30 protein-coding genes and 1 pseudogene (1 of these 31 only partly in view) are annotated in these 57,671 nt (G+C 45.3%); 14 read left to right on the top strand and 17 right to left on the bottom strand.

From position 1 onward, the window contains the following. On the top strand, positions 1 to 175 hold the 3' end of the coding sequence (locus tag BT105_RS11680) for an adenylosuccinate synthetase (RefSeq protein ID WP_072300905.1). The gene continues 1,028 nt to the left of window position 1, outside the view; the window shows 175 of its 1,203 coding nt (coding positions 1,029-1,203); its start codon lies off the left edge, out of view; its stop codon occupies positions 173 to 175. A 398-nt stretch (positions 176 to 573) separates the two neighbouring features. On the opposite strand, the gene BT105_RS11675 is transcribed toward BT105_RS11680, so the two are convergent. Continuing rightward, positions 574 to 3,438 (bottom strand): carbohydrate-binding domain-containing protein, encoded by a 2,865-nt coding sequence (locus BT105_RS11675; RefSeq protein ID WP_072300904.1) that lies wholly within the window; start codon positions 3,436 to 3,438, stop codon positions 574 to 576. A gap of 369 nt (positions 3,439 to 3,807) precedes the next feature. Here BT105_RS11675 and BT105_RS11670 point away from each other — a divergent pair, with 369 nt between their 5' ends. The 3 genes from BT105_RS11670 to BT105_RS11660 all read left to right on the top strand — a co-directional run bounded on the left by BT105_RS11670 (position 3,808) and on the right by BT105_RS11660 (position 8,970). Next, positions 3,808 to 7,065, top strand: coding sequence for a carbohydrate-binding domain-containing protein (locus BT105_RS11670; protein WP_072300903.1), 3,258 nt, complete (start codon positions 3,808 to 3,810; stop codon positions 7,063 to 7,065). Between the two features lie 172 nt (positions 7,066 to 7,237). Next, complete coding sequence (locus BT105_RS11665) at positions 7,238 to 8,032, top strand: hypothetical protein (protein WP_072300902.1); 795 nt, start codon at positions 7,238 to 7,240, stop codon at positions 8,030 to 8,032. A gap of 125 nt (positions 8,033 to 8,157) precedes the next feature. Next, the gene (locus tag BT105_RS11660) at positions 8,158 to 8,970 is read left to right on the top strand and encodes a DUF169 domain-containing protein (protein ID WP_072300901.1); all 813 of its coding nucleotides are present in this window, start codon (positions 8,158 to 8,160) and stop codon (positions 8,968 to 8,970) included. A 40-nt stretch (positions 8,971 to 9,010) separates the two neighbouring features. Here BT105_RS11660 and BT105_RS11655 read toward each other — a convergent pair whose 3' ends face one another. Then, positions 9,011 to 9,391 (bottom strand): membrane lipoprotein lipid attachment site-containing protein, encoded by a 381-nt coding sequence (locus BT105_RS11655; protein ID WP_072300900.1) that lies wholly within the window; start codon positions 9,389 to 9,391, stop codon positions 9,011 to 9,013. A 67-nt stretch (positions 9,392 to 9,458) separates the two neighbouring features. Continuing rightward, positions 9,459 to 10,784, bottom strand: coding sequence for a hypothetical protein (locus tag BT105_RS11650; RefSeq protein ID WP_072300899.1), 1,326 nt, complete (start codon positions 10,782 to 10,784; stop codon positions 9,459 to 9,461). 559 nt (positions 10,785 to 11,343) lie between these two features. On the opposite strand from BT105_RS11650, the gene BT105_RS11645 reads away from it, so the two are divergent. From BT105_RS11645 to BT105_RS11635, 3 genes are all read left to right on the top strand, one after another. Continuing rightward, positions 11,344 to 12,993 (top strand): type 2 periplasmic-binding domain-containing protein, encoded by a 1,650-nt coding sequence (locus BT105_RS11645; RefSeq protein WP_072300898.1) that lies wholly within the window; start codon positions 11,344 to 11,346, stop codon positions 12,991 to 12,993. A 195-nt stretch (positions 12,994 to 13,188) separates the two neighbouring features. Then, entirely contained in the window at positions 13,189 to 14,436 is a 1,248-nt protein-coding gene (locus tag BT105_RS11640) for a hypothetical protein (RefSeq protein WP_072300897.1), read from the top strand. A gap of 202 nt (positions 14,437 to 14,638) precedes the next feature. After that, positions 14,639 to 15,883 carry a hypothetical protein gene (locus tag BT105_RS11635; RefSeq protein WP_072300896.1) on the top strand — a complete coding sequence of 415 codons (1,245 nt, stop codon included), beginning with the start codon at positions 14,639 to 14,641 and terminating at the stop codon, positions 15,881 to 15,883. Between the two features lie 68 nt (positions 15,884 to 15,951). Here BT105_RS11635 and BT105_RS11630 read toward each other — a convergent pair whose 3' ends face one another. Both BT105_RS11630 and BT105_RS11625 read right to left on the bottom strand, forming a co-directional pair. Then, complete coding sequence (locus BT105_RS11630) at positions 15,952 to 17,622, bottom strand: carbohydrate binding domain-containing protein (RefSeq protein ID WP_072300895.1); 1,671 nt, start codon at positions 17,620 to 17,622, stop codon at positions 15,952 to 15,954. A gap of 291 nt (positions 17,623 to 17,913) precedes the next feature. Further along, a complete protein-coding gene (locus BT105_RS11625; protein WP_072300894.1) occupies positions 17,914 to 20,616 on the bottom strand; it encodes a calcium-binding protein in 2,703 nt (900 codons plus the stop codon). Between the two features lie 280 nt (positions 20,617 to 20,896). Here BT105_RS11625 and BT105_RS11620 point away from each other — a divergent pair, with 280 nt between their 5' ends. The 5 genes from BT105_RS11620 (at position 20,897) to BT105_RS11600 (ending at position 24,935) form a co-directional block, all read left to right on the top strand. Beyond that, positions 20,897 to 21,586 (top strand): response regulator transcription factor, encoded by a 690-nt coding sequence (locus BT105_RS11620; RefSeq protein WP_072300893.1) that lies wholly within the window; start codon positions 20,897 to 20,899, stop codon positions 21,584 to 21,586. Between the two features lie 83 nt (positions 21,587 to 21,669). Continuing rightward, complete coding sequence (locus BT105_RS11615) at positions 21,670 to 22,581, top strand: ABC transporter ATP-binding protein (protein ID WP_072300892.1); 912 nt, start codon at positions 21,670 to 21,672, stop codon at positions 22,579 to 22,581. Then, positions 22,574 to 23,314, top strand: coding sequence for a hypothetical protein (locus tag BT105_RS11610; RefSeq protein WP_072300891.1), 741 nt, complete (start codon positions 22,574 to 22,576; stop codon positions 23,312 to 23,314). The genes BT105_RS11615 and BT105_RS11610 overlap by 8 nt, the downstream gene beginning before the upstream one ends. 29 nt (positions 23,315 to 23,343) lie before the next feature. Further along, on the top strand, positions 23,344 to 24,240 hold the full coding sequence (locus BT105_RS11605; protein ID WP_072300890.1) for a sensor histidine kinase: 897 nt from the start codon (positions 23,344 to 23,346) through the stop codon (positions 24,238 to 24,240). Between the two features lie 230 nt (positions 24,241 to 24,470). Then, positions 24,471 to 24,935: a hypothetical protein gene (locus tag BT105_RS11600; protein WP_072300889.1), complete on the top strand. Its 465-nt coding sequence runs from the start codon at positions 24,471 to 24,473 to the stop codon at positions 24,933 to 24,935. A 151-nt stretch (positions 24,936 to 25,086) separates the two neighbouring features. Here BT105_RS11600 and BT105_RS11595 read toward each other — a convergent pair whose 3' ends face one another. The 7 genes from BT105_RS11595 to BT105_RS11565 all read right to left on the bottom strand — a co-directional run bounded on the left by BT105_RS11595 (position 25,087) and on the right by BT105_RS11565 (position 39,523). After that, complete coding sequence (locus BT105_RS11595; RefSeq protein ID WP_072300888.1) at positions 25,087 to 28,236, bottom strand: carbohydrate binding domain-containing protein; 3,150 nt, start codon at positions 28,234 to 28,236, stop codon at positions 25,087 to 25,089. 497 nt (positions 28,237 to 28,733) lie between these two features. Further along, positions 28,734 to 30,131 (bottom strand): sensor domain-containing diguanylate cyclase, encoded by a 1,398-nt coding sequence (locus BT105_RS11590; RefSeq protein WP_072300887.1) that lies wholly within the window; start codon positions 30,129 to 30,131, stop codon positions 28,734 to 28,736. 303 nt (positions 30,132 to 30,434) lie between these two features. Further along, positions 30,435 to 32,999, bottom strand: coding sequence for a hypothetical protein (locus BT105_RS11585; RefSeq protein WP_072300886.1), 2,565 nt, complete (start codon positions 32,997 to 32,999; stop codon positions 30,435 to 30,437). Continuing rightward, on the bottom strand, positions 32,989 to 33,543 hold the full coding sequence (locus BT105_RS11580; RefSeq protein ID WP_072300885.1) for an RNA polymerase sigma factor: 555 nt from the start codon (positions 33,541 to 33,543) through the stop codon (positions 32,989 to 32,991). The genes BT105_RS11585 and BT105_RS11580 overlap by 11 nt, the downstream gene beginning before the upstream one ends. A 229-nt stretch (positions 33,544 to 33,772) precedes the next feature. Then, complete coding sequence (locus BT105_RS11575; RefSeq protein ID WP_072300884.1) at positions 33,773 to 36,097, bottom strand: dockerin type I domain-containing protein; 2,325 nt, start codon at positions 36,095 to 36,097, stop codon at positions 33,773 to 33,775. Then, positions 36,084 to 36,638, bottom strand: coding sequence for an RNA polymerase sigma factor (locus BT105_RS11570; protein WP_072300883.1), 555 nt, complete (start codon positions 36,636 to 36,638; stop codon positions 36,084 to 36,086). Before BT105_RS11570 ends, BT105_RS11575 begins: the two co-directional genes overlap by 14 nt. 272 nt (positions 36,639 to 36,910) lie before the next feature. Continuing rightward, the gene (locus BT105_RS11565) at positions 36,911 to 39,523 is read right to left on the bottom strand and encodes a CotH kinase family protein (RefSeq protein WP_072300882.1); all 2,613 of its coding nucleotides are present in this window, start codon (positions 39,521 to 39,523) and stop codon (positions 36,911 to 36,913) included. A 187-nt stretch (positions 39,524 to 39,710) separates the two neighbouring features. Here BT105_RS11565 and BT105_RS11560 point away from each other — a divergent pair, with 187 nt between their 5' ends. Further along, complete coding sequence (locus tag BT105_RS11560; RefSeq protein WP_072300881.1) at positions 39,711 to 40,937, top strand: dockerin type I domain-containing protein; 1,227 nt, start codon at positions 39,711 to 39,713, stop codon at positions 40,935 to 40,937. A 52-nt stretch (positions 40,938 to 40,989) separates the two neighbouring features. Here BT105_RS11560 and BT105_RS11555 read toward each other — a convergent pair whose 3' ends face one another. Together BT105_RS11555 and BT105_RS11550 are read right to left on the bottom strand one after the other, a co-directional pair. After that, on the bottom strand, positions 40,990 to 43,299 hold the full coding sequence (locus tag BT105_RS11555) for a hypothetical protein (protein WP_072300880.1): 2,310 nt from the start codon (positions 43,297 to 43,299) through the stop codon (positions 40,990 to 40,992). Further along, positions 43,283 to 43,840: an RNA polymerase sigma factor gene (locus BT105_RS11550; protein ID WP_072300879.1), complete on the bottom strand. Its 558-nt coding sequence runs from the start codon at positions 43,838 to 43,840 to the stop codon at positions 43,283 to 43,285. Before BT105_RS11550 ends, BT105_RS11555 begins: the two co-directional genes overlap by 17 nt. Positions 43,841 to 44,274: 434 nt before the next feature. Here BT105_RS11550 and BT105_RS11545 point away from each other — a divergent pair, with 434 nt between their 5' ends. Beyond that, positions 44,275 to 47,724 carry a leucine-rich repeat protein gene (locus tag BT105_RS11545; protein WP_072300878.1) on the top strand — a complete coding sequence of 1,150 codons (3,450 nt, stop codon included), beginning with the start codon at positions 44,275 to 44,277 and terminating at the stop codon, positions 47,722 to 47,724. Between the two features lie 154 nt (positions 47,725 to 47,878). On the opposite strand, the gene BT105_RS11540 is transcribed toward BT105_RS11545, so the two are convergent. The 3 genes and pseudogenes from BT105_RS11540 to bglS all read right to left on the bottom strand — a co-directional run. Further along, positions 47,879 to 52,777, bottom strand: a complete 4,899-nt coding sequence (locus BT105_RS11540) for a glycoside hydrolase family 11 protein (RefSeq protein WP_143186588.1) — start codon at positions 52,775 to 52,777, stop codon at positions 47,879 to 47,881. A gap of 736 nt (positions 52,778 to 53,513) precedes the next feature. Next, positions 53,514 to 56,690 (bottom strand): carbohydrate-binding protein, encoded by a 3,177-nt coding sequence (locus tag BT105_RS11535; protein ID WP_072300876.1) that lies wholly within the window; start codon positions 56,688 to 56,690, stop codon positions 53,514 to 53,516. Between the two features lie 309 nt (positions 56,691 to 56,999). Next, positions 57,000 to 57,671 (bottom strand): annotated as a pseudogene (gene bglS / locus BT105_RS11530) (beta-glucanase); the annotation flags it as partial.

The following is a 57,671-nucleotide window of genomic DNA, read 5'->3' as shown; positions in this document are numbered from 1 at the left end:
AGCCGTAACTCATCTGGATATGACAGACGGCATGGTAGTATGCCCAACGGGAAAGCTTATGCCCGAGGATATCGCATATATGGCAATGGCAGATATGCTGTATAAGGTCAGCGGCGAAACAGCAGAGGACGTCGCAGTTCAGCCAGTTACCGCAAAAGCACTGTCGAGAAGATAACTGATTCCGTTGCTTGCAGATATACACAAAAAGCTCCGACCATGTCCACGATACTTATATAGAATATTATAGTTATTTATGGGGGAAACCTTTCTGAGGAAAGGTTCCTCTGACGGAGGCGCGCCCCTCTGTCACTGCGTGACATCTCCCCGCACTGCGGGGAGTCACCCCCATACCCCTTTCCAAAGACTTTTATCTGGTTTTTTCGCAGATAGGGCGCTTCATAAATAAAAAAACCTGCAAAATGCAGGAGCGCCCTATCTGTGAAAAAACAAAACGAAAGTTTTAGGGAGAGAGTTTGAAAGAAGCCCCTTTTTCAAAAGGGGTTCTCTCAATAATAAACATAAAATTTCTATATAGATATCACGGTTATGGTCGGAGCTTTTTGGTGAATGACATTATTTTTTGAGAGCCTCACGGATTATCTCGAATCTCTTGATGAGGAAGTCAACGACTGAGGTCTGTCCGCCGCCGAACATTCCGTTGCCCCAGTCCATATTACCGAAGTCCATATCACCGAAGCCCATTTCGCCCCAGTCCATGTTCTCCCAGTCTACGTTAGCCCAGTCGACACTTGCGTCACCGCCAAATCCAGGCCAGCCGCCGTTTCCGTCGCCAAAGCCCTGCCATGCACCGTTGGCGTCACCGTTTCCATCGCCGAATGCAGGGAAATTACCGTCTCCTGCGCCCTGCCAGTTGCCCCAGCTCATGCCTGTATCCTCTTCGCTGTACTGGAGTCCCTCTGCGCTCTTGGAGGTATTCAAATCAAATTCCTCAACTGTGAACGCAGCACGCGGGTCAGCTGCAACGTGTGAGCGTATCTTCTTGGCATAATCGGCAACATATGCTTCGGGATCGCTGTAATAATCCATAATATCGTTTACGATATCAACATACATATCGTAGTACTCAGGCACCTGTAAAAGCTTTGCAAGAGGACGGTCCTCTATTGTGGACTGATAAAGGCTTGTAGTGATATCAGATGTAACAGAGTTTGCGCCGCCTGTGAAGTTTCCGAGACAGAGATTGTAGTCCCAGCCTACGAAATGAGCCTTGCCGCCCGAGAACATAAGGTAATAGTTATGTGCAAGGGAGCCGTTGTAGCTGTCATAGTTGCAGAAAATGGAGTTGACTGCAAAACCCTTGAGGAAGCTTGGTACGTCGATAACGTCCTCGATAAACTTGTAATCAGTAGGAGTAAGCTTGTTTATAGCTGTCTTTACGTCCTGAATATGCTTGAATTCGTCGTCCTTGCCGAATTTGACGTCGAATCGGTCAAGGGGCATATTCTCGGTGAACGAGCAGTAGCTGTCGCCGCCGAAGCCGCCCCAGCCTCCGCCGTTGCCGTTGCTTTCGGTAGCCTTGTAGAGTACTGAATCATCATCTACTGCATAGCGCTCAGCTACGGTAGTACCAGGCTGCTCAGCAAGGAGATAGAAGCTGTAGAGCTCGCCGTTGAGGTACATATCCGTATGTGCGGCATGAGGTGCAACGCCGTCGACTTCATACATAGCGTTGTAGCAGAGGATATCTCTGAGGCATGAAGCGTCCATGAGCATATTGTTCATGCAAAGCTCTGTAAGTCCGTGGTAGTTTACTTCCTTGTCGAACTTGTCTGTCTTGATACGGAAGCTGTACTTGCCGTTCTGAGCCATCATAAGGGAGCTGTTGCCCTTGGTGCGGATACCTACGTTTTTGAGTTCCTCGCCGTCAATAACAACGTCACATGGAGTCCATTCCTCTTTGTTTGCGTTCTTGAGGATATTATCCCACTGGGCTTCGTCAATTTTGACGTCTATCTTATGTATCATGTCCTGACTGAAAAGCCCGCTGTAGAGCTGCTCCTCGTTCTCCATGTCATTGTTGACTTCCTTGTATGAAGCAGGCTTTCCTGCCTTGAAGGTACTTCCTGTACTGTGCTTCATCTTGATACCGCCGACAAAGAGCTTATACTCAGCACCCTCTATCTTGGAAGAGGAAACTATTGCATATCTGAACTTCTTGGAGGTGTTCTTGTCAAAGAGCTCCTTGTTTGAAGAATCTGTAATCGCAACAGGATTGTTCTTGCCCCACTCCTTGACAAAATCTAACATAAGAGTATTCTGCTCTGTGGAGGTGAGATTCTCGCACTGGCAGTCGGTAGCTGTTGCGATAAGCTCGCCGCCTGTGATACTGATAGTGCCTGCGCTTGTAAGTCCCTTATCGCCGAATGCGGAGATATCGCCGCCGCTGATGTTGATAGCAGTTTCAGCCTGTACAGCGTCGTTTCCGCACTTGATGACTACCTCGCCGCCTGAGAGTTCAACATTTCCCTTTGTGGACTTGATACCGTCGCCCTCGGACTTGATAACGAGCCTGCCGCCCTTGACTGTGACTGAGGACTTGCCCTTTACAGCGTCATTTGGCTCTGTCTCGTTGAGAGTTTCAATATTGGTGATACCGCCTGTGAACTTTATATCGTTGTTGCAGACGATAGCAGGCTGTGTATTGGCGGTAATGGTCAGTGTACCCGTGCCCTTGTCGCCGCCCTTGACAGTGAGGTCGTCCTTGGCTTCGATAACGGCGCTTTTCTCATTGTCGCCTGTATATGCGGCAGTACCGTCGGATATTACGTTTTCGGTACCGTCTGCGATAATTATAGAGGTCTTGTCTGCATTCTTGACAAGTATAGCAGGAGCGCTCTTGCCTGTGATATTGACGCCGCTGAAAATGAGCTTTACTGTACCGTTATCAGCCTTGACATCGGGGATCTCCACATATATCTGACCGTCTGAGAGAGTACCATCAATAGTGAAGCTTCCCGAGTGAGAAATAGTCACCTTTGAGCCGTCAGCAGAAGCATACTGACCTTCAACAGTGATCGCATTATCACCGAGGTGTATCTTTGTATTCACCTCGTCCTTTGAAGAGGTGTCACTGCCTTTTCCGTCAGCAAAGCTCTCGGGCAGACTTTTTATAGTGCCGAGAAGATAGCGCTGTATGGAGAGGGCGTCATTAGCGGTGATACCGTTGCCGCGGTCGGAAACATCGGCAAGGTCCGCACCGTCAGCAGTGAGGTGCTTTTCGTTAGTGCCTGTCGTGCCGAACTTTGAGGGATTAGCCAGCGACTGCATTACAAGAACGCAGTCAGACATATCCACCGAACCGTCGAGGTTTGCGTCACCGTACACTTTGTCGGCTGCGGAGCCTGTGAGAGACAGGACTGATGCCGAGCCAACGACGCAGGCTGAGAGTATGCCTGCAAGTATTGTTTTTTTCTTCATTTTTATCATCCTCCTAAAATTATAAAGAAACAATATAAATATATGTGCATAAATCATAACTAATCATTCTTAAAATATTCTTAAAACTTGATGAAAATGTTTAATTCAAATAAAAAAACTTCATTTTTATCAGAAAGAGCAGCATATTTTCCACCTGTGCCCGTATTTTTTGACCTTGGCACAGTAAAAGCCCCACTATACCAGCAATACCACAGGTTCATCATCACCGACAGCCGTCATCATAAACAAAAAAATTGATTTTTCCACTTTGATTTAAGATTCTTTTAAGGCACATCGTTTATAATAAAAACAGTCAAAGATTAGTTTGACATGAATGGGCGATATTATAATTAAAGGAGAATGATATTTATGAGAAACAATGGTTTAAAAAAACTATTGGCTGGTCTTTCAGCAGCCTGTATAGCTGCGGCTGCAATGCCTGTTATTAGCTTTGCGGCAGAGACAGAAGTTCCAACTGTTGTAGGCGACTCAAACTGTGACGGCAGCGTTGATATGTCCGACGTTGTTCTTATCATGCAGGCAATGGCAAATCCAAACAAGTTTGGTCTGGGCGGAACCGACGAGCACGCTATCACCGAACAGGGCTGGAAAAATGCGGACTGCAACGGCAAGGCAGACGGTGTTTCCACCGACGACGCACTTGCTATACAGCTTTATCTCCTCGGCAAGGGAGAGCTCAGCAGCGGCAAGACCGACGAGCAGCCTCCCGTCGTGGAAGCAACAAAGATACACCTCAAAAATACTACTATCACTGTTGAGGGCGAGAATGCCACAGTTGAGGGAACTACCGTTACTATAACACATTCAGGTGAGTTCTACATCGACGGTACTCTTGACGACGGTCAGATAAACGTCAATATTGCTGACGAGACTGCTGACGCAGAGACCGTAAAGATATTCCTTAACGGCGTAAATATCACAGGCAAGAGTGCTCCTGCAATCCTCGTGACAAACGCTGAAAATACTTCTATCAATATTGTAGACGGTACTGAGAATACTATCACCGACGGCGAGACTGCTTATGCAGGCGACTTAGCAAAGGCAGCGGTTATCGAGGCTAAGGACGATATCACCATAAAGGGCGGCGAAAAGGGCGACGGAGTCCTCAATATCACCGCTAATGTTCAGGACGCAATTTCCTGCAACAACGATATCAAGGTAAACGGCGGTACTATCAACATCACAACAAACAACTCCGAGACCAAGACCGACGGTATCAAGGCTAAAAAGTCTGTTACCATAAAGGACGGTACTCTCGATATAGACGCTACAGGCGACGGCATAAAGTCCACAAAGGACGCTGTTGCATTTACCGGCGGCATTACAAGAATAAAGTCAGGCAACGACGCTGTACAGGCTGAAACAGCTATCGACATCAGCGACGGAAAGCTCGTTGCAGGCGGCGACCGCGGACTTACCGCAGTTACAGGCATAAACATCACAGGCGGTACAGTAATCGCTACAGCTACCGATAATCAGGTCGATGAGAAGCTTATGTCGGGTACTACCCAGACAACAGCTCTTCTCAACTGCATTGCCGATCCAACAAATGAAAAGGACGGCACATGGAAGAAAGACAACTCCATAGTTACAGGCAGTCTCGATGTGAAGTATACCAAGAAGTTCAAGTATGTACTTATCAGCGACAAGTCCATAAACGGAGCTAAATCCTGCGGCTTCAAGAACCTTTCAACAGGTGCGGCAGTAACACATACAGACGGCAAGCAGACACAGTTCCAGCTCAGTCTTGTAACTGTATTCAATAATGTTGATCCTTCGGGCGCAGGCAGCGGAACGATCGTTGAGCCAGATCCGACTACCGACGGACTTACTATAACCCTTTCAGACTCAGGCATGACTACAAATGCTTCCTCAGAAGCCAAAATCGAAAACAACGTATGCACTATTACTAAGCCCGGTGTATTCACTGTAACAGGCGAAATGACAGGCGGACAGATAGTTGTTGACGTTGACAAGACTAAATATCCTGAGGGCGTTGTAGAGCTTGACCTCAGCGGCATGAGCCTTACAAACACCAAGGATTCGCCTATATATGTAGCCTCTATCGCAGACGAAGTTGTCATCGTCGCTAAGAACGGCACAGAAAATACTATTTCAGACGGAACAGAATACACCAACGCAGACAACGATACGGGAGCTATCTACTCCAAGGACGATATCAAGTTCAAGGGCAAGGGCAAGCTCACTGTAAACGGCAATGCTGCTGACGCTATCGTCGGCAAGGACGATATCAAGATATACAACGGCACACTGGTGGTTAATGCTGCTGACGACGGAATCCGCGGCAAGGACAGCGTTACCATTGGAAATACATCATCTTACGGCACAGAGGTCGATTACTCAGCACTCTCTGTAACCGTAAAGACCAAGGCAGGCGACGGTATCAAGGCAACATCTACAGATGTTTCTTCAACTGCAAAGCAGCTTGGAATCGTTACTGTCAACGGCGGTACTGTAAATATTGACTCTTACGCAGACGGCATCTCTGCTGAGCAGTTCTTCGTTATGAACGGCGGTGACCTGACTGTAAAAACCTATGAGGGCAGCTCCTACACAGGCAGCGGCACAAACACAGGCGGTCAGCAGGGCGGCTTCGGCGGCAGACCGGGCGGCGGAGGCGGCTTCGGCATGGACGGCAATGCCAACAAGACCGATATCTCCGCAAAGGGCATAAAGGCTGTAGGTCTCTATGACGAGGCAGGTACTACATGGCAGAGCGCAGGCGATATAGCTATCAACGGCGGTAAGATAACCATTGATTCCTCTGACGACTGCATACACTGCGGCGGCGATATGACTCTCACAGGCGGCGAGCTGAAGCTTGCTTCTGCTGATGACGGTGCTCATTCAGACCATACTCTCACAATCGGCACAAAGGACAGCGGAAAGTATGACGACATCGTTATATACGTTGAGAAGTGCTACGAAGGTATCGAAGCTCAGAAAATCTACCAGAACAGCGGTTCTGTCATCGTGAACTCAACTGACGACGGCTTCAATGCAGCAGGCGGCAGCGACGGTTCAGGCATGGGCAATCCGGGTATGCCTTGGGGACAGGGCGGCGGCGGCTTCGGAGGAGGCGGCTTCGGCGGCAGCTCAGGAGACTACCTCATGCAGTTCAACGGCGGCTTTGCTATAGTAAACGCAACAAACGGCGACCACGACGGCTATGATTCCAACGGCAATATCGAGATAAACGGCGGATATATCGTATCAAACGGCAACGAGCCATTTGACTGCGGAGACCGCGGCAGCTCTATCATCGTAAACGGCGGAACATGGGTATCAAACTGTCCAAGCGGCGGCATGAGCATGGGCGGCAGCGAGATGACAGCTTCTGTAACAGCTTCTTCCAATGTCAGCGCCAATACAAGGCTCTCACTTGTGGGCAAGGACGGCAAGGTCATAGTTTCATTCATAGTTGACAAGGCTGTAAGCCAGCTCAAGGCAGGCGGCACAAATACCTCGGGAGCTTCATTCTATACAGGCGGAACTCTCAGCGGTTCTGCATACTTCCAGCAGCTCGACCAGACTCAGCTCGCTGCATACGGCGGCACATTAACAGGCGGCACAGCAGTTAAGTAATATCGATATTAAAAGCCACAGCTAAGCTGTGGCTTTTTTATATCAGGCTTCTGCTAAAAATATTTTTTTCGGCGGCAATGTAACACTAATCATTTTTGCTCCGATTATTGTTTATGAAAGCCGATTTGATACGACATCAGTATTATCAAGACAATAAAAAGGAGTTATTATTATGAAAAAGAAAGCTATTATCATTACATTTGCAGCTGCGCTCTGCGCACTTACATCCTGCGGCAAGAACGTCGTTTCAATGCCTGAAATGGCAGCTTCACCTGCTGACAACACAAGCACTACTGCCATTTCCGCAGAAGCTGTCACTGCTCCCAAAACAGAAAGCAGTCCTGTCACTACTGCTGCTTTGCCCGAGGACACAACAGCGGCAACTGTCTCAGAAACAATAACCGAAGTCATAGAAGCAGAAGTCAATGAAACAGGATATAAAAATGCCACTGAGTACAATGGTTTCAGAAGCAGTACAGTAAACGGCAATGTTTACTCCTCAGAGTATGCAGGGATAAAGATAACGCTCCCGAAAGAAGCTAATTTCCTTGACGTTGACAATCTTCATACCCATTATATAATGCCAACAAGATTTATGAGCGAAGATGAAAAGAGCTTCTACATGACAGGCGAATTAGACGCTTCTGTCTGCTATGGCGACGCTGTAAACAGAGTAGACGTATGGTTCTACAACACAAAGCAGAGATATCCTGACAATCCCGATATGTCCGCCGAGGAATTCTTAAAGGCTGATGAAATGGATTTCAGTCCCGAAGTCGATGTAACCGATATAGTAGGTCCGGAAAGTGTAAGCATATGCGGAAAGGACTACGCAAAAGTGAGCTATAACGCTTTTTCACAGACTCACATCACATATGCAAGAAGGATAAACGATGATTACATCATAGAAATAAGAACATCAGGTTTTACCGCTGAGGATTTTGAAAGCTGTATCGAAGCGTTCTGATGAAATAAAAACGCAGAATGTCAATAAACGACTGATATCCGCTAAAAAAAGAGCAATAAAATTATAGCTGCTGTTCCCATAATGCTATATAATAATAAAAACAATAAATTCAGAGGTGACACACTATGGAACAAAACAATCATATCTCACAAGCACTCAAAAATACTATCGGACAAAGATATGACGCAATGGCACTGAAAATGATAAGCGACGAATCGCAGCTTCCGCAGAACGCTGTTTTTCCCCTTCGCGATCTTGGACAGCATCTGGCACTGTGTCAGGCATTCGCCCTTTCAAGGCGCGAGGGCAGAACAGTTTATATGCAGAAGCAGGATCACTGGTGCTGGGCTCCGCTGATAGGCTACGGCATGGTAAAGCTGGAAAAAGAGACTCCTGCATTCAATGAGCTTCTGCCCGTTATCGGCATAAACGATCCAGACGCAGCGGCTGCATTTATCGAAAATATGCCGCATCTTCCGTCGGATACATACAAGGGGATACTTACAGCTCCGCTGGGCAGCGCAGAATTCGAGCCCGACGCTATCGTGATAAACTGCCGCAATGCCGAGCTCCGCACTATCCTTATGGGAATAAAAACTCAGACAGGAACGACTATGAAAACCGAATTTGACGCTATAGACTCCTGTGTGTGGGGCATTATCCCCTCCCTTACAAAGAATGAATACCGCGTTTCATTCCCCGATCCTGGCGATTTCACAAACGCAAACACAAGCGAGAACGACGTTATCCTGTCCGTGCCGAGAGCTAAATTCGATGAATTTGAAAAAGGTCTTGAAATGCTGCAAAGAATGGGTATGAAGCACTCTTTCTTCCATATGAATATGGAATTCGACTTCCCGCGCCCCGTGTTTTACAATAATATGTTCAGAGCATGGGGACTGGATGAGGGGAAAAGCTATGCGATACCCAATATGTAATACTAAAAAAACCGCCCAATGGGCGGTTTTAATATTTCCCTTAGTCAACAGGGATTATCGGAAGATCTATTGAGCCGTCAGGATTAGCCTTTACGGTGTCGTTTTCAGATGTTGTGCTTTCTTCGGCAGGCTCAGCGTTTTCTGTATTATCAGTCAATGTGGTATCTCCTTTTGCTGCCTGTGTTGTCTCTGTATCGGCTTTCTCAGGCTGACTTTCCTCACTTTTGCCTGCCGCTTCTATTTCAGAAGCGGTATTTTCTGTTTTTTCAGTGTTATTTGCTGTTGTCACAGTTTCTGTTGCCGCAGCCGTTGTCACTGCCGAAACAGAGGTCATTTCGTTCCTGCCTGTATCGCCGTTTCCTCCGTTGCAGCCTGTCAGAAGCAGTGAAGCAGCAAGAAAAATAAATATCGTTTTTTTCATAGCTCTCCTTTAATTGCAACAGGCAGTCACATAAACGTGCTGCCTGTTTGTGTTGTCAGTATATTCTTTATTCAGCGTAATCTGTCGCTGCGATAAAATACTCGTAAAGAGCATTAGCCATTGCGACGTCCTTTTTAGCAGCGTCTTTCTTGCTCAGAACACGGTAAGACCATGCCATAGGCGAGAATAAGTAATCAGTACCCTGATAATTTACATTGAATGTAGTGCCGAGCTGTGTAGGTGTGATGCCCGGAACTTCAAAACAGACCTTTCCGTTTGCGCCTTTAAATGCATAGGTTTCAGCAAATGGTGAGATCACAAGCTTATTGTTCTCATCAAATGTCCACATATCATATGCAGCAACATCGTGGCCTGACTCCTCATACTTAGCTGTATACAGACGAACAGCCAGCTTTGAGTTAAGGACAAGTGACATTAAAGCTTCGCTTGAATCGAACATAGGCTGATACTTATTGAAGGAATACTCGCCGAAAACGGTCTTTGCTTCGAGGATATCCTTTGAGTGATCCTTTACCTCAGGCAGAGTTCCGTTGCTGAAATATGCCTCTGATACCTTGCCGTACTGTCTTGTAGCCTTTACAAGGGCGGCAAGCTTTGTATTTTCCGAAGTACCAACAGCGTCAAGATAATCATTTACTGAAAAAGCAAGAGTATCAACAGCTTTTTTGCCCTCGCCGTAATAAAGCTCGGCAGTTATCTTGCTGTTCATCTTGTTTGCGGCAACATTAGCTGTCACGCAGTAAACTTCCTTGCCGTTTATTGTTTTGAGCTCAAGACTATGGAGAGTATTGCCTGCCTCATCGCAGTCGCCCGATAATTTCACCTTAAAGCTGTCAGCGTTCTCTTCATTAACTTCGCCGACTATGAAATTCATGCCGATACCGTCATTAAGAGTGATGTTTTTGCCGCTGAACTTCGGAACAGAGAGTCCGATAACAAATGGCTCGCTTTCTGTGCCCTTACCGCCTGTTATATAGAAGCCCTCGGGAGTAACAGTCTTATCCTTGCGTGTTATATAAAAACCGTTATGCACTTCTGTAAACATGGTGTCGCCTGTTTTCCATATATACTGATTATCGGCGTCGGAGCTTTCAAATGCGGTTATTGTAACATCGCTGCTCACCTTTGCCGACGGATAGCCCGAATTAGGATCATCATCGACAACAAACCATGTATCGCCTGTTACAGCGATAGTATCACCTGCTCTGTAGAATGTGCCTACTGCGGGCGCCTTTTTTTCTGCTGCCGCATTGGCAGTGATACCGCTGTTTACGCTGAAGAAGCATCCTGCATTAACAGGCACAGCGCCTGCCATAAGAGCCATTGACATTAAAAATGCTGTTGTTTTCTTAAAACCAAGGTGTTTTTTCATTATTACGTCCTCCTTATTTTTCATAAATGGCATATTGAGCAAAGCCTTATCGACCACTGATAAACGCAACAAAACATAAATAGTACAAATATTGCGGAAGTTTTTTCACCGTAGCTGCATCAAATAAAAAAACAAGAAGGAATTACAGGCTTGAGTTATATTGCGTTCTTTACAGAAGTTTTCAGGCTTTTCAAAAATAAATATACATTTTGTCGATTCCAAGCACTTATATACTTAAAGTCATTCAGTATTATATCACAGCAATTGCAGATTGTCAATCCAATAATTGCCATATTTTGATTTTTTCCGTCATTAAACTATAAACAGCAAGACGCCGCAGTCCTTTTGGCAGGGAATAATTATCTGTCATTCTGAAAATATACGCAAAAGCTCAGCCGCCTCCTCTGTGTACAAATGTTGCAAAAGTGTTAATTTTGTATCAACTTTTATTGTCGCAAATTGACGAGGAGGGCAATAATATGATATAATATATGTATAGTATATGTTTAGTTTTTTAGCATACTATCCTTACAAAAAGCTATCGAAAGGAGGCGGTATCATGACAAAAATCCAAGCACTCTCAGCATTGCTCGCAGGTACGGTTTTATTCTCTTCCACAGGCTGTTCCCTTGGAAAAAACAAGGAAAAAAAGCATGAGATACAGAAATTCACAGGACTCTACTGTGCGCGTAACGACACAACTCTTGACGAAGATAATGAGATCAGAAATATCATAGCCGAAAAAACAGGCTATATCCTCTATGAAGAATGGATGAAGGATCAGGCAGACGTCGACAAGATATTCAGCGACATGATGATATCAAGAAAATATCCCGATTTCATGTCACCTGACGGTCCGAACTGTCAGCGCCTTATCAAGGAAGGAGCCTTTATCCCCCTTGATAATTACTGGGACAAGTATCCCAATCTGAAATCATTGTATTCAGACGCTGAATGGGAGACGCTTCGTGCCGAGGACGGTCATATCTACTATATACCGCTGTTTTCCGCAGTCAACAAGCAGGTCACGGGCAACGTCCACGACGGTGAAGCCTTCTGGATACAGGTCAGGGTGCTTGAATGGGCGAATTACCCGCAGCTGAAAACCCTTGACGACTATTTCGACCTTATCGAAGCTTATATTGCCGCCAATCCTGTTGACGAAAACGGCGAGCCATATATAGGCTATGAGATACAGGCGACAGAAGTCCGTATGTTTGCTCTGGACAATCCGCCTATGTTCCTTGACGGTCATCCCAACGACGGCTGCTGCTTCGTTGATCCCGATACTCTCGAAGCAAAGGACTACAACCTGCTCCCTACAGCAAAAAAGTGGTTCAGCAAGCTCAACGAGGAATACCATAAGGGCATAATTGACCATGACTGCTTCTTTATGGAGACCGCTGATTATTACGACAAGCTTGCAACAGGAAGAGTTCTGGGAATGGTAGACCAGCACTGGAATTTCGGAAGCACAGAGCGTAAGCTCCCTGCCGAATGTACATATATCCCCTTCGGGCTTACTATCGACGGTACTCTCACAGAGCACTATCGTGACAACCCTGCTTTCAACGCTTCAACGGGAGTTGGCGTAAGCATAAGCTGCTCAAATCCCGACGGCGCAGTCGAATTCATGAGCAAACTTATCGAACCCGAGATACTGAACCTCCGTTACTGGGGCATTGAGGGAACAGACTATTTCGTCAATAAGGACGGCTATTTTGACCAGACTGAGGAGCAGTACAAGAACTGGAACGACACAGCCTATTCGCTGAAGCACAAATGTGAATACAGTTATATGCCACATTTCGGCGGTATGGCTCCTGACGGCAAGAACGCCTATGCTCCTGGCAATCAGCCAAATATCTTCCATGACCACCTTGCTCCTGCTATACAGACGTGCTTTGACGCCTACGGCAAGCAGACATACAGCGATTTCCTTAATACTCCGTCGGAAAACCCTCCATGGTATCCTATGTGGTCCTTTGAGAGCTCGGCAACAAAGGAGACTGAGTACGGCAAGGTATCAAGTATGCTAAGCGACCTGAAGCATAAGTATATGCCTCTTATGGTCATGAGCGATGACTTCGAAAAAACATGGGAGGAATACAAAACCGCATATAACAAGGCAGAGCCGCAGATATACTTTGACGCCCTTACCGACGAGGTCCACAGAAGATGCGGTATAGCCACAAGCATGAATAATTGATTATAAGCAAAATGCTTCCCTTTTCGGGAAGCATTTTTATGTCATGTAAAGCCCGTGCAGATACTGTCTTAATAAAAAAATGCAGAGAGTGTAACACTTGGAGCATTCTGTTCGATTAGTATTTATGAAAGCCGATATATCACGAAGATAAACTCAAAGGCTTTCCGCTGATTTTTTTGAAAGAAGGTATTTAACATGAATGAAAGAAAGCTAAACGAAACCAATGACAACAATAACGAATACACTGTGAAAGTGGAGGGAGTCGAGCCCTACCGCCGTCCTATATGGCAAAGATTCTTCAGCAGTGCCGCTGCCGTTGCTGTTATGGCAGGAGGTGTAGTCGCAGCTGCCTATATGCTGCCTAAGATGAGCAGTTCAAATCATTTAGCCGCACAGGCTGAGGAACAGACCGAAGCAGAAGCTGTTACAGAAGCAGCCACAGAGACAGCTGCCGAAACAGCAGATACCGCTGTATCAGCCCCATTATCCAACGAGGAGATGAAAAAGCTCTTTGAGGATAACGTGAACGTATACTTTGAAGCAGCCGCTTTAAGCTCGGATACCAACACAGATTACAGCGCAGAGCCGATACAGTTCTGGCGCTACTGGGGTGAATACGATGAGAGCCTCGGTGATGACTTCGGTATGAGACGAGAGGGCGATTCCCTTTATTACCTTGCCACATATTACAAGGTAAAAGAACCTCGCTCCAATGATATCAACGAGCTGAAAGACTACTACAGTCAGTACATATATGAGCCCGAGCGCGAGTTCGGCTTAGGCTTTGACGTCAGCGACTGCGCTGTAGACTCTGTCATTCATCAGCCTACCCGTTATCTGGACATAATCGGATACAACGGCGGTATCTACTCAACACAGCACATCGTTACAGCTATGCCTGTCAATGAAGCCGACAGAGGTGAGATAATCTGCGACAAGGCTCTCTATGCTACAGACGATTCCTTTACATGGGAAAGAATATACAAGGTTTACAACGCCGATATAGGCGGTCAGACCGTACCCGTCAAGGCTGAGTCCATACAGCTTGATTTTGAGAAGCTCAGCGACGGAAGCTGGAAGGTCACAAACGGTGAGGTCGCAGGTGATGAATACAACAGCTCTCTTGATTATTACGCACTCGATACTGTATTCTCAAACGCAGGCGGAGCGTATATCTCGTCAAATATGGGTATAGACTTTGATAAAGCCAGCAATGCCGCTTCTGATTATATCACGGACGTTATCCACAGAGAACGCGCATTTTATACGCTCTGGGAGCGCACAGACAAGCTGCCCGAGAATTATGAGCATATCACCGATGATTACGTAAAGGACAACAACTGGCTGAAATTCACCTACCGTGAAGCCTTCACCCACGACGGTCCTGACGTTGACATCTTCACCGACAGCAACGGAACTATTTTCGCTGTTGCAGAGAGATAAACCGTTGACTGCGATGTAAAAGGGAACTTTCTGCAAATAACAGTGCTGATATATAAGTTTTCGCCATAGTATTTCTGATTTACGGTCAGAAGTGCTATGGCGTTTTTCTATTAACAACCATGCAGAAAAATGATATTATATTAGCAATATAAATTGGGGTATATCAGGTCAATCAACAATTTAATGATAGGGAGATATTTATATGGGGTACAATTTTTTTAATATCAAAGAAGTTTCAGGTGTTTTTGAACGCAAATTAAATGATTTCAGAGCATCACTCGGAGCGGCTGTATGCCAAGGAAAAAGCATACCATTTGCAGATAATGATATTACATATATACTCAAGCTCCAGCATGACAGGCTTTCCAAAAAAGGACTGGAAATATCCTATGACATCTATTCAAGAGACGATAATAAGAACAAATTCATCGCAGGAAGCAGCTGGAAAGACGCTCACTATGAAAGCACCGTCTGCTTTAATCAAAGCGGAATAAAACGTAAAGTTAAGCAAAACGGCAGGATAAAGTATAAAGATGACCGCAAGAGCGTTTTATACGAAACAATAACAGATGTAGTCAACGGTATCCACCCTGATAACGATACGTATTGCTGTCCGAACTGCGGTGCTGTATCCACTGTTGCAGGTCTTCAAAACGGCTGTTCCTACTGTGGAACAAGGTTTCAGATGGACGACCTTTTCCCAAAGGTCACGTCCTATTATTTTATAGATACTTTCGGAATGACAAAAAAGGAATTCTTATCGGGATACCTCACTTCTTTTATCATCATGCTTATCGCCGTGTATATCCTTGGCATTATATTCAGCAAGGGAGCGGGCTATTATATAGGATTTACCATATTAAGTATTTTTTTAGCCTATTTTCTGTATGCTTATTTTCTGTTTATGAAAATGATAGTAAGAGTTATCTCTTCTGCGGGGAAAATGGGGACTGCGGGTTCACGAAGAAAATTTGAAACAAGAATGAAAAAAATCAGTCCTGAGTTTTCTTATGAGTATTTTACGAGCAAGACTTTGTCACTTATAAAAACAGCTGTATTTTCCGAGAACGAGAATGAGCTTTTGTTTTATAAAGGTGGAAAACTTGAGCCTAAGATGAAGGATATCATAGATATGAATTATGGCGGTGCGTTAGGCTGTAAAAGTATCCATGAAGAGGGCAGTTTCGTAACGGTTGAGACAAAAGCATATTTTGATGTGCTTTATGCGAGTAACGACAAAGTATTTTTCAAAAAACAGGTTTTTAGTGCAACATTAAAACGCTGCACTGATATCCCTGTGGATTTCAACTTTTCCATGACAAAAATCGCGTGCCCGTCTTGTGGTGCAAGTTTTGACGCAACGAAAAATAAAACCTGCCCGTACTGCGGAAACAAATATGAGATAACCACAGATGACTGGGCTTTAGTTGAGCTGAAATATAATTGAATATCCAAATAAAAAATACAATGCCCCGAAGCGCTTCATTAACGCTTCGGGGCAGATTTTTGCATTTATCATGCCTTGAATATGAATCTTATGAAGTTATACATAAGCGGAATTACAGTATTGCTGTCGTGACCGCCGCCCGGTACCGAGATATAGATATTCTCTGTGCCGTGCTGTGTGAACAGGTCGCTGTACTGCTTCGGGAAGTCGTTTACCATAGTGTCGTTGGTTCCGCCTGCTATCATCAGAATATACGGTGAATACGGCGGATCAATGCGCATATCGTCCTTGCTCATAACACCCGGGTGCGTCATGAACTGGTCTCTTGTCGGGAAGATACCCGGGGCAGGAGCTCCGCCGCCGATGTAACCCACCTTGTCGCAGCACTTCATGCCGATGTAGAGTGATTCTCTGCCGCCCATTGAGAAGCCTGCCACTGCGGTATTCTCGCGTCCTGTCTTTACAGGGTAGTGGGATTCGATATAAGGCATAAGGCTGTCGGGCATATCCTCTACGAAATTATCGTATCCCGGAACGTCTGCCTGACCATTGCCTGTCTGCTTCTCGTGGTTCGGGTCTGTATACTGGTTTGTGAATACGATTATCATAGGCTCTGCTTCGCCGCTCTTGATGAGGTTGGTAGCTATCTCACGAACGCCCATACCGTTCATCATTGAGGACTCGTCGCCGCCGTAGCCATGATTTACATAGAATACAGGGTACTTTTTACTGCTGTCATATCCTGGCGGGAGCCAAACGTTTGCGCCCTTATTGCGGTTCGCCTTCTTTGAGAAGTATGTGATATGCTCTATCTTGCCCTCTGCATTTTTCAGCACATTCTGCGGAACATTTACTGTTATCTTGTCACGTATGCTTGCCATGTAAGCGCTTGGATCGGCATTGCTCGTGGTAGTCGTGGTCACAGGCGGAGCTGTTGTAGTTGTTGTCGTTACTATCGGCTCAGGGAACTCTCTCACCTTTCCGAGAATGAACTTTGACAGCATAACTATATCGTTTACAGCAAATTCGCCGTCGCAGTCAATGTCTGCCACCGTCATAACTGTATCTGTGGCTGACCCCGACGTATAGCTGACCAGAGACTTTCTTGCAAGGACAAGGTCGAATATATCAACTCTCTCGTCGCCGTTAAAGTCGCCCTGTATCACATTAACTGACTGAGGAGCGTCAGGCTGTGTTCCTGCCTTTGCAATGATGACTTCGTCAATGGAGAAGCTCGCTGTGCCGTCCTCGGTCTCAACATAAAGGATATATCCCGAGCCCTCGGGAAGCTGATAATCAGTATTTGAAAGCACTGTATAATCACCCGATGACTGACCGTTTGCTATATGTCCGTAGGCTGTTTTCCCCGAAGCGTCTGTGTACTGGAGAGACAGCATCATATTGCCTGAGCCTGAAACAGCCGCACTGAAGCTGAATGTCTCCCCTGCCTTGAAGGTCTGTGAGTCAAGGGCTTTCTGAGCGCCGTGCCATGCACTGCCTCTGTCAGAAACTGTAAGAGCCTTGCTGCCTGCATAGGCTGTGCCGCCGACAGAAACAGAAGCGCTTCCTCTTCCTCCCCAGTCGTCCGTGCCGTTTTCAAATGTATCGTGGCAGTAATATCCGTTTGCGTCAAGCTCCTGTGCGTTAGTAACGGCAGGCATTGCCGAAACTGCAGAAAACATCATAGCTCCCGACAGTATCCCTGCAAGCACAGACTTGACCGTTCTGAGTTTTCTCATAGTCAGTTCCTCCTTTAATGTCATGATTTAGCCTATGTATAGTAAAAAAGTAACACACTTTTATCATACAACATATGCACAAAATGTTAAACCCATTTTATAAAGCTTAGGTGGATAAAAATCAGATTTTTTCACATATACGCAAAAGCTCCGACAATAACTGAAATACATATTAGACGCTTATAGTTATTTGTGGGTAAAACCTTTCTGAAGAAAGGTTTTACCCGATAAATAAACATAAAACTTCTATATAAGCATTGCAATTAAAGTCGGAGCTATACTGCTGTCTGCTCAGGCAAGGTCTGAAGCAGGCTTTACAGCGCTCTTGAATTCATCGAAAGTCAGCTTGCTGCCGTCTGCAAATTCCACGTCGTTTATACCGATGACCTGTACATAGCTGTCAAGGCCTCCGATATAGAAACGGGTATATTTCTGACCATCGTAAACAGATGATTCGGTATAGATGTCATCTATAGATATACCATTGCCAAACTGTAAGGTGTTATATCCGTTGCCCCATAAAGTGCTGTCATTAATAGTGTCACAACCATCGCCTAAATTATAAATATAGCGGTCATCACCCTGTCTGCCTTTGATATAGTCATTTCCCCTGCCACAGAACACGGTATCATTATCGCCTGTATCATTTATAGTATCGTCGCCGTCAGTACCGCGAATATACTTGACAAAGTTATCCTGCAAATACTGCTGATCCCAGACCGTACCATCATCAAAGTAAATCGCCTTCATAGGCAGATTATAGTCAAAGAATCCCATAACATTACCTGATATGGAAACAGATTCGCCTGTTTTGTTAATGTGGAGAATATAGGTATAATTATCAACTGAACGCTCGATAGTTACTTCATCAGGATTGATGCCCTCGCCCAGTAAAAGTATATTATTGCCGCCTTGATTTCCAAGGTCAATGAGGTCATTTCCGTCGCCGAGATCGTAAAAGAATATGTCGTCGCCGTTTCCGCCTCGCATGATGTCGTCACCTTCGCCGCCCCAGATCATGTCATTTCCCTTTGCGCCTGTGAGCACGTCGTTGCCTCCAAAACCGAAAAGAATAGAATCAGGAACGTAATCCTTGCGGAATTCTGCGTCAGTGTCTATTACAGCTGTAAGAACATCATCGCCATTTGAACCATAGTGGTAGCGTGTGCGCTCAAGGAGATCAAGACGATCCCATGTAGTTCCGTCAGCAAAGTGTATCTCCTCGATCGGGAATACAGGTGAAATGCCTGAATACATATTTCCGGGGATTGTAATAGTATCTCCTGTTCTCATGATATGGAGATTGTACTCGTAATAGTTATCTGAGAAAGACACCTGTACCTGTTCGGGAAGGATACCCTCTCCGAGCCAGAGAACGTCCTTTCCGCTTGAAGGGTAAGTGAATCTTCCTGTTGTGTCGTCGATATAGTCGTTACCGTCGCCCAGCTCGTAGTAAATGATATCGCTGCCGCCGCCGCTCTTGATAACGTCGTCGCCCTTGCCGCCCCATATGAAGTCGTCGCCGTCACTGAGTATTATAGTATCATTGCCGTCCATTCCATAAGCGTAATTATTGCCTGAATCAGGAGAGAGTATACCGAAGCAGCTATCTGCAAGTGTGATAGTATCGTCACCGTCACCGCCGAACAGATAATCGTCGCTCTTGTTACCGTAAATGCTATCATTTCCGCCCATGCCCCAGATATAGTTTGTCTCGGGATAGCCCTCGATAGTATCATCTTCCTCTGTGCCTACAACCGAGTTTGTTATATAGCAGACATCATCATAGGTCATAACAGAGCCGTCCTTGAATCGGATATTCTCGATACGCTTTGCAGGATCAGAGAAATACTTGCTGCAAATGATATAGACCTCATTCTCAATATCGTTGATGAACAGATCCTTGCCTATGCGCAGGAATTCCAGAGAACCCTTATCAGTGTCATAATCAAGGAACAGTGTATCGTTGCCTGTTTCGCCATTTCCTTTTTCATTGATTATTGCGTATATAGGCTCATCAGTATCGATAATATGGTAAGTGTCATCGCCTGAAGTCAGGTCATAGAAAAGGTGCGGAAGCGAATCCAGCCATGCCTTCAATTCTTCAATTGAAGGATTTGAGGATAAAGGAAGCACCTCCTGAGGTCCTTTTTCAGGATCATATGGTATCATTACCTCCTCAGGCTCAACATTCCATAGTCCCATTTCTGTCATTTCATGGACTATATAATCAATTTCACGGTTTCGCTCGTTCTGTACCAAAATCACGTTTTTCAGCGGACCTGTAAGTGTTGTAAACTCCAGCTTATCAATATCCCAGTCGACCTTATAAGGTTCTGTGTAATAAAGCTCAAGCTGGAACTGAGCACTTTCGTCTACTGCACCGCCCTGGAAAGGTACTCCCGATACAACAATAATAGCTCCGTCTATGTAATACAATGCGAAATTTCCACTGCTGACCATTTCTTCAAATCTGTCGGGAGGCATTACATCACGGACTGCCTTGACGACATCAGGAGAAATAAAGCTGCCGTCCATACGTGTTACTTCAAGACCTCTGTAGTCATCATATGGTGAGGTAGTAGTTGTTGTAACTGTTGTGACCTGCGATGCCTGAGTTGTAGTTACAGCAGGCTCAGCTTCTGTACCGTTATTCTTTGCTGCTTCAGCTGCCTCTTCCTCTTTTTCCTTTCTGGACATTTCAGCCCAGCACTCAAGGAAGTATTCCTTCAGAGACTGATTTGCGTCAAGTTCCTTGAGGTAGCGCTCATTGAAATCAGCAATGTAGGCGTTCCAGCGCTCGATAGTTTCTTCCTGTGAAAAGGCCTTGACTTCCTTACGGTGTTCAAGCTCGCGCTCGAAGACTGCAATTCCGTCAGCAACGCGTTCTTCGGTTGTTGGAGCAGTATCAGTCGTATCATCGGCAAATGCTGTGAGTGCTGTTGATGAAGCGATAAGACTCATGGCTGCAACGAGTGAAATTAGTTTCTTCATGGTTTTCATTCCTTTCTGCTGTTTTGTACAGCGATAGTTAGTGTTGCGTTTACTGTGCGTATAGATTAATGCGATTTCTCCAATTTACAATAATATTAGCATATATTCAAACATTTGTCAATAGCAATAATAATTTTTAAACTTTTATAAACGTTTTGTAACCTTTTCCGAGTACTTATTTAAACAAATTCCTTCTGCTCCAATAAGTTATATGATTGACCTTTACTGTGACCTATGCTATAATAGTAAATAACAATGATTTTTTCGAGAGGGGTACGCCATGAAAAAGATACTTACAGCTGAGGACGACAAAGAGATAAACCGCCTTATCTGCGAATATCTCTCCTCACAGGGCTATGAAATGCTGTCGGCGCTGAACGGTCTCGACGCAGTGCGGATAGTCCGCGAAAATACAGACCTTTCCCTGCTGATACTTGACCTTATGCTCCCCTTTCAGAGCGGAGACATGGTATTGCAGAAGATACGTGAGTTCTCAGACATACCTGTTATCGTGGTATCAGCAAAAAGCGAGACGAGCTCCAAAATAGACCTGATACGCATGGGAGCAGATGATTATATCACAAAGCCCTTTGACCTTGACGAGCTCCTTGTCCGCGTCGAAGCGGTACTTCGCCGTTATAACAGGAACTCCGATAAGCAGTCCGTATCCAGAATACTCACATTCAAGAACCTGACCATAGACGTGACAGCAGGCACAGCAGAGGTCTGCGGAAAGACTCTCAGCCTTACAAGCAAGGAGTTCGCAATACTTGAGCTCATGCTCGGCAATCCCACAAAGCTCTGGTCTAAAGCCAACATCTTTCAGAGCGTATGGGGCGAGGACTACCTCAGCGACGACAATACCGTAAAGGTCCACATGAGCAATATCCGCTCAAAGCTGAAAAGTCTGGACAGCGGCAGCGAATACATTGAGACTGTGTGGGGAATGGGCTATCGGCTGATAAATTAACACTTTCTTTACCACTTGCTTAACCTTTTCTTAACCTTCGCCTGTTAGAATAAGCTCAAAGAAAAACGAAAGGGGGCGGCGCTATGGCAGATAGCGTTATCACCATGAACAATATCACCAAACGCTTCAAAAAGGCGGAGGTGGTGAAAAATTTCAGCCTTGATGTCAGAAAAGGCAGTATCACAGGTCTTATCGGTCCTAACGGTGCAGGCAAGACCACTATCATGAAGATACTGGCAGGACTTATATTCCAGACATCAGGAGAGCTTCAATTCTACGGCAGCAATGACCTTGACTCACACCGCAAACGTATGAGCTTTATGATAGAAGCTCCTATTGTCAACTACAATATGACCGCATACGAGAACCTCAGTTATATCCGCTATATCAGGGGATATCCCGACGAGAAGCGGATAAATGAGCTTCTTGACATAGTGGGGCTGGGCAATACAGGCAAAAAGAAAGCCATGAAGTTCTCGCTCGGTATGCGCCAGAGACTGGGCATTGCAATGGCTCTGCTGACGAAGCCCGAGGTCCTTGTACTGGATGAACCCGTAAATGGTCTTGATCCCGAGGGCATAGTTGACGTAAGACATCTGCTGCAAAAGCTTGCAGAGGAGCAGGGCGTGACCATACTCATATCAAGTCATCTTCTATCCGAGCTTTCCGAGCTTTGCACGGATTTCTCAATTATAAACAAGGGAGAGCTTATAGAGAACCTCAGCCTTGAGGAGCTTCAGGACAAGTGCAAAAGCCACATATCCGTCAGAACAAACAATATCGAAAAGACTGCGGCTATACTTGAAGAAAAGCTCTCCATAGGCAATTACAAGGTAATGCACAGCGGCGAGATCGAGATATACGAACAGCTTGACGCTGTGGAGCGTATCTCCAAGACCATAACCGATAACGGCTGCGTTATCACAAAGCTGTGCGAATCGGGAAGAAGTCTTGAGGACTATTATCTTGAAAAGGTAGGTGGCAGGCATGAGTAATTACATAAAAGCGGAGCTTTACCGCATAACAAGAGGACGAAGCATCTTAGGCAATATCATTATCTGCCTTGGCGCATTGGTGCTGGCGGCAGCCACATTCATGCAGGATCTTTTCCACCCTAACTATCTGACAGTTGCTTCAACCTTCCCAATGATGGCTGCCATAATCTCTATTGCAGCAGGCGCAGCGATAGGCAAGCACTACGCAGACCGAACAGCTCAGTATGAGATAATGGACGGCGCAAATTCTCACAAGCTCATATGGTACAGGCTTATCGTGTATATATCCCTGCTTACTGTGGCTTACTTTATCCCTGTATGTGCGGTAATGCTGATATATGAGCCAACTGAAAAAACTCTTGCAGCTATAGGGCTGTTTTACATAGTATTCCTGCGAATGCTGTTCTCTGTCATTGGTATCACAATGACTATCAAAACTCCCGCGGGAGCAATGGTCCCATATGCCCGTATGATGATCGAAAACATATTTGCTGTTCTGGGACTGGCGACCAATGAAGACAAAGTCTTCGACATGACAGGCGGTATCATCTCGGTATTCAAATGGTTCCCGTCAACGGAATGCACCCTTGTGGCAAACGGTATGCTCGACAGCGACCTGATAATAAAGGCTCTCATCGGCTTTGTCATCGAAGCGGCGCTGATGTACTGGCTCGCCTATACATCATATAAGAAAAAGTGGTACGTAAGGACTACCATCGGCAGTCACGTATAATAATATGAACTAAAAAGGAGGTACACGCTATGAAAATTCTGCTCGGAACAATCTGCGTGTGCCTTCTTGTCATTTTGTGTGTCCTGTTATGGAAATATATCTCGCTGAAACGCAATATCCGCCGTTTTTCACGGGGACTTGAAAAGCTCAAAGATGATGATTACAGGCAGCCTGTGAAGGTAACGAATTTTGACAAAGATTTAGTCGAACTTGCAGTTAAGGTCAACGAGCATACCGACATACAGCGCAGTCTTGCCAATGAGTACGAGCAGAAAAAGAAGCAGCTCGGCACGGTCATCTCGGGTATCTCCCACGACTTCCGCACGCCGCTGACGGCTTCGCTTGGATACTTGCAAATGATAGAAAAGAGCGGCGAGCTGTCGGAGAAAAATGCGGAATACCTTACTGTTGCCATGCAGAAAAACAAGTACCTTAAAGAGCTCTCAGACGAGTTCTTCGAGGTCACCAAGACCGAAAACGGCAATGAGGAGCTCCGTATCGAGGAGGTCAATCTCAGCAATATCCTGACGGAATCGGTGCTTGAACAGCACGGCTGGATATCCGAGAGGAATATTGCCGCGGAATTTGATATTGCCGACGGTATCATCGTGCGCTCGGATATGCACTGCCTGATGAGAATACTCAGCAATCTCATGTCAAATGCCGAGAAATACACCTCGGACAGCTTCAGCGTTTACCTTGACCGCGATGATAAACAGGTCACATTCCGCGTCTGCAACACCCTCGCGGACAGCTCAAATGTAGATGTAAGCAGAGTTTTCGAGCCATTCTACCGCATGGACGCAAGGACGTCAGGCGGCTCGGGACTTGGGCTCTACGTTGTTAAGCTCCTCTGCGACAGACTTGGCTGGACAGTCACCGCACAGCTCAGCGACAACATATTTTCCGTCGAGATAATACTGTAACATATGATTCAGAGCCGCCTGCAGGGCGGCTTTTTTGCCTGTATTCCCTGATTTGAAAAAATTCCAAATTTTTTTGAACCGATGTAACACCTGTTATTTTTCCTCCGATTGTTCTTTATGAAAGGTCGACCAACAGAACACAGTCCCCTGCGGACTTAACTATCAAAAACAAAACTGCACACACGGAGTTCGTGCAGCAGTATCACATTTATATATCGGAGGAAATCATTATGAAAAATTTTGTATCTGTTATTGCTGCACTCAGCCTTATGCTCTCAGCAGCTCCCGCAATCACATCTTATGCAGCAGAAGCTGCAACAACTCCTGTAGCAGCCGAAGTTTCAGCTGAAACCACAGATATCGAGCATATTGCAGGCGAATGGAAATACCAGAACTCGGATACCAACTTACCCGTTAATATCACACCGACAGACTACGGCACAGTCGTTATAAACAAGGACGGCACTTATACTTTTACCGACCTCAGTGGCAAGACCTCATCGGGAACAGTTCAGTTCAGCATTGAGACTATCGGCGGCAAGCCATTTCAGTGCATAAGCTTATATGAAGGCGAAGAGCGCAGATTCGGCGGCTACTATCTTACCGCACAGGGCAAGGCTAATGCCGATGTAAACGGCGGCGGACTCACAGTCGGCGACGCACAGGCTATCCAGAAGGCGCTCCTCAACAAGTAAGCCGCTTCACTATTTATATACGCAAACTACGTTCCGAACTTCCCCATTCGGAACTGAGTTTAAAATCCCCGAAGCTTTCTCTCCTTCGGGGATTATGTTTTTATACGTAAAAAAGGCTCCAACATAAAGTTGAAGCCTTTTAGTATCAGTTCTACTTGATAAGACCTATGCCCCAGATCGTGAAGCTGCCGCTTCCGCTGATAGAAACGTCAAGGTCGCCTGTTGTAGCCTGATAGTAGCCAAGCTCTGCGTCAGGACCGCCCCATGTGTACTGCTTATTGCCGTTTACCTTTGTGGTCTTGCCGTTTACAGTTACATTGATGCTGCCCATGCCTGAGCTGTTAGCCTTGAATACGATGATGAGTCCCTTGCCCTGTGTCTTGAAGGTCATAGGACTGCCTCCGTTGAGTGTGTATGAGTAGTTGAGGCCAGGGTTATTGTTATAACCGCCGCCTGACTTCCATGAGCCTGCATTGAAGCCTGTCAGGTTCTTAGGATCAACGTTCACGCAGTTTGCATACTCTGCGCCGTATACGTACTTAGTAGGCTGAGTATAGCCTGCGGACTGGTTCTCGCTCTTTAATGCCTGACGAACATAGTAAGCCATACAGTCAGCTACAAGCTGTCCGCCCTTCTGGTGTGGGTGATACTCGTCTGTGTAGTAGTCGCCGGGCTGGAGGAATTTGCTGTTGAACGCCTTTGTAAGTGCGTCGTCCATGCTGATTACAGGGATATCGAAGTTCTTACCGATAGGATACATCTGTGACTGGCTGGAGAAGCCGCCCTTTGCACGGGTAATGATGATACCTACAGCTGGTTCGTTAGGCATATCAAGGAACTTCTTGATACAGCTCTCGAAGCACTTCTTGTACATGATATCCTCATGGTCATTAACTGAGAATTCGAGGAAGATGATGTCAGGCTTCTGCTCGACTATCTGCTTCTCGCTGCGGACAAGTCCTACAACGGAAGATGTTCCCGAAAGACCTGCATTTATCTCCTTGAAGCTGCCCTTAGCAAATGTTGTCCTGAGGTAGTTGGAGAATGGTGTTGTGTAGTTCTTGCCCTCGGTAATAGAACCGCCGAGGTAAGCAACTGTCAGAGGTGAACCGCTCTCAGCAGCAGTAAGCTTCTGAGTAAGTCTGTATGTGTTGCCCATGTGCTTTATCGAGCTCTTGTAGAAGTCGATATACTGAGCCGAAGCTGTCTCCTTGTAGTTATCCCACTTAGTAGTGTCTACTGTAGGTGTAGGAGGAACAACTATCTCAGGCACCTTGCCTGTGCCGCCTGTTGTAACTGCTGACTTTGTGCCCTCAGCTGCAACAAGTACATCGTCAATATAAATATCCATAGTATCTCCCGAAGACTCAACAGTCTCAACATAGAGCACCATATCTCCTGCATTGTCAGGGATAGTGAATGATGTGTTCTCTATCTTTGTCCAGACGCCGCTCTCGCAGGTAGCCTTTGCGATAGATGTGTAAACAGCGCTTCCGCCGCCGTTGCCGCCCTGCTGGAGAGAAATCTGTATCTCAGCTGAGCTGCCTGACATCTGGAGAGCTGCAAGACTTACGCTGTATGTCTGACCCGGCTGGAAATCTGAACCGAGGTTTATAGCAGCACCGTTCCACTCAGCGCTTCTGTCTGTGATGAACATAGACTTTCCTGATGAACCGTAATATGCTGCGTCTGTAGCTGTAACAGAAGCTGCGCCTCTGCCTGTCCAGTCGCCTAAGCCTGAATCAAAGTTGTCATTCAGAGCGCCGCCTGCTACAGGAGCTGCAGTAGTAGTTGTTGTCACTTCAGCAGTTGTTGTTACTGTTGTAGTAACAGGTGCTGTAGTCACATTTGGCGAATAGCTCTCAGGGAGCTTTGTTATCAGACCTAAAAGGTACTTCTGGATAGAAAGTGCGTCGTTTGAAGTAATACCGCCGCCTGCCTCATAAGCGTCTGCGTTGTAGATACCCGGCTCTGAAAGCTTATACTTATTAGGGTTAGCAAGAGACTGCATGATAAGAACTACATCGCCCATATCAACTGTGCCGTCGTTGTTTGCGTCGCCCCACTTAGTTACCTTTGTGGAGATATCGCCGCCAAAGCCGCCGCCCTGTGAGTTCTGCTCATTCTGCATTGTAGTTGTAGTAACTACGGGTTCTGCTGTGGTAGTTGTTGTTACTTTAGTAGTTGTAGTCGTTACAGCAGTTGTAGTAGTTGTTGTAACAGGCTCGCTTGCTGAAGCCTTGAAAGCATATCTCATGAATGTATAGAGATGAGGCTTTACAGAATTTGCGTCATGTCCGCCGCCGGGGATAGACTGGTAAACGTGATTAACGCCGTTTCTTGTGAGAATGTCGCTGTACTGCTTAGGGAATGTACCAACAACGCTGTCGTTGGTTCCGCCTGTTATCATGAATACAGCAGGCTCGGGACCTACATCTCTGAACTTCATCTCACTCTCCTGCATACAGCCCGGGTGAGTCATGAACGAGTCCTTACCTGGGGTAATACCCGGTGCAGGGCAGGCGCCGCCTACATAGCCGAATACGTCGGGGCGCATAAGTCCGCAGTAGATAGCCTCACGGCCGCCCATTGAGAAGCCTGTGATAGCTGTATATTCTCTGCCTTCCTTAACGGAATAATTCTCCTTGATGAAAGGAAGAAGGCTGTCTGTAACGTCATAGAGGAAGTTGTCGTACTCTGCGCAGGTCTGCTGGTTGATACCGCTTGGGCTGTTCATAGTCTTGCTTGTGAACATATTCGGAGTTACAACGATGAACTCCTCAGCCTGACCGCTTGACATAAGACCTGTCATGAGCTCCTGAACGCCCATGCCGCTTACCATGTCGTTCTCGCTTCCCATGATTCCGTGGAGAACGAACATTACAGGGTACTTCTTGCTTGAATTATAGTTCGGAGGGAGAATAACGTTGCACTTTTTCTGCTTGCCTGTAAATTTGCAGTTATAGGTCTTGTTCTCCACCTTGCACTGGCTTGTCTTTTCAGCGCCATTCGGTACCCTTGTAGGCATATCGCCCTTGATCTGAGAGTTGAGACCTGACTGAGCGTTTCCGCCGCTGCCTGCGTCTGAGCCTATGTTGGTGTTGCCGTTGGTCTCGAAGCCGCCCGCAAAGCCGCTCCAGTCCTGTCCGCCGCCGTTATTTCCCCAGCCGCCCCATGTCATGCCGCCGTTATCGCCGCCGAAATTGAAACCGCCCGCATTAGCTGAGAGGGGGACGGACGCTGCGATCATCACTGCGGATACGGTTCCGCTGATGATCTTCTTCATTTTTGAAAGTTTCACTTCAATCACTCCTTTTATTATTGTAGTCCTGAATAACGTTCCGTAAAATAAACAGGACAATTTTTCTGGTTTAATGCAGAAACAGCCGTATAAGAGAGGGTACAGCTGACCTCTGAATGTCCCAGCCAGAAGAAACATTGTGATAAATAATCCACCCAAAACTGTTATTATGCCTAATGTATGGCATAATTGTCTAATATCTTTAAAGTAAATATACAATATTAAGAGGCAAAAGTAAATAAGCTATTAACAACACCGCAATTTTTGGGGTTTAGTCCGCAATAATTGGTCAGGAGTTTTGTAATATAATGATATTTTAACGACAATTTTAACATTATTTTTACCTCAACAAACTATTTCCGCAATATTTCGTTCACACAGTTCATCAAATACTGTAAGGAACATCTTTTGGTGATATTGTCCATGTCCATTGTTAATATCAAAACAGCTCCCGAAAAATGCTTTCGGGAGCTGTTTTCCTTGTAAAGTTTAAATGATCATCTGTATTTCAGTTCGGGGTGCTTCTCATAGTACTCGTTTTTGTTTATGTACATATTTTCATCTGCAATGCGCATTGCTGTGCGAATGTCTTCGCCGTTCTGCACGATACAATAGCCAGCCGCGAAATTAACATCGGCATCGATAGCGGATTTCTCGTAAAGCTGAGCCAATCTTTCTTTGAGAGCATTCTCGTCCATGCCCTTAGCGATAAGCATGAATTCATCGCCGCCTGCACGGTAAATATCACAGTCATAGAAAACGCTGTTCAGTATCGCAGAGGCTGTACGGAGAAGTCCGTCTCCTGCACCGTGTCCCTTTTCGTCATTTACGCGCTTCAGACCGTTAAGGTCGAAAAAGCCCACCGCATATGGCTCTGAAAGCTTGTTTTTTCCATTTACGATATCTTCTACGGCATTATTCATGGCATTTCGGTTCTTGCAGGCAGTAAGGATATCGATAGAGCCGAGGTATTCAAGCTGCTTCATAAGCTTGTAGTTTGCAATTTCCGAAGCAATAAAGTATGTGGTCAGTTCAAGAGTCTCCTTTATTCTGACAGTATCCTCTGTATTGAAGTTCAGAGCCCACAGATAGCCGACAGTCTCATCGTTATGCTTGAGCGGAAAAAGAATGACGCTTTTCACATTAAACTCAACCAGCATTGAATGCCATTCAGGATTTACTGATTGCAGCCATTTCATATCATTTTCATCTTTTACGATAAGGCATGAGCTGCCTCCTATGGCTGAATCAAATGTGTCGGCAATATCCAGAAAAGTCGTATCATTACAGATATCTGCATGATGTATAGAGTTTTCGGGAGACATTGCCTTACAGAAAGATGCATATCGCTTTCCGTTAAAATCAGAAACAAGTATACCGCAGATATCTGCTCCGCACATTTCACGCATATCTTCTATGAGCTCATCAAATATCTGCTGAATGTTTTCTTTATTTGCGTTTCCCAGCTTGATACTTACTTCAAGAGCCTTTGTAGCAGTATCCGCAGCAAGGCTTGCCTGCTGCTCTGAGTCTGCATAGGGCGAGATATCGCAGGAATAAAGGCAGTATCCAACGTTTTCCCTGTCAGATTCAACAGGCAGAAGGAACATATTTACCCACAAGCCCATATGCTCAACATGAACGTATGTGTGCAGCGGCTTTCCAAGGCAGGCACAGCGATACATAAAGTCCTCAAAATTCTTATCCTGCGGCAGGCAGTAATAATACGGTGAATCAGGAACAAAGGGGTGATGAAATATCATGTCGGCATCATCACGCAGAAGCTTATTTGCAGCAACGACACGTATATTGCCGTAGGTGCCGTCCTCATACTGCTCAACAGAAATAATGCACGTTCTGCTCTTATGACCTTCTACTAACTGTTCATAATCCATGATAAATGCCCTCTTTCTTATTATTATGAATATATTTTTGCGAAGACAGATTTCAATAGTTCTGATTATAATGTTGGTAAAGGAGCTGCTTCGCCTAACTTCCACAAATAATTTTATCACTTTTGCGAATAAACATCAATAAAATATATTTAAAGTTCACAAATACTTATAAAAAACTGGCACTTCTTACAAATTGCAGCAGTTCATTTTAGGCATTAATACAATGGTATTTCATAATGTCGGAAATACGCAAAAAGCCCCGAGGCAGCGCCTCGGGGCTCGGTTATGTCATATCAAACCTGCTTATTCCAATGTCTTTTTATTTCCGAGAAGATACTGCTGTATGCACAGGGCGTCGTTAACAGTCATACCCTCAGTTGACTTGTCAACATCGGCGTTTATCCTGCCCTGCTCGGTGATGTGGTATTCCGATGTACCACATACCTCGTACTTGTCAGGATTTGCAAGAGCCTGCATAATAATTACTGCGTCGGAAAGGTCAAGGTCTGTATCGCAGTTAGCGTCGCCGATCTTTGGAGCAGACTTTCTCGGCATTGCTGTAGTTGTAGTTTCAGCTGTCTGCTCAGCGAGCTGTGTATTTGTGTACTGACCGCGGTTGTTCCATGCCATAGTTTCAAGGTCACTTTCCGCTATGCCGCAGGTCCTTGAAACGTAATCCAGCAGGATAGCTGTATCCATTGCATCGCCGCTGACTCCGCTGCCATCAAGGTCGAAGTTCTTGATATAATTGTCCATTATCTTTTCCGGAACTGTATTGACATTCTCGGAGGTATGAGTCTGTGAGTAAAGCGTATTCTCTGCGCAGATATAATCGTGCTCGTCAACAACGCCGTTCATGTCGACATCAGGCGGCGGCATGATACCTGCTTCAACATTCACGTAGTAGTTATCAAATATATACTGTCTTGTTTTCTGTGAAGCATAGGTAAATGCATATACGTAATTCTCGCAGAGACTGAACAGGTCGTCGGGATCGGTCAGCTGATATCTTGTGCCGTCAAGGCAGTTCGTTCCATCCCACGGATAATTGGAGACTTCTCCGTTTATCCATGCATCTCTGAATTCCTCATATTCTTTTTCCTTCTTAGTCTTTATGCCAAGCTTTTCACAGATATATATCTGTGCGATACTGCAATCGGCAGCGTCGCCGCTTATGCCGTTTTCGTTGAGGTCAAATCTGCTGAGGAAATTATCTATAATATCATCTGAATATCTTTCGTTCTTTGCATATCTGTAGTTGTTGTATATATCTTCAACCGCATAATGGTCAACAAAGGTTATTGCTCCGTCGAGATTCACATCGGGCTCGGGAAGCAGACCTTTTTCTGCCTTTTCCTTATATAATTTGTATTCAGCTTCGATATCGGAAAGATCAACATCAGCTCTTACATCTGAATTCGGAAGTCCCATTTCTCTTTCCGTATCCTCAACTGTATACTCGAAATCCCTGAGGATTTCCTTGAATCTCGGTGAATAGTCTCTTCTTTCGTCGTATCTTGACTCCCATAATGTATCGAAGTAGTTATGATCTGAGTATTCGGGCTGATATGATTCTTTATCAATGTAATATCTTATGAGATAATCCGAGAATACAGCTTCAGCAAGTCTGTCATCTTCCAATTTGCTGAAAAGCTCAAGGCATTTTGCCTCTGACTCAGAGGGGAATTTTACAGTTGAAAGCTCATTGTAGACCTTTAGCTTATCCTCATAGGAAAGCGCCTCGCGGTCCATATTTTCGTAGGTAACGGCTGGCTCGTCAAACAGCTTCTGGAAGAAGTAGATATCCATTACGTCGCCCATATCGAATCTGCCATTGCCGTCAACATCAAGATAAGACCTGTTTGACTCGATAGCTTCGGCAGCTATATCATACATACCGTGAAATACCTCTGTACTTTCGATAAAGTACTTTACAAAGTCCTCACGCGTCTGCTTGTCAGCCTTATCGTCAGCGGCATAGTATTCGGGATCGAGGATATTTCTCCCGATCTTGTTATAGCAGGTGTAGTAATAGATGAGGTCGTTTACATCGCTCTCGTCAAAGCAGCCGTCGTTATTGTAATCATATGCCGTATCGTCTGTTAAAGAAGCTCCATCGCCGTTTGATAAGCGATAAAGGCAATAAATATCATGAACATTGAATTTACCATCCTTATTTACATCAATTTTTGTTTCGTTTTTATGCCATTCACCGAATCCGAATTCGTTTATGTCATATTTTGTGCTCATTACTTCAAAGGGGACGCTTCTCATGCCTGTATCGTTGACAGCGTTCACGGGCTGTGATATTGCCGATGAAGCTACAAGCATAGCAGCGAATCCTGCTGACATTTTATTCATATAGTATACCCTCCTATGCGTATCAGTAATAGTCACCTTTTCGGTCGTAACAGTAACATCAGCAGCTGTAACGGAAGTGCTCTGTGATACACGGGCTGTCTGTGAAGTGCTCCGCGGCGCTGTATGCACGGCAGTGCTTACAGCGGTACGCTGAGTTACGGCAGCCGCTGTGACCGCCGCAGAAGTCTGAGTTGTATTTACAGGAGCTGCGGCAGTTGTCTTTGCAGTCACAGTCTCTGTTGTCACTGTATTGTTATTGTCAGAAGTTACAGTTGTAACATCAGAAACAGCGGCTGTTGTTTCAACTGTAGTATTCTCATTGAAATCGAGGGACGAAGGATCCTTTGCAGTATTGCTATGCCATATCCCCAAGCCGATGATCGCAGCGGCACACATAGCTGTAACGCCTGAGGTGATCCTTATGATACGTACCCTGCGTATACGGCGCTCTTCTAATATACGGTCGCCGCGGGATTTAACTATCTCCGCCATGGTCTTATAGTCCATAGAACACTGCTCCTTCCTTTTCGATTTCTTTTTTCAGAGCGGATTTTGCTCTGTAAAGCAGGTCTCTGATCTGCTTGCTGTTCTTTTTCATTATCTCAGCCGCTTCGTCATTCTGGAATTCCTCAAAGAATATGAGGTACAGTATCTGACTGTATTCAGGTTTGAGATTTGAGATGAGCCTGCGCAGGTCAGAACGCCGCTCATCATCTATGACCTTCTGTTCAATATTTTCCTCGTCAGAGATGTCAAACGCATTATCAAGGGACACTGAATTGAATTTCGAGAATTTCCGCTTTATATCTATTGCCTTGTTTCTTCCAATGGTGTAAAGCCATGTTTTGAAGCTGCCTGTACCCCTGAAGGCAGGCTTCTCAACATATAGCTTTACGAATGTATCTATGGCAGCTTCTTCTGCCAGCCCCATATCACCTATAATGCTGTAAAGGAAATAAACAAGACCGTCCTTATAATCGCGAATAACTTCGTCTATTGCGTCTTTATCTCCTGATAGGAAACGGCTGTAGCTACTAATACCGTTTTCCATATGTCCTCCTTTCGGCAGGAAATATTTCCATTTGTTACTTATACGAAAGAAAAGCGGCAGATGTCGCAGTATTTTTCAAAAAAATTTTTATTTCGCATTTTTCGCTGCATTCTTTTATAATACTACCACTTTTCGTGGCTTATTGCAAATCCTTTCTCCGAAGCTGAAATCATATAAAGGAAAAAGCCATGCAGGAGACATTCCTGCATGGCTTTTATGTTATATCACCTTATTTGCTTACTGCATTTTCAGCATAGGTCGAAAGTATCTCGGAAGCGTCTACGCTGTTTACTCTTCCGTCTGTGTTGAGGTCTGCCATATACTCCATGTGAGCTACCGTAACATTGCTTATCTCTGCGTTGACAGATGTTTCCGCATAGTAGCTGAGCACATAGCTTGCGTCGATAGCTGTTAACTTGCCGTCGAAATCAACGTCGCCTGCTTCCTTGTCCTTGCAGAGCTGCTCGATATATGGTCTGATATCGCTGAGGTCTACCAGTCCCTTTTTCTCAAGAAGCTGGAGGTAGTAGATATCAAGCTTGTACTGAGGCAGCTCGTATGGCATACCTACAACTGACTCATAAATCATGAAATCGCCGAATGTTCCCGGGATATCATCATTGTCAAGCTCTACATTCTGGTCGATGAAATTCCACATATCAGCAGGAAGGATGCTTTCTTCAGCTGTTCTGCCTGCGCTGATGTCGTTAACATACAGACTAAATACATACGAATCCAGAGTGTTTATGTTGCCGTCCTTGTTTATATCAAACATATCATTTTTGAGACCGCTTTTCAGCACATCCTTTGTCTCAGCTATCATTGCTCTGAAAATATCGTTATCATGCATATAATCGTGATCTGCAATAGCCAGATAGCGCTTATAAGACTCGTTTCCCATAGGATTTTCGTTATAATTGCCATCTGCCTTATTAAAGTTTTTGCGCAAAATGGAGTCCAGATCACTTACAAATGCCTCGCTTACAGAGTGGTCACAGAGCATAATTTCTCCACGATACTGAACATAATACAGACTTCTTTTATTTATAATGTCGATATCCGTATTGCTGATGATATATCTTGCAATAATGTCAAACGAATTCAGATTACATAAGGGCATATCGTCCTTGTTGTAATCTACAAACGAATAAACATAATCGTATAAAGGCTTGCACTTATCCCAGATCTGCTGCTTGGACTCTTCCGGCATAGAGAGGCGTGAACGGAGCGGATGCTCGTAATCAGCGTGAATACAAACAGTATTGCCCATCACTTCCTCCACTAAGTTAAACTGACCGAAATAGTAATTATTGCTGAAAAAGCCTTCCTCATCGGCAGAAGCTACATCAAAGATGTATATATCATAGAGGTCCTTAAGATCAACAACTCCGTCTTCATTTATGTCAAAGCTGTACTTTTCTGCATCATAGTTTTCGAGGAATCTCTTATAGTATGCGTCGTTATACTTATCCAATGAATATGCTACGTTCTTTAAATTGAAGAAGAAGTAATCAATAAAGCTGTTTCTGTTCTCATCCGAACCATAGGTATAGCTTTCGTCAACATAAACAGAATTCAGCAGCTTTTCTCTTACCTCGGCAGGAGCATCCGGAGATATGGTCCTGCAGACATGCTTTTTAAGCTCTGCATCAGCAGGAATAAGATATTCCCTATTTTCAAAATAATTTACATAATCTTCCTGTGTATATCTGATCTCACATACCTCTCTGAGCAGATCGGTATCAAGAGTATCAATAGCTCCGTCCTTGTTGAAATCTCCATATGCAGCACATCTTTCAGCATAGCCATCAGGAAGTGACTCAGGTTCATTCATATATGTGAAAAGAGCATAAGCATCGAATCCGTCAAGCTTTCCGCTGCCATCAAAATCCATTTTATCGGTATTCTCTTCAATATAAAGTACAGCGTCTGCGAGAGAGTCTATAGGCTTCGGAGTATACAGGGATTCTGCATTTGCAGGCATACTTACTCCGCTTGATGCCATTGCAGCTGCTGAGAGAGCAGCAAGATATTTTTTTACTTCCATTACCTTCATTCTGATTACCTCCTTGCAATCATCTTCATTGATATCGGTAGTAACAGGTGGTTGTGTGTTGTTCGTGTCAGCATTTGTGTCAGCTTTTGCAGCATTTGATACTGTTGTCACAGTATTCACTGCTTTGTTTCCTGCGGCTGATGATATCATGGAGAAAGCGGCTTTTGTCACGGAAGTCACGGGCTTTGCTGTAGTTTTTACAGGAGCTGTTGTATTGGTGACAACAGTCGATACATCTGCTTCGGTGCTGCGCACATCGGTAACCGTCTCGCTTGCAGCCTCGGTAGTCACAGCAATTACCGAGCTCATCTCAGGCTGGCGCGAAGGCTTGCTGTCAGAAGCAAGGTCGGCTGCTTTGGCGGTTATGACAACTGCGGCAGCAATAGCCGAAACTGCGGCGCAGGCTTTCTCGGCACGTATGCGCTTTCTTCTCTGCCTTGCAAGATGCTCGTCACGTATCCTGAATACGGCTTCTGCGATATCCTTAGTATCTCTCATAAATAAAGCCCTTCCTTTCCAGTTCAGATCTCAACGACTTTCTCGCTCTGAAAATCAGATCGCTGACCTGTCGTTTTGCTTTGTGCATTATCCTTGCTATATCCGAGGTATCGAGGTCCTCGAAATACATTAGGTAGAGCACCTGATAATACTCGGGATTAAGGCGCTTCATAGCTCTGTAAAGCTCCTTTTTCTGCTCTTCCTTGAAGTATTCCTTTTCTGTGTCGGTAACATCGGATATAACAAGATGTTCATCAAGAGACAAATCTGAAATTTTCTGATCCTTCCTCAGATGGTCGACTGCGCAGTTCCTCGCAATAGTGAAAAGCCACGTTTTGAATGAGCACTTCCCTCGGAAAGGCGGCTTTTTAATGGCAAGCTTTACGAAGGTCTCCTGCACTATATCATCGGCAAGGCACATATTATTCACTATACTGTTGAGGTAAAGCGACATTCCCTCATGATATTCATCAATTATTTCTATTAATCCATTATCATCACCATCAAGGAAACGGCGGTAGCGCTCTGCATCGTTTCCCATTAGATTACCCCCTTATGTTTTTAAGGCAAATTTGCTTTATATCTATTAGACGTATGAAACCTGAAATTTACGCACCCAAATTTTTATTTTTCCGAAAAAAATTTTTTTCTCTCGGATACACATACTTTCAATTATATCATAGCACTGTATTTTCAGCCTGTCAATCAAACATTACAGCGTATTGCGGAACATTCTGTTAATTTGCTTAATGTTTGACTGCAATGCCGCTATAACAGCAAAACAGCTCCCATCGGGGAGCTGTTTGATATGGTTTATTTTTTCAGAAGTTCCTTTCTAAGCAGGACAAGGTCAAATATATCGGCGGCGCCGTCATCGTTCATGTCAGCAAGCATGAACTGCATCTGACTGAAGCTTTCTGCTCCGCGGAGGTATTTACACATAAGAAGCAGGTCGGCTACCTTTATTTTGCCGTCAAGGTCTACATCGCCTGACTTGTAGTCCTCCTTGAAGGTACAGGTCAGCGTTACTGCCTTGTCGGCGTCAACGGTTATAGTCGGAGAATCGGAAGTCACCGCTCCCGACCAGCCTGCGAAAACATAGCCCTTTTCAGGCTTTGCAGTAATATTCACCTTCTGTCCGCTGTTATATGAACCCGTCCAGACATTTCCCGAAAGCGCTGTATCTGCCGAATCAACGGCAATACTACCCTTTCCCTGTGCTGTTACGGTAACAGTCGCGGTATTATCGGAGATACCGAGGTATTTCTGCATATTTGCCACGGCATATTCTGCGCGGTTCTTGAAAAAGGTGCGCATTACGTCCATTTCGTCGTGATAGAAGCTCTCCTGCTCCGCAATGAACGTATCAAAGTCCGTATCGGGAGCACCGTCGTACCAGCGCCATGCAGTCATGGTCATGTAGTCCATGTACCTGCTTTCCTCGTCGTCAAGCTCTTTCACCATTTTGTCCGACTCGAATACAGAGTAGGCGTAGGAATAGAACTTATCCGCAAACATCTGCTTGAATTCGGGATTTTTGAGGAGCTCCGCAAATATCACAGTGGGGATAGCGTCCGAAACACCGTCCATTTTTGTGAAGCTGTCGTGCTGATAGGACTCAACATCGCCGAAATCCTCATAGGTAAGTCCCACTGAATAATCGAAATCAAATGCGCCGAAACGCCATTTGCCGTCGCTGTAGACATTGCCGTCTATGGCGTCGCCTGTGTATCTCCACATGAGATAGTTGTAGTTAGGCCAGTCCCATGTGCCGAGGTACAGACCTGTGCAGTAGCAGTCGATAAGGCTCTCGAAGTCAACCTGCGAAGCCACATATTCGTAGTTTTCGGGAACTGTCAGGTCATTGTCGCGGCAGTACTCACCCAGAAGCTGAAGATTCAGCGGCTCGTCGTCAGGACCTTCCTCAAGCTCGCCGTTCTTTATTAAAGAAACGTTTTCCGCAGGAACGCCGTAATTGGACTGTATGTAGTAATCCGAGGCTTTCTCGGTTATCTCGTACATTCCCCAAAGCTCGCCGTCGATGAACAGCATACATCTGTCATCTGCGTAGGTAGCCAGTGCAGGCATATCGCGGAGAGACGAATTTACCACGCGCTCTCTTAGCCTGTCCACCCATGAGACTGCTCTCAGGCCGAATGAATCGTAGCGCTTTATCTTCTTGCCGTCATCTGCGGAATAATTGTTGTCAATGAGCTTATAATCCAGCTTTGAATCGCCGTATTCGCTCCTTGCATAGACATTGAAGCTCTTTACAACGCTGTTCCGCGTAGACGAGCCTCTTATGCGTATGCCCATTTTCTGCGAGAAGCCCAGCTCTCCGTCCTTGAAATAGGTGATATCAGCCTCGCGCTCCCAAGCCTTTCCCGTTGAAATAAAATTTGCAGGCATTTCCGTTGTGCCGTCGGTCTTGAGCCAGTCAAGGTACTGCTGACCTGTAACGTATATGCCCTTATCCTTGCCGAAGAGGTTATCGGGATCGGTAACGAGAGAAACTACAGGGATACCCGAGTAGTATTTCAGCTTTTCATCGTCCATTACGAAATATGTCTTTGAGGACACTCTGCCAAAGGTACCGTCAGCGGACTTCGAGGCCGCTCTTACGATAGTTGCCTTGTCCATTTTCTCGGGATTCGCCTCAAACCACTGGGTAGGCGTTATGGAATATGCGCTGTTCTCCTCATGCTGATACTTGCTGTAGACGTCTTCATCAGCGCTTCTGTCGTACATCGGTATAGCGCCGCTGTAGACCTTTGCGGTCTTTGATGTGGTCGGATCGGAGCCGTCAAGGGTATAATAAACCGTGTCCGACGAGCTGATAGTCAGCTCCTTGACCTTGTCTGCGCTGTAAAAGCCCGATTCCAGCGAGAATACAGGCTCCGCAGGCATATTCTTGTTTCCAGCAGCAGGAGTTGGCGGCATTACCGCAAAGCTGCCGTCTGCTGTACGTCCGTAGGCGGAGTCCTCCGCAAGGGCGGGTATCTCAAGCTTTTGAAGAGCTGTTCCGTCAGGAGCCGAAAGTATAAGAGTCTCCCCTGACTTGCTCAGTCCGAAGCCTGTATTAAGTTCTGTCAGTCCCTCAGCCTTTTTATCGGCAACTACAAGGAGATATCCTCCCTTTTTTATAACAGTTCCCGACGGAAATACGAACCTCTGCGGCGAATCCGCGCTGTCGGAGATACCGAAGCCCGACAGGTCGATATCCTTGCTGCCGCCGTTATACAGTTCTATCCAGTCTGAAGCTCTGCCGAGGCTGTCTTTGAAGCTGCTTTTATTCTGGGTGCAGACCTCGTTTATGAAAAGTCCGTCTGCGCTTTGCTCAGCCATGGTACGCGGAAATGCGCATTGGAGTGAAGCGGCCATAAGGAGCGCCGCCGCAAAGCTCCCGATTTTCTTTAGTTTTTTCATAAAAATGCCTCTCTGTTAATTAATAATAAACACATTATAGCACACATTCATAAACAGTTCAATGATTTTTTTGCTGTGAAGCACCTGTTTTGACGATTTTTCTTTATTTACCGCAAAAAATGATTAGAATCGCGGCATAAAAATGGCTATAATTTATTATGACATATTTTCTGAAAGGACTAAAAACATGAAAAAAGCAAAAATGATAGCCGCTGTTATGGCGCTTCTTATGGCAGGCGGCTCGGTGAATTATGCACCTGATAATTCTGCTGACAGTCTTTTTACAGCTAACGCAGCAACAGCTTCGACTACCACAGAACTGAACCTTAAAGGTAGCTTTTCAAACAGCGATTACTATGAATTTAAACAGGGCAGCGACGATAATTCCTTCATTTTCAGCATTGAACTTTACGATGACCGCGGAACATCTGCAAAGCTCCTTAAATTCCGTGAACAGATCAAGGATTTTGAATACGCCTTCGTATTTGATGATAAAAATGTGGTCGTACAGAAGAATGCACTGTGCAATTTAGGCGACTTCTATTCCGTTCAGGCAAAGCTGAAATTCCCTGAAAACACTCCTATGCGCGAATACGGCTTTAAGATCGTTGTAACAAAAGCTATTGACAAAAACGGCAAAGACGTTACATCTAAATTCAATACATATAACGGCAAATATTCCATACTTGACAAAAACGGAAAGGATACGGGAAGACCCGATCCCGAGGTTGAAATAGTAAAAATAACCTCGATGAGCATAAGCCGAGCAGCCAGCGGCGCCGAAAAGCTTGCAGGTAACGAAAGAACGCTGACCGACAAAGGCTATTATGTATCAGGCAATATCAACGGCAAAGACCATTATTTCAAGGAATTTGACTATGATGTTGAGCTTGATGATCCAAAAGCTGTTATACTTGAAAAGAAATTATCAGCTGAGCAGCAGAGTTACGGAGGCTATTTCTTCTATCCGACAGTTAAGATAAAGATACCCGATGATTCGGCTGTCGGAAATCACGAATGCAAGATAACCATAAAAAAAGCCGTTGATCTCAACGGCAAAGATGTTACAAATAAACTCCTCTCTAACACATTATTTTATTATTATACAGTAACCGGCAATGAAGGCACAACTCCCGTAACAAAAGGCAAGCCTTCACTGGGCGATCCCAACGGCGACGGCGCTATCAACGCTATCGACGCTTCGATCATACTCACTACATACACAAGGATAGCTACCAGCAGGTCCAAGCCCACAAGCGATGAGCTGGCATACTGCGACGTAAACAATGACGGCGCAGTAAACGCTATCGACGCTTCATATGTGCTTTCCTATTACGCATATAATGCCACAAACAAAAATAAGATAAGCTTTACAGATTATATTAATAAGAACGCTGAGACAAACAGCCACTAAAAAAACAGCTGTCGGGATAAACGGTTCCCGACAGCTTTATTTTTTATTCAGTTCAGCAAAGATTGAGAAGTCTCCTCTGAACCGCCAGAGCGTCCATTGGAGTAATGCCGTCGTTGGTGTTGTTTACGTCAGCATTGAACTCGCCTCTTATTGACAGGCTGTACTTATTCGGATTACAAAGCGTCTGCATTATGAGAACAACGTCGTTCATCTTGACATCGCCGTCAGCAGTTGCGTCGCCTGTTCTGTAGGGAGCGGCTTTCGGAGCCTTCGGCTCGGTTTTGTTAGCCTTGTCCATATCAAACAGGAGATCGCCCAGCGATACTATGTAATCATAGTAAACTCCGTATGGCATATCATGGAAGAAGCCTGAATTACGGTCGTAATATCTCCAGTCTCTGTTCTCGAACTGAGTATACAGCTCTGAAGCAAAGAACTCGTTGTACAAATCGAAATCAACTGTTCCGTACTTGGAGATATAGATACCTGCAAAAAGAACATCATAATCGTCGCAGATTATACCGTTTTCGTTGCAGTCAAGTGAAGCTATGGCGTCGCCGTCTGGATTCCAGTCAGGTCTGTTAAAATCCACGTTGTATCTGCCGTTGTTGGCGCGTGAGAACATATTAGGATCATACCAGCGCTTGACTGTCTCTACCACCTCGTCTGTAGTGTACTCCTTGACCGTGATGACTCTGTAGCAGGCGGAAAGTATCTCCATATCCAGATCGTCAAGCTTTCCGTCGGCGTTCATATCGGGAGCAGCTATCCTGCCCTCCCTGACAGCCTTTTCGTACTCGGGGTAGGTAGCTGACATATAGTTCTGATTGTTGCTGTGCCAGCTGAGTATATCGCAGTAGTCCTCATACTTTACAAGCCCTGCTTCGATAGCGTCAACTCTGGCCTCGCCCATGTAATCATACTCATATTTTATCCTCTCAAAGAATTCACCCTTTGAATTGGTGAATTTTTCATCATGTCCTGATATGCAAGCTACACACTCTCTGAAGCGTATATTGTCCAGATATTTCTCGTCGGCATTTGAGATGAGATACTCATAGCATTTATCGGGATCAAGCCATTCCTCGGTGAAATCATAGTTGTTTATGATCTCCTTGGTAACAAGGACTGAGCCCGCGTCAAAATCATGACCGATATATCTGTGCTCTCTGTAATACTTAGCGCAGTTTTTCAGCGTAGACTCCTTCATGGGGAAGTCCTGATAAAACATATCGGCAGGAATGCAGAAGCCTATATCCTCGGACTCAGTTCCAAGTATGGAATCCAGTCTGTGTTCGATCGCCCAGCCTCTGTTATCAGGATCAACGCCGTATTTCTCGGCAAATTCATCGCGTATGTCAAAGTCAAGGTTCCATAATACATAGCCTACCAGATAATTATCAAACATCCAGTAATCAAGACAGTCCTTGTAATCCACAACGCCGTCCTCATTGAAATCAAGACTTACGTTATTCTCGCGATCGTACTTTACAGCATAATCGTATTTTAAATTCGGCTGGGGCATACTTGAGATCCAGTCAATAAAACGCCATGAATCATCAGATACCCTGCCGTTCTCATCCTTATACTTGTAAGCGTCAAAATCCTCGGGAACAATACCGTTATTAAGCAGATAATAATTGTAAATAGTGTTCATATCAGGATTTTTTGCCGCATAGGCGTCACGGGCATCGAAGATATCGAATTTTCCGTCGCCGTTGAAATCGGGATCAAGCTCGCCTGATTCGATCTTGCTGTAATTTAATGTAGCAGAATACATATAATCCTCTTTCGGATCAAAGCGGACTATAGGTGAAGCGTTTGCAAGTATTGGATTTGCCATTGCTGAAGTTGCTGCTAAAACAGCCAGAAATTTTCTCATAACAACATTCCTTTCACTGTCAAATTGAGGTTCATTCGGTAATACATCAATATCAGTCGTAACTATGTTTTCATGCCTGTTCGTAAGAGCTGACGGATTCGCAGCAGTGGTCCGCTGTGCAGAAACGGAAGCTGCTGTAAGAGTAGTACGGGCTGTTGTTTTTACCGCAGCAGTTGTGACGATATCCTGTTTTTCCTGTGTTGTGGCAGCAACGCTGTTTACCGATGAAGTAACAGATGGCGATACATTGCCGTCGGAAACCGGCTCGTCAGTGACATTGGTCGGCTCGTTATGGCTGTCGGCATTTTTTGTGCGCTCAGGCATATTCTTCCATATACCTGCACCTGCTGCAACGGTCACGCAAAGACACAGAGCAGACAGCGCCGTTCTTTTCACGACGCGCAGCTGCGCTTTTTTCCGAGCTATCTTCTCGTCTCTTCTTCTGAGAAGGTCACGAGTTATCTCATCCCATTCCCGCATACTTTATCCCCTCCTTTTCCAACTCTTCACGGAGAGCTTTTTTCGCCTGATATAGCAGATTTGTCATCTGTCGGCTGCTTTTATGCATTATACACGCCGCCTCTGAATTGCTGAAGCCCTCTATATAGGTAAGGCATATAGCCTGACTGTACTGGCTCCGCAGTTTTTTCAGCGCTCTGTGTATCATCAGCTTTTGTTCCTCTTTGATATAGTTTTCCTCGATATCCAGCCCCGAATTCAGTTCAGAGCACTCGTCAAGCGAGGTATCGCCCTTTTTCTTCATACGCCTTAGATAGTCTATGGCAAGATTCCTTCCAATGGAAAAAAGCCATGTCTTGAACGAGCTTTTTCCTGTATATTTCGGCTTTTTATACGCAAGCTTGAAGAAGGTCTCCTCCATGAGCTCCTCAGCATCATGGATATTATTGGTAAAACTATTCAGATAGATAGTGAGACCGTCCTTATATTCACGGACAATGTCTCCAAGAGCTGAATCGTCTCCGACAAGATAACGGCTGTAGCTACTTGCACCATTATCCATTGAACGGCTCCTTTCCGGAAATATTTTGCCTTTCACTTATTAGACGAGTTTTACAGGGCAAATGTCTTAGAAAAAACAGAAATTTTTTCCAGAACTTTTATTTTTCCGATCTATCGACTGTGAAAGTCCTTTTTTATTATACCATGAGAATGGTTACCTTTCAATATTTGTTAAGTGATGCCTGTTATTTTATTATACTATTCAGATTATCATGATTTGAATATACAGTTCGTATATCGGTTCTTGGGTATTTTTTTGCTGCAATCAGCAAAACCTTCGCGGTCATAGTGCAATTTTAACAAACTTTCCCAAACGTTCACAAAAATATATTGATTTTCAGAGAGAAAAGGACTATAATTACATCATAGGGTGTTATATGTTTTATATAACTATCTGTAGAAAATGTCTTATATTTTATAAGGAGGATATATTTTATGAAAAAAACAATTGCCGGTATTTTAGCCTTCATTTGTGTTCTGAGCCCTCTGAGCGGCGTTTGGACACCTTCAGGCAGCAGCAGTACCTCTATTATTATGGAGGCTTCAGCAGCAGAAGCTGCTCAGCCTGGTAAAAATTCAAGCCAATACAGCTATAAGTATGCAGATACATCCTTGTATACTACAGCTTTCTCAACTGTAAAAGGCGTAAACACATGGAATTCTGAGGACGGCAAGTTCACATACGGAGTATATAAGGTAACTGTTACCCCAAAAAGTGAAAAAACAGCTGTTAATACAGAATATGTCATCGGTATCTCAAAGGCTAACGAAAATGTCATTGACGTTGACCTTTCTGAAGATCTCGACATACCTTCTGCTGTTAAGGAATCAATTGAAAGCGCAAATATTGAATTAGCAGGCAATAACGTCCGCTATCTTGCAGCAAAGACTTTCAATAACTCATACCTCAAGACGATCAAGCTTGACGGCGTTGAATATATTGACAGCAGCGCATTCGGATCTTGCAAATATATCACAGATATTGAAATTCCAGCCTCTGTAAAATATGTAGGCAGCAGCGTATTCTCTGCCAGCGGTCTGAAGACTCTCTCAGTTCAGAATGAAATGCCTGTCATCCCTGCTGAACTCTGTAAGGGAACTCCTCTCACAAAAATAACCTTTGCTCACCCTGATATGATACACACTATAGGCAAAGCTGCTTTCATGAACTCGTCTATTTCAGCTCCTATCTGTTCTACCGAATACTTAACAGATACAACAGGATATGAATATCTTAAAGTCGGAGAAAGCGCATATGAGAACTGTACGCAGATAAAGGAAGTTCCCATGACAGATAATGTTGTATCTCTTGGATTATACTCATTCAGAGGCTGTTCAAGTATAACATCTATCAAGTGCGGCAAAAATCTTACCGGCATGGACAAGGAATCATTCAGAAGCTGTACATCTCTTAATACAATAGATTTCAACAAAGAGAATAAAGTTCTCATCGGTATCGGCGGCGGCTGTTTCCAGGGCTGTACTTCTCTTAAGAATGTATCAGGCATTCCTGAGACCATAGGCGACTGGGTATATACAGACGCAAAGAAGACAGTAGGCTACGGTTTGGGCGACGGCGTATTCAGCGGCTGTACAAGTCTCGAAAGCTGTACTCTTCCTCAGGCTATAACAATAATACCTAAGAATACATTCAACGGCTGTACTGCATTTACTACTATTAAATTTAATACAGGCAACGGCGATAACATCAGAACTATCGGCAACAGTGCATTCAATAAGTGTACAAGTCTCCTTTCAGCCAAATTTGATATGGCTACTATAATCGAGCCTTCCGCTTATGCCGGCTGTACAAAGCTCGTAACAGCTGACTTCCCTGCTGCTGTATATATCGGTGGTACTGAAGATATTGACGACGTAGGAAATATAAAGAGCTCTGATCTCGACGTATCAGCTAAAAAGATCAAGTCAGGCGGCAGCTCATTCTCAGGCTGTACCGCACTCCAGAAGGTTAATATCCCCGCTTCACAGTATATCTTCCCAAACACTTTCAAGGGCTGTACATCTCTGACAGAACTTAAGGCAGGAAAGTGTAAGATCGTCGGAAACTACGCTCTCGACGGCTGTACAGCATTTAAGGAGATAACTCTCCTCTCAGATCAGTATGGAAACAGTGCACCTACAAAGTCAAATACTACCGACGGTTATGTTTTCCAGAACTGTAAATCTGCTGAAAAGATCACAATCGACGCAAAGTTCCTTGTTGAATTCCCGAACAAGACTCCTAACGGCTTCTTCAACGGCTGTACAAATCTTTCAAATATTGTTACACAGAACGGTGACTTCTCAAAGGTTACTGTTGTTAGTACAAAGACATTCTCAGGTTGTGCAGCTCTTACAGAGATGAAGTTTGAGGATATCCGAATCGTTGAAAGCGATGCTTTCTCAAACTGTACTTCACTTACCAGAATTTCTGCTGATCCTAACACACCTCTTAACGCTGAGGACTATCTTAAAAACGCTTTCCTCAACTGTAAGAACCTTAAGTTTGCTATACAGGGCAACTTCTCAACTATAGGCGAAGCTGCATTCAAGGGCAGCGGTGTAACAGCTGTAAACCTTGAAGGAATGCAGGGCGGTACCGTTGTTATCGGCAACAATGCTTTTGACAGCTGTGAAAACCTCACAGATGCAACAGTTCTCTCCGATAGTGCCGCTAAGTTCTCTATAGGCACAAGTGTATTTGCAAATTGTCCTAATCTTAAAACAGCTACTTACGAGGGCAAGATCATAACCGCAAATATGTTCAAGAATTGTCCTTTACTTGAAAAGATAACCACAAATGCAAAGACTATCAAAGCAAGCGCATTTGACGGCGACGCTAAGCTGACGATCGTTGCTGATAAGAACGATCCTGCAAATTCTATCATCGCTGACGAAATAAATGAATATGCATTCAGAAACTGTGCTGCTCTTAAAGTATTACCTGCTAATAAGAACACAGTTCTCAAGGGTGCTTCCATTTTCGCTAATTGTGCTTCAATACCTAAGGCTGAAGTAGGAATACTTACAGCAGGTATATTCTCAGGCTGTTCAAAACTCAGTGATGTTACTCTCGAAAATATAACCTCTATTCCAAAGAGCGCATTCTCAGGCTGTACATCACTTGAAAGCATTGATATTGAAAATATGGAGACTATCGGTGCAAACGCATTCGACGGCTCAGGCCTCAAGAGCGTAAAGCTTAACGGTGCTCAGACTGTTGACACAAGTGCTTTCGCTAACTGCGCTAATCTCGCTGAGATCGATGTGACCGCAAACAAGATCAATACCAAGGCATTCTACAACTCAGGAACAGCTGACGGAGTTACACAGAAGGCTTCACTGGCTGTAAATACTATTGGTGCTAACGCATTTGAAAACTGTGCTAAGCTCAACAGCGTTACTATCAAATCCGATGACTCACACAAGCTTGCAAGCCTCGGCGCAAGCGCATTCAACAACTGTAAGAACCTCAATACTATCACAATAAACGGCAATCCTACTATGGGAAGCAAATCTGTCGGCTTTATCAACAACAAGGTAAACGCAGGCTTCATTCTCGTTGGTGATACAGGTTCAACAGTTAATACATACGCAACTAACAACAATATCAAGTTCCGTGACGCATCAGGCTTCGATCCTTCAACTATCGTTGTTCCCGGCGACGCTAACTGCGACGATACAGTTGATATGTCAGATATCGTTCTTATAATGCAGGCTCTTGCAAGTCCAAATAAATACGGCACAAGCGGTACTGACAAGAATCACATAACCACTCGCGGCATTGAGAACGCAGACGTTTTTGACAGAGGCAGCGGTATGACAAATGCTGACGCACTCCAGATACAGAAATATCTGCTCAAGCTTATTGACAAGCTTTCATAATCTTTCCGCCCTCTCTGAAAATATCTTTTACAAAAAGGCTATATCCTTGTGATATAGCCTTTTTTATGTATCTGCTCCTTACCGAAAGCCGTAAAAAAACTCCCGCACAGATGTACGGGAGTTTTAAAACAAATATTATAATGACAAAGACCGATTAAGCGCGTGTGTGGACCTGACCGCCGCCCAGTGTCTTTCCGTGAGCCTTAGCCATATCAGAAATATTTACGTTCTGGTAACCATTCTGTGCAAGCCATGGGAGTACTTCTTCCATAGCTGCTGCTGTGTTGGCATATGTCTCGTGGCAAAGAACGATAGCGCCTTCAAGTGAGCCGTTCTGTGCAGCCTGCTTGATAGTGTTTACGATCTGATCCTTGGAAGCGCCGTTCCAGTCCTGAGTGTCGATCGCACAGCTGATAAGCGGTACATCGTTGAGTGCGGACTGAACTGTTGCGTTGCTCTCAAGGTAAGGAAGTCTCATAAGCTTTGAAGGATCAGCGCCGATGATGCTCTTGAGCTTGCTGTTGCACTGCTCCCACTCGCTTCTGATCTGTGAAGCACCCATCTGTCCGAGGTGTGGGTGAGACTTAGTGTGGTTAGCTACTTCCATGCCGTTCTGGTACTCGTACTTGATCTGGTCGTTGGACTTGATCCAGTCACCAACGTTGAAGAATGTAGCTGTCATATTGTTCTTGATAAGTGCGTCGATAATTCTGTATCCGGGATCAGACTTGCTTGTAGCGCTTGCGCCGTCGTCGAATGAGATAGCGCAGAGCTTCTTGCCGCTCTGAACAGCTGTGTTGTTCTGCTGCTGTGGCTGCTGATTATTCTGCTGCTGATTCCAGTTCCATTGGTTCTGCTGCTGGTTGTTGTTCTGCTGCTGATTCCACTGGTTATTCTGCTGCTGAGTATTGTTATTGCTTCCGCCGCCGCTTGTACCGATAGTGAGCTTTGATACGTTAGCCTTACCGCTGCTCTCCCAGCCCTCAACATTGAGTGCTACCTCTGTGAGGTTACCGATGTTCCAGCCTGCCTCTGCCCAAGCCTTGAAGTGGTCTGATACTGTGATAGTACCTGATGTTCTCTTTGACTTGCGAACGCTGAAGTACTGCTTGAATGTCTCGGTAGTGCCGAGAATAGTAGGACCTGTGTGGTCGAGCTGGAATATCTCATACTGAGCGCCATCGATAGTAACGGTCTTGCTGCCGCCGTTTGGTGATGGGCACCAGTTTACCCAGTCCTCGATGATATAGTACTCTACGAGCGGATTCTTCATCCAGCCGTATACGCAGAGACGTGAGTTGCCCTGTGAGCTTGCTGAATAGTCAGCTGCATAGTCCATTACGATCGGACCGTAATCTGTAGCCTTCTTTGATGCGTCATAGTTTCTGCCGCGGCGAGCGAGGAAGTTACCTCTTGAAACTGCTGCGTTCCACTCTGTGCTGAATGAACCGCCGCTGCCAAGTGTCATTGAACCGCTTCCGCCTGTGTTGTCAAGCCATATCTCATAGCTGTAGCCGTCAACGTTGTCGCCCTTGTGCTGAGTCTGACCGCTGCCTACGCTGAACTTCTGTCCGCTTGCTGTGAAGTTGGAGCTGTTGTTCTGCTGCTGCGGCTGCTGATTCTGATTCCACTGATTCTGCTGCTGATTGTTATTCTGCTGCTGATTCCAGTTCCACTGGTTCTGCTGCTGGTTGTTATTCTGCTGCTGATTCCAGTTCCACTGGTTCTGCTGCTGGTTGTTGTTCTGCTGCTGATTCCACTGGTTATTCTGGTTCCAGTTCCACTGGTTCTGCTGCTGATTGTTGTTCTGCTGCTGATTCCAGTTGTTGTTCCAGTTCCACTGCTGATTCCAGTTAGCATCACCGTTAGGAAGATTCGGGATCGAACCGAGGAACCACATCTGAAGTGACTGTGCGTCGCTGTTTGTGATGCCGCTTCCCGGATTGAATACGTCACCATTGTATGCTCCCTGCTCGGAAAGGTTGTACTTGTTCGGGTTAGCAAGTGACTGCATGATAGATACGGTATCGCCCATATCTACATTATTATCGCCGTTTGCGTCGCCCCACTTTGTTACGTTGGTGAACCAGTCCTGATTACTCCAGTCATTATTCTGATTCCACTGGTTGTTCTGCTGCTGATTGTTATTCTGCTGCTGATTCCACTGGTTGTTCTGCTGCTGGTTGTTGTTCTGCTGCTGATTCCACTGGTTCTGCTGCTGGTTGTTGTTCTGCTGCTGATTCCACTGGTTCTGCTGCTGGTTGTTATTCTGCTGCTGAGTATTGTTATTATTATTGTTATTATTGTTTGAAGGAGCAGCACTGCTCTTAGCAAGAGCAACTACCTTATCATAAGCAGGCTTTGGCTTGTAGCCCTGTGAGAACAGGAGCGGATTCTGTGAAGATCTCCAGCTTACATTATCTGATGTGCCCCAGATAGTAAGAGCAGGTATCCTGTCAGAGTTAGCCATTGCGATCTTGAAGATATCCTCATAGAGATTAGCCTGTGCATTAAGGTCTGAGCAAGTAATATCAAGCTCTGTGATCTGAACGTCCAGACCTGTGCTGAGGAACTTCTTTAAAGCTGTCTCAAAGGTCTTTGCGTCAGGATAGTTTGTAGCAAGATGAGCCTGCATACCGATACCGTCGATAGTACCCTGCTGCTTGAGCTTCATTGCCATGTTGTAGATATCGTTTGTCTTAGCGCCGATGTACTCGTTATAGTCATTCAGGTAAAGCTTGCAGCCTGCAGGAGCATACTTTCTTGCATACTTGAATGCGTTGAGAACGAATGAATCATCGCCGTAAACCTTTACCCAGTTGGAGTTGCTTGCAGGTCTGAGTCCGCCGCCGTCGTTAACGAAGAGCTCGTTGCATACGTCGTATGCATAGACGTCAAGCTTAGGATACTGAGTCTTGAGTGCCTCGAATGTATTCTTTATCATACTCTCAAGACGCTGATCCATGATATCCTTTGATACGTAAGCACCGTTGCTTGAGAAGTTCTCACGGAAGAACCAGTCAGGAGTCTGGCTGTACCAAACGAATGTGTGACCGCGGAGAGAGATGCCGTTGCTCTCGCAGAACTTCAGAGTCTGAGCAGCTCTGCTGAGGTTGATCTGTGTATTTACATTGTTTCCTCTCTGCTGACAAGCTGACTGATCGAGTATCGAATCAGGCTTGAGCTCGTTCTCGGGAGTGATAGAATTGTAGTTCTCCTTGAGGAACGAAGCGCCTGAGTTGAGCTCCTGTGGGCTTACGGAAGTACCGATCTTGAACCAAGGAGCGAAGATGTCCTTGAGTCCTGAGCCCTGTGAAGTGCTTGTGTTGTTATTCTGCTGCTGATTCCACTGGTTCTGCTGCTGGTTGTTATTCTGCTGCTGATTCCAGTTCCACTGATTCTGCTGCTGGTTATTGTTCTGCTGCTGGTTCCACTGGTTCTGCTGCTGGTTGTTGTTCTGCTGCTGGTTCCACTGGTTCTGCTGCTGATTGTTATTCTGCTGAGTGTTGTTGTTTCCGCCGCCGCTTGTGCCGATAGTGAGCTTGGATACGTTAGCCTTACCGCTGCTCTCCCAACCTTCTACGTTGAGTGCAACTTCTGTGAGGTTACCGATGTTCCAGCCTGCCTCTGCCCAAGCCTTGAAGTGGTCTGATACTGTGATAGTACCTGATGTTCTCTTTGACTTACGAACACTGAAGTACTGCTTGAATGTCTGAGTGTTGCCGAGGATAGTAGGACCTGTATGGTCAAGCTGGAATATCTCATACTGAGCACCGTCGATAGTAACGGTCTTGCTGCCGCCGTTTGGTGATGGGCACCAGTTTACCCAGTCCTCGATGATGTAATACTCAACAAGAGGATCCTTCATCCAGCCGTATACGCAGAGTCTTGAGTTACCCTGTGAGCTTGCTGAATAGTCAGCTGCATAGTCCATTACGATAGGACCATACTCTGTAGCCTTCTTTGTAGCATCGTAGTTTCTGCCGCGGCGAGCAAGGAAGTTACCTCTTGAAACTGTAGCATTCCACTCTGTGCTGAATGAACCGCCGCTGCCAAGTGTCATTGAACCGCTTCCGCCTGTATTGTCGAGCCAGATCTCGTAGCTGTAGCCGTCAACGTTGTCGCCCTTGTGCTGAGTCTGTCCGTTTCCTACGCTGAACTTCTGTCCGCTTGCTGTAAAGTTTGAGCTGTTGTTCTGCTGCTGCGGCTGCTGATTCTGATTCCACTGATTCTGCTGCTGATTGTTATTCTGCTGCTGATTCCAGTTCCACTGGTTCTGCTGCTGGTTGTTGTTTTGCTGCTGTTGCTGCTGATTATTATTGCCTGAACCGCCTGTGCTTACTGTAACGCTCTTTACATTAGCCTGACCGTTTGAACGGTAGCCCTCGATATTAAGAGATACCTCATAGAGAGTACCTGACATATCAAGTCCTGCCTTTGACCATGCGTCAAAGTGCTTTGAAACGTCGATAGTGCCCTTCATGTAGTTTGTAGTGTTGTTCTTGGAACCGCTGGTCTGACGAACGCTCCAGTACTGCGGGAATGTTGCAGTACCGTCGAGAGAAGGCTGATTGTAACGCATTGACTTACGGATATCGTAAGTATTGCCGTTAAGAGTTACAGTACCCTTGTTCTCGCCGTCATTTCCGGGTGGTCTCCAATCGCCCCAGCCTTCTACGATGTAGTATTCCATAAGAGGATTTCTTGTCCAGCCGTATACGCACATATACGAATTTCCTCTTGGTGTGTACTCTACATCATAAGTGAGGACAATATCTCCGAAAGCCTTGTAATTCTTCTTCTGGCTGTCGAAATTCTTACCCATACGAGCAAGGAAGTTTTCGATATTGCTCCATGAACAAGTAAATGAACCTGCACCCGGGTTCATTGAAGCCTGTCCCTGACCGTTCTGGTTCCACATCTCATAGTCATATCCGCCGACATTTCCTCTCGTCTGCTGATCGGCAGCAGATGCTACAGCGGGTATGCTTGAGGCTATCATCAGCGCTGAAACAGCTCCGCTGATTACCCTCTTCATTTTTGATAGCTTCACTTTGATCACTCCTTTGAGTTTTTGATTCAAGTATCTGCCGAAGCCGCCCTATCGGCTCTATAACTCCAGAGATACTCTGTTAGATTAAGAATCCCAATAAGTGCATATTTTTTTATTTCTTATATAATTATAATGTCTTAATCAATTAAAACACAAGCCGAATTTTGCGCTTATCGCCATTCTGACCAGAAATTGCGATTATTTCAGTGCTGCACTTGGCTGAAATTAGCCAGAAATCATTTATTGCTATTTAGCATAAATCATCAAGCGCAATTTTTGATAAGTAATATCATTTGTGTTTGCTATCAGTTCAGGTAAGCCACGAGATGAAATTTGAGCCAAGTTATTTCATTTAAGCTTAGCAAACATCGCATTTTCGCAACATTTCATTTTGTGCACAAAATATTACTTACTTTATTCACAATAACTATTGCTATATTCCAACCTCACATTTATACTGCGAAAGCTTTGCCTCTCCGAACTGTAAAATCAAATCAGAATATTACAATTGGTAGGAATATCCTTATTTTCTCCTGAAAAATCCTGCCGCAGGCCAAAGCATATTTCATTTTTTGCGCTTCTTTTGTCATTTATTGCTCTTTCCTGTTCATGATTTTTGTAAACCACGGGTGGAATATCACAGGCGAGCTCCAATAAAAATGCACAACCCGTCTATACTTTGCATAGTCGGATTGTGCATTACGCTGATTTTTATAAAATCAAAACTGTTTATCCCTTAAAAATACTTAATTTCGCCCAGTACGAACTTCTTAAGTAGCTTAAGGTCTTCCTTGTCTATAACATCGTCGCTGTTGATATCAGCTGCTCCGAAGTTTTCCGCGTCTCCGCTGAGGACCGCTCTCTTCATCTTGCAAAGGTCGAAGCTGTCTATCTGACCGTCGCCGTTGAGGTCTCCGATAGCGTAATTCTCGACCTGCTTGTCGGTCCTCCACCAGTTCACATTGTAGAGATAGCCTTCTCCGCCCGTGAATACGAAATAGATATCGTGCTTGCCCTGAGTTTCAGAGATGCCGCACCTCTGAGTGCCCCATGTCTGCCAGCCGTTAGTGCTCTTGATGTCCATTCTTCCGATGACCTGACCGTCGGGCTTGTCAAGGCGCACTTCAAGCACAGCTCTTGCGCCGTTTGAGCCGATACGGAAGTCGATATTCTTGACGCCGCTGAGGTCCACAGCCTTGAAGCCGATGTACTCGCCGTTTTCGATATAAGCAACGTCCTTTCCGCCCTCAGAGCAGTCCTCGGTGTCGATACCCGACTTGAAGTCATAGGTCTCAGCCTGTACGACCTTGCTGAGCGACTTGAGTCCCGTCAGTGAAAGCGGCTTGCTTGTGGTCGTAGTAACAGGCTTTGTTGAAGCCTTGGTTGTCGCTGTAGTTTTTGCTGTTGTAACAGTGGTCTTGGCAGTTGCAGCCGTGGTTTTTGCTGTTGTTGTAGTCGTTGTAACAGCCTTTGTCGTTGTCTGTACAGTAGTTGTGGTCTTTTCATCAGCGTCGCCCACATAAACAGCCTGTACCGAAGCGTCATTCTCAATTCTTACCTTGATGTAGGTATCCGTAAGCTCTCCGCTGCTCAGCTTTGCACCGTTCAGCACCCAGTGTGAGAACTTCTGCCCCTCAACGGGAGCAGCTGTAAGGTGGAGGTCATAATCAGCATGATAATTACCGCTCCAGCTGCTTATCTTACCAAGGTCAAGGCTGTTCAGCTTTATGCTGCCCTTGTCGGCAGTGTTCACTACCGTAAGCTTGTGAGGCTCTCCCGAAAGCTTCATAGCGTTTCTTGTGGTGCGCTCTGCGTAAGGATAGCGCTTGTTATAGAACTCTGTAAGTGTTGCTATCGACTCCTCAAAGCGTCTTATGCCGTTGTCGCCCGATAAGCTGCCCGAATGAAAACGTGCATATGTATCGGCTATCTGCTGTCTGTAGCTGTTTTTATAGCTGTTTATAAGTGCCTTGGTCTTGTTGGGTTCAAAGTTATAATTTGCAAGGTCCATCATAGTCCTGGCGAATTTCATTCTGAAGGAGTCGTTATTGAGAAGTCCGTTGAACATTCTTGCCAGCTGACTGTTGTTATTGCGGATACGCTCGAAGCCGTCTGCGCGATAGGACTTGTCATCAGTACCGTAAAGTCCCTGTCCCGATTCTGTATCGAAGAGTATCATTCTCCACTTGCCGTCGGCGTAGGGATTGCTCTCGTCAATAGTATTTGAGCGCCATGCGCTGAAGTTGTTCTGCGGCCAGTCTGCATTCGACCAGTATATCTGAGCTGCAAAATAGTCCATGAAGCCTTGAATGTCTACCTTATTGCAGAACTCCTCAAAGGAAATGCTGCCGTTTGCAACACCGTCGCAAAGAGAGCGCCAGTCCTGAAGGTCTTTATCTGTACCCTCTTCGAGAGCGCCGTTCTCTATCATAGCTATGCTGTTCTTGTCAACGCCGTAATGATTGGCAAGAAAGCTTTTGTTGAGCTTTTCCTGCATCTGATAAATACCCCAGAACTCGCCGTCGAGGAAGAGTATGCACTCAGTCGAGGTCTGCTTTGCAAAGGTCTTATCCGCAACGAGAGCCTGATTTATGCTGTCGCGGAAGAAAGCCGATGTATTGTCGTTTCCGCCGTTGCGGATAACGATGCCGTCATATTTCTTGATAGCCTTGCCGTTTTTAGCCTTTGTTGCCTTGCCCGAGAAGAAATCGTAATCGAACTCGGATAAGCCGTACTCCTTGCGTGTATAGATATTGAAGCTCTTCTGCTCAAGGGCTCTTGAAAAGGCACCCTTGATACGAATGCCTACATTCTGGTCGATGACCTTTTCTCCGTTGTCGAACATAGTGAAGATAGCAGGACGTTCCCATTCTCTGCCCTTCATTGAATAGTTGGCTTTTTTCTCCCACGGCCACTTTTCCCTGTCGGCTTCTCTGTTCTGGTCATAGATGTTGCCGAGGCAGTATATTCCCTTTTCCTTGTCAAAGAGATTTGCAGGATCGGTAACGAGAGAGATCACCTTCATATTCTTATAATAGCCCGAATTTGTTTTGCCGAGCATATATGTCTTTGTAACGTATTCGCTGGCGTGATTATCCTTGTCAACTGCAACAGCGCGGATAATAACAGCCTTGTCAACGTTTCCGCGGGGAGCCTCGGCTCCGTCGGGAACTATATCCGTGCGCTTGCTGAGGCGGTTCTCGGTATCGGACATATCCTTGATACTCAGGGGCTCTGTGTACTTCTTCGAGCCGTACACAGGATCGCTTCCGTCTGTTGTATAGTATATATCGCAGCCCTCATCGGCTGTGAGTGTCAGTTTGAAATCGCTGTCATAAAAGCCGCTTTCATGCGAGAATGTCGGCTTATGTACAGCCGCACTTCCCTCGGGAGCAGAATTTGCCTTGTCGGGAGTGCCTTTAAGTATATAGAACTGTCCGCTGCCGTCGGGATACTGTCCGTAGGAATTATCCGCAGGGATAGTCTCAAATGTGATAGTCTGTGCGTTATTGCCGCCCTTGTCCGTCAGAGTAAGAGTTTCACCTGACGCTGACAGTCCGAAGGGAGCTATCTTCGTATCATTCTTTGCGGCGTCACTGTCGCAGAAAACAACAAGTCTGCCTCCTGCGGCGATATGCGTTCCGTCAGGGAATGCATATTTGTAAGGCTTATCAGCCTTGTCGGAAAGTCCCCAGCCCGAAATATCAGCTTCAGTCTTTCCGCCGTTGTAAAGCTCGATCCAGTCATAGCAGTTTCCGTCCGCTGCTTTGTAGGTGGTATTCTTAGAACATACCTCGTTTACAGTGATCTGTACTCCCGATTCTGCATTTGCAGGAAGATATGCAGCGGTATTAAGCAGCATACCAAGACACAGAACTCCTGCGGCAGTACGTTTTCTTGACGTTTTATTCATTTTTTTCCTCCAGCTTGTAACATTTCTCTCTTAATTATTTCCAGTTAATAAGTATTATGACTTTTTCCGTATATTCAGCAGATAAGTGTCACAAATACACACAGCTTAAATATTATATCATATGCACATGGCTATTTCAAGCGTTTTATGGAATTTTTTTTCTAATTTATGAATCGTTTTTACAATACAAACAAATGCTTTATCACTTTGCAGTGTTTACTGCCGCAAATCGCATAAAAATTTTACCCTTCACTATAAAAAAGGACGGCTTAAAACCGTCCTTTTTAAGCTGTTCAATTACTGCTTGTTGTATGTTACCCACTGATAGCGTGCTGTGAGCGGAGTTCTTCCGTCATAGTGTGCAAGCCACTCGTCAACTCCTCTGCCGGGCCATGCGTTCATCATGATCTTACCGGGGGTCTGAGGAATATTCTGGTTAGCTGTATAAACTGCCTTGCCGTCTACATACCATGTGATATGGTCGCGCTGCCAGTCGAATCCATAGGTGTGGAAGCCCTGTGAAGCGTCGAAGCCAAGGTCGTACATGAACTCATGCTTGCCCTGTCCGTTGGTATAGTAGTTGAACTGTACCTTTGTTGTGTCCTTGCCAAGGATCTCGATGTCTATCTCGTCCCAAGGATTGCCGTCGGACTCACCTGTGTAGGTGAAGAATGAAGAAACAACGCCGTTGTTCTTGATAGCCTGCATAGATGTTTCATAATAGCCGAAGCCGTAGAAATCATTGGTTCTGTACTCAGCGCCTGCGTAGTTGTACTTGCCTGTTTTGTCTCTGTCGATAGTGAGTTCGAGAGCACCGTTTCTGAAAGCTGTCTGTGAAGCATACCAGCCGCAGTCAAACGGATCGCCGTTCTCCCAGCCGTCAGAAGCAATGAAATGGCGTGATGAGCCGTTTCTGAAATCATCAGACATAGTAGCATTCTTGTTCATCTCAGTGCCTGCGGGAACCGCATTGTTCTGAGG

Source organism: Ruminococcus flavefaciens (assembly GCF_900119075.1).
Taxonomy (GTDB): domain Bacteria; phylum Bacillota; class Clostridia; order Oscillospirales; family Ruminococcaceae; genus Ruminococcus; species Ruminococcus flavefaciens_Q.
This window is presented reverse-complemented; position numbering and strand designations above follow the sequence as displayed.

Excerpts from the sequence above, each read along its gene's own strand:
- BT105_RS11550 (WP_072300879.1), bottom strand. The coding sequence starts at position 43,840 with ATGGATAATGGTGCAAGTAGCTACAGCCGTTATCTTGTCGGAGACGAT.
- BT105_RS11625 (WP_072300894.1), bottom strand. The coding sequence starts at position 20,616 with ATGAAGAAACTAATTTCACTCGTTGCAGCCATGAGTCTTATCGCTTCA.
- BT105_RS11560 (WP_072300881.1), top strand. The coding sequence starts at position 39,711 with ATGAAAAAAGCAAAAATGATAGCCGCTGTTATGGCGCTTCTTATGGCA.
- BT105_RS11575 (WP_072300884.1), bottom strand. The coding sequence starts at position 36,097 with ATGAGAGATACTAAGGATATCGCAGAAGCCGTATTCAGGATACGTGAC.
- BT105_RS11660 (WP_072300901.1), top strand. The coding sequence starts at position 8,158 with ATGGAACAAAACAATCATATCTCACAAGCACTCAAAAATACTATCGGA.
- BT105_RS11615 (WP_072300892.1), top strand. The coding sequence starts at position 21,670 with ATGGCAGATAGCGTTATCACCATGAACAATATCACCAAACGCTTCAAA.
- BT105_RS11650 (WP_072300899.1), bottom strand. The coding sequence starts at position 10,784 with ATGAAAAAACACCTTGGTTTTAAGAAAACAACAGCATTTTTAATGTCA.
- BT105_RS11640 (WP_072300897.1), top strand. The coding sequence starts at position 13,189 with ATGAATGAAAGAAAGCTAAACGAAACCAATGACAACAATAACGAATAC.
- BT105_RS11565 (WP_072300882.1), bottom strand. The coding sequence starts at position 39,523 with ATGAAAAAACTAAAGAAAATCGGGAGCTTTGCGGCGGCGCTCCTTATG.
- BT105_RS11585 (WP_072300886.1), bottom strand. The coding sequence starts at position 32,999 with ATGGACTATAAGACCATGGCGGAGATAGTTAAATCCCGCGGCGACCGT.
- BT105_RS11670 (WP_072300903.1), top strand. The coding sequence starts at position 3,808 with ATGAGAAACAATGGTTTAAAAAAACTATTGGCTGGTCTTTCAGCAGCC.
- BT105_RS11630 (WP_072300895.1), bottom strand. The coding sequence starts at position 17,622 with ATGAGAAAACTCAGAACGGTCAAGTCTGTGCTTGCAGGGATACTGTCG.
- BT105_RS11635 (WP_072300896.1), top strand. The coding sequence starts at position 14,639 with ATGGGGTACAATTTTTTTAATATCAAAGAAGTTTCAGGTGTTTTTGAA.
- BT105_RS11675 (WP_072300904.1), bottom strand. The coding sequence starts at position 3,438 with ATGAAGAAAAAAACAATACTTGCAGGCATACTCTCAGCCTGCGTCGTT.
- BT105_RS11600 (WP_072300889.1), top strand. The coding sequence starts at position 24,471 with ATGAAAAATTTTGTATCTGTTATTGCTGCACTCAGCCTTATGCTCTCA.
- BT105_RS11605 (WP_072300890.1), top strand. The coding sequence starts at position 23,344 with ATGAAAATTCTGCTCGGAACAATCTGCGTGTGCCTTCTTGTCATTTTG.
- BT105_RS11580 (WP_072300885.1), bottom strand. The coding sequence starts at position 33,543 with ATGGAAAACGGTATTAGTAGCTACAGCCGTTTCCTATCAGGAGATAAA.
- BT105_RS11655 (WP_072300900.1), bottom strand. The coding sequence starts at position 9,391 with ATGAAAAAAACGATATTTATTTTTCTTGCTGCTTCACTGCTTCTGACA.
- BT105_RS11665 (WP_072300902.1), top strand. The coding sequence starts at position 7,238 with ATGAAAAAGAAAGCTATTATCATTACATTTGCAGCTGCGCTCTGCGCA.
- BT105_RS11555 (WP_072300880.1), bottom strand. The coding sequence starts at position 43,299 with ATGCGGGAATGGGATGAGATAACTCGTGACCTTCTCAGAAGAAGAGAC.
- BT105_RS11620 (WP_072300893.1), top strand. The coding sequence starts at position 20,897 with ATGAAAAAGATACTTACAGCTGAGGACGACAAAGAGATAAACCGCCTT.
- BT105_RS11570 (WP_072300883.1), bottom strand. The coding sequence starts at position 36,638 with ATGGGAAACGATGCAGAGCGCTACCGCCGTTTCCTTGATGGTGATGAT.
- BT105_RS11545 (WP_072300878.1), top strand. The coding sequence starts at position 44,275 with ATGAAAAAAACAATTGCCGGTATTTTAGCCTTCATTTGTGTTCTGAGC.
- BT105_RS11535 (WP_072300876.1), bottom strand. The coding sequence starts at position 56,690 with ATGAATAAAACGTCAAGAAAACGTACTGCCGCAGGAGTTCTGTGTCTT.
- BT105_RS11610 (WP_072300891.1), top strand. The coding sequence starts at position 22,574 with ATGAGTAATTACATAAAAGCGGAGCTTTACCGCATAACAAGAGGACGA.
- BT105_RS11590 (WP_072300887.1), bottom strand. The coding sequence starts at position 30,131 with ATGGATTATGAACAGTTAGTAGAAGGTCATAAGAGCAGAACGTGCATT.
- BT105_RS11645 (WP_072300898.1), top strand. The coding sequence starts at position 11,344 with ATGACAAAAATCCAAGCACTCTCAGCATTGCTCGCAGGTACGGTTTTA.